We start from the raw sequence: 54,443 nt of genomic DNA on the forward strand, positions 1-54,443 counted from the left end.
GCCGAGAAGCCGCCGAAGCCCTTCTTCTCTGCCAGGTCACGCACGGCCGTGTACGACCCCGCGAAACCGATCGCGGCGATGACGACCGCACCGGCTACGACCACGCCGATGAGTATTCGGTGCGTGCGTGTCAGCTGCATCGCGGCCACCCGCGAACCCCTCCCTGTTCGGTTTGTTGCGAGCGACAGCCTGGCACACGCATGCGGAAGCCGTTGTGCCGGTACGGCAGGAGCCCGGCCACCAGGGGGCCGGGCTCCACAACTGCCGTGACTGCGCCGCGAGTTGCACGCGAGGCGCGTGCCGTGCTTTTCGCGCCCTGCGTCAGCTCTTGGGCTTGGAGCTGGACTTGGACTTGGCGCTGGACTTCGAGTCCGAGTCCTTCGAGCCGGAGTCCTTGGACCCGGAGTCCTCCGAGCCGGAGTCCTTCGAGCCCGAGTCCTTGGAGTCGCTGTCCGTTCCGCCCGCCTTGTTCGCTGCGACGACCGCCTCGGCGGCCTCCTTCGCGGCCTTCTCGGCGTCCTTGGACAGATCCTTCGAGCTCGGCGCCTTGTCGCCCGCCAGGCCCGCGCCGTTGTAGTCGATCGTGACGACCGCGTTCTCCACGCGCGTCACGACGGTCTGCTGCTTGAAGTTTTCCTTGTCCTTCTTCAGGTCGTAGTGCACGACCGTCGTCTGGTCGCCCATCCCGGGCACCGGCTCCGTCTTGACGCTCTTCGCGCCCTCCGTCGCCTGCGCGTCCGCGACCTGCTTGGCGAAGCTGTTCTGCGCGCGCTTGGCACCGCTGCCGAGCGACGCGTCCGAGTCGAAGCGCATCAGCGAGACGCGCAGCCAGCGGAACTGCGAGCCGTCGACGCCGTTGTTGTCCAGGCTGTCCCAGGAGCAGGTGCCGCGCGCCGAAGTGTCGTCGGACGTGCCCGCCTTGCCCGACTTGTCCTTCGCCTCCGGGACGAGGTCGTCGAGCGTCTTCTTCGACAGGACGTCGCAGGGCTCGGGCAGCTTGCCGAACGCCGCCTTCTCCACGGTCGCGGCCTTGTCCTTGCCCGAGGCCGAGGCGGAAGCCTTTGAACCCGAGTCCTTCTTGGCCCCGTCCGAGCCCGAGCCGGAGTCGGAGGAGCAGCCGGAGGCAATGAAGATCACCGGTACGGCGGCTGCGCAGGTGAGTATGCGGGTGAGTCGCTGTGCTGGTCGGTGCATGGTTCCTTCACTCAAGTCACTCAGGACGGCTGTCGTCGGTTCGATGGGCCACGGTACGCCGTGCCCGACGAGTACGACTCCGCTTCCGGACACCGGGTGACCCGTCCGAGCCGTCTCTAATCGTCGAAACCCTCGGCCAGCGTTCCGGCCAGTTCCTGCGCCTTGTCCTGCATTTCCTTGCTGTCGGGGATCTCCGTGCGACGCCCCGGCTGCTCGTCGTACTCGACGGTCACCACGACGTTCGACGTGCGGAACACCACAGTCACCGTGCGGTGCCGGGTCGCCGAACCGGACGTCGTGAGCGCGTCGTCGAGGAAGGCCTCGTCGCCCAGCTCGTCCAGGATGCGCGGCTCGAGGCCGGGAGGCGTCACGGCCTCTTCCGGGGAGCCGCCGGAAGCGCCGTCGCCCTTGCCGGACCCGCCCTTGTCCGACCCGGATGCCGCGTCGTCGGAGGGCTCGGCCCCCGCACCCTCCTCGCCGTCCGCGTCCGGCTCCTTGTCCGCGTCGGCCGACGGGGTGCCGGAGGGCTCGGCGAGGTCCGCCTTCTGCGCCTTGGACGCGTAGACCTCCGTGGCGCGGGTGTCGTCGCTCACGGCGTTGTCGTACGAGACGACGCGCTCGAAGTCGACGAGCAGATGGTGCGTGGCGTCCGACGATTCCACCTTCCAGCGGCAGCCCACCCGCCGGTCGGTGTCATACGTGACGGTGGGCGCACCCTCGTACGCCTTCTCCCGCTGCTCCTCGCCCGGGATCTCCTCGATGCCGGGCAGCATCGAGTCGAGCGTGCCGCGGTCGACCTGGCCGCAGGGCTCGGGGAGCGTGCGGTACTTGCCGGGTTCGGCGGCCGCGGTCGTCCCGCCCGTGTCGCCGGGCTTCGAGTCGTCCGGCTCTCCGCCGAGTGCGCCGCCGCCCGTGCAGCCGGCGAGCAGCGCCGTGAGGAGAGCTGCGACGCCTGGTAGGTAGGCCTTCCGCTGCACCGATGGGCTCCTTCTCGCCGGGGATATTGGGTTGCCGCTGATGGGCGACCGGTGGACACAATGTGTATCGCACGCAATGCCGTGGACGCCGGTCCGTGATCCCTTTCGTTGACCTTGGCTCCGGTATTTGCGCTTCAAGACTTTCGACACTTTTTGGTAGTTACGGGGGGATGAGGACGCTATGTCGTACGTAGAGGTCCCGGGGGCAAAGATACCGATCCGGATGTGGACGGACCCGGCCTCGGTGGAGGACGTCGCACTTCAGCAGCTGCGGAACGTGGCGACGCTGCCCTGGATCAAGGGCCTCGCCGTCATGCCGGACGTCCACTACGGCAAGGGTGCGACGGTCGGCTCGGTGATCGCCATGCAGGGGGCGGTGTGTCCTGCTGCGGTGGGTGTGGATATCGGCTGCGGGATGTCGGCGGTCAAGACGTCCCTGACGGCGAACGACCTTCCGGGCGACCTGTCCCGCCTGCGGTCGAAGATCGAGCAGGCGATTCCGGTGGGGCGGGGGATGCATGACGACGCCGTGGACCCGGGGCGGCTGCACGGGTTCGGGACGTCCGCGTGGGACGGTTTCTGGTCGCGCTTCGACGGGATCGCCGATGCGGTCAAATTCCGGCAGGAGCGGGCGACGAAGCAGATGGGAACGCTCGGAAGTGGAAACCACTTCATCGAGTTCTGTCTCGACGAGTCGGGATCGGTCTGGCTCATGCTGCACTCCGGCTCCCGGAACATCGGCAAGGAACTGGCCGACCACCACATAGGAGTGGCCCAGAAGCTGCCCCACAACCAGGGCATCGTCGACCGCGACCTCGCGGTCTTCATCGCGGAGACCCCGCAGATGGCGGCGTACCGGAACGATCTCTTCTGGGCGCAGGAGTACGCGAAGTACAACCGCGCGATCATGATGGGGCTCTTCCAGGACGTGGTCCGCAAGGAGTTCAAGAAGGCGAAGGTGACCTTCGAGCCGGTGATCTCCTGCCATCACAACTACGTCAGCGAGGAGCGGTACGACGGGATGGACCTGCTGGTCACCCGCAAGGGCGCGATCCGGGCCGGCAGCGGTGACTTCGGGATCATCCCCGGCTCGATGGGCACGGGCTCGTACATCGTCAAGGGACTCGGCAACGAGGCGTCCTTCAACTCGGCCTCGCACGGCGCGGGTCGGCGGATGAGCCGCAACGCGGCGAAGAAGCGCTTCTCCACCCAGGACCTGGAGGAGCAGACGCGGGGCGTCGAGTGCCGCAAGGACTCGGGTGTCGTGGACGAGATCCCGGGCGCCTACAAGCCGATCGAGCAGGTCATCGACCAGCAGCGCGATCTGGTGCAGGTCGTGGCCAAGCTCAAGCAGGTCATCTGCGTGAAGGGCTGAGCTGCCGCTCCTGCCCTACAGCTCCCGGTGGACCTTCGTGTTCGAGGCCTGGGCGCGGGGGCGGACCACCAGGAGGTCGATGTTGACGTGGGGCGGGCGGGTCACCGCCCAGGTGATCGTGTCCGCCACGTCGTCAGCGGTGAGGGGGGCCGCCACACCCGCGTAGACCTTCGCGGCCTTCTCCGTGTCGCCGCCGAAGCGGGTCGTGGCGAACTCCTCCGTCTTGACCATGCCGGGGGCGACCTCGATGACGCGGACCGGCGTGCCGACGATCTCCAGGCGCAGGGTCTCGGCGAGTACGTGCTCGGCGTGCTTCGCGGCCACGTAACCGCCGCCGCCCTCGTACGTGCCGTGGCCCGCGGTGGAGGAGAGGACCACGATCGTGCCGTCGCCGCTCGCGGTGAGGGCGGGGAGCAGGGCCTGGGTGACGTTCAGGGTGCCGATGACGTTCGTCTCGTACATCTGGCGCCAGTCGGCGGGGTCGCCGGTGGCGATGGTGTCGGCGCCGAGCGCGCCGCCCGCGTTGTTGACCAGGACCGCGACCTTGCGGAAGGCGGTGGCGAACTCGTCCACGGCCGCGCGGTCGGTGATGTCGAGCGCGTACGCCATCGCGTCGTGCCCCGCGGCCGTGATCTCCGCGGCGAGGGCCTCGATGCGGTCCTTGCGGCGGGCGGTGAGGACGACGCGGTAGCCGGCGGCCGCGAGTCCGCGCGCGGTGGCGGCGCCGATGCCACTGCTCGCGCCGGTGACGATCGCGATGCGGGTGGCGGCGGGCGCGGCGTTCGCTGCGGCGGTCATGGCTGCTCCTTGGGCGTACGTACGGTCCTGGCCTGTCCCACCAGGACCTGTCCCGCCAGGATAGGTCGCCGGGTTAGCGGCCTCGCGGCGCGTACATGATCACGGCCATGCCCGCGAGGCAGATCAACGCCCCGGTCACGTCCCAGCGGTCGGGGCGGTAGCCGTCGGCGACCATGCCCCAGGCGATCGATCCGGCGACGAAGACGCCGCCGTACGCGGCGAGGATGCGGCCGAACTCGGCGTCGGGCTGGAGCGTGGCCACGAAGCCGTACACGCCGAGCGCGATGACGCCCGCGCCGATCCACGCCCACCCTTTGTGTTCGCGCACTCCCTGCCAGACGAGCCAGGCGCCGCCGATCTCGAAGAGGGCGGCGAGGACGAAGAGGGCGGCGGAGCGGGCGATGAGCATGCGGGAATCGTGGCACGGGGGCCGCATGCCATCGGAGGTTGTTGTGTCGGCATCATTGTCAGACCCTCGCCGTAGCGTGGCCCGTATGGAGAGATCGTTGTTGGCGGGTCTGGCTCTGGTTCCTTGGTCGGAGAGCGACTTCGGGTTGTTGGTCGCCTGTAACTCCGCCGAGATGACCGCCCATCTGGGCGGTCCCGAGACGCATGAGCAGTTGGTGTCCCGGCACCGGCGCTACCTCGCGCTGGATGAGCGGGGGCGGATGTTCCGGATAACTCTGGACGGCGAGGCCGTCGGTTCGATCGGGTACTGGGAGACGTCCTGGCAGGGCGAGTCCGTCTGGGAGACGGGGTGGGGCGTGCTGCCCGGGTTCCAGGGGCGGGGCATCGCGGCGTCGGCCGCGCGGCTGGTCGCCGAGGAGGCGCGGGCCGCCGGGCGGCACCGGCGGCTGCACGCCTTTCCCGCCGCGGACCACGCGGCTTCCAACGGGGTGTGCCGGAAGGCCGGGTTCACGCCCGGGGGCGAGCACGACTTCGAGTATCCGAAGGGGCGCTGGATGCGGTGCAACGACTGGAGCGTCGACCTGGGTGGCTCCTGACCCGCGGCTCCTGGAGCGCGGGGTCTTGCGTCACTGCGGTGCGTAAGCCGTCGGTGGTACGCCCACCGTTGCCGTGAAGTCCCTGATGAGGTGGGCCTGGTCGGCGTAACCGAGCGCGTCGGCCACGACCGCCCAGTCCACCTCCGCGCCGGTTTCCGCGTGCTCGAGCGCCTCGTGGATGCGGTGGCGCAGGATCATCCACTTCGGGCCGACCCCCACGTACGAGGAGAACAGCCGCTGCAGCGTCCGTACGGACATGCCCTGCGTCCGGGCGAACTCGCTGACGCGGCGGATTCCGCGGTCCGTGCGGATGAGTTCGGCCAGGGCCATGGCGAGGTCCGCCTGCGGGTCGGGGGCGGGGCCGATGGCCAGCAGGAAGGCGTCGAGTGCCGCCACGCGCGCGTGCTCGTCGTCCGGGGTCAGGACCGCGTCGAGCGCGTTCTCGGGGATCTCCCCGAGTACCTCCTCCAGCGGCAGCATCCGCCGCCCCGTCCATTCGGACACCGGGGCCGACGGGGCGAACGGCCGGAAGCCGCCGGGGCGGAACTTCACGCCGCAGACCCGCCCCTGCCCCTCCAGCTTCTGCGTGAAGAGGTCGAGCCCGATCCCCGCCACCTCGGCGAAGGGCTCCTGCCCGGGGAGCCTCTGGAAGACGACGTTCACCGACGGGTGCGGCACGACGTGGGAGGCGTAGGGCTGGGAGAGGTCCCAGTCGATCAGCCAGTACTGCTCGACGTAGGGGCGCAGCACGGGCGTCGCCAGGTGCCGGCGGAACCGTGCGCGGGCGAGGAGTCCGGCGGCGTCGACGATGCCCTTGGTGTCGCTGCGCGGGGCGGAGGGGAAGGCAGCGGAGGGGGTGGCAGCGGAGGGGGTGGCAGCGGAGGGGGAGGGCTCGGCGTCGGCCATGGCTGGATCGTATGCCGGGGTCCGCGGCCCGTGTCGCGTTTCTTCAAGCCATGGGAGTGGTCACCGGCCTACGGTCACGGCATGAGTGACACCAGCATTGCCGACCTGTTGAAGGCGGCCACCGACCGAGCCGTCCCCGTGGTCCGCGCGATCCCGGACGACCGCCTTGCCGCGCCCACTCCCTGTGCCGAGTACGACGTGAAGGCCCTGGTCAATCACCTCTTCCAGGTGATCGTCCAGTTCCAGGCGCTCGCCGCCAAGCAGGACTCCGACTTCGGTACCGAGGCCCCCGATGTCGTCTCCGAAAGCCCGGACTGGCGCGAGCGTTTCGCCGACGAGGCGGGGAAGCTGGTCGCCGCGTGGGCCGCGCCCGGCGCCGACGAGGGCACCACGGGCGCGATGGACATGCCCGCGCCGACCGTCGGCTGCATGGCGCTGCTCGACCTGACGGTGCACGCCTGGGACCTGGCCCGTGCGACGGGGCAGGAGTACGAGCCCGCCCCGGAGAGCAGCGGCGTCGTCGCCGCGCTGCGGGAAGCGGTCGCGGGCCTGGGGCCGACGGCCCGGAAGATGGGCGTGTTCGGAGAGCCGCTCCCGGTGCCCGACGGCGCCTCCGAGCTCGAGCGGCTGCTGGCCGAGACGGGCCGCGACCCGCGCTGGACGCCGTAGCACCTCTCGCCGCGCCGCCGGGCCTGCCCGTCGGTGGCCCGGTGGTGGCCCGGCGGTGGCCCGGCGGTGGTCCCCGGTGGTGCCCGTCGGCGGCCCGGCGGAGGACCCGGGGAATACTCCCTGGCACCCCACCGTTCCGTAGGTATAGTTGAACAGTCAACAACCTGCGGAGAGTGAGTCAGCCATGCAGTCGCCCATGCAGTCGCGGTCCGGATCCGGCATGCAGTTCGGGATCTTCAGCGTCGGCGACGTGACGCCGGATCCCACGACGGGCCGCACCCCCACCGAGCACGAGCGCATCAAGGCGATGGTGGCCATCGCGCTGAAGGCCGAGGAGGTCGGGCTCGACGTCTTCGCGACCGGCGAGCACCACAACCCGCCGTTCGTCCCGTCCTCGCCCACCACGATGCTCGGCTACATCGCCGCCCGCACCGAGAACCTGATCCTCTCCACCTCCACCACCCTCATCACCACGAACGACCCGGTGAAGATCGCCGAGGACTTCGCGATGCTCCAGCACCTCGCGGAAGGCCGGGTCGACGTGATGATGGGCCGCGGCAACACCGGCCCGGTGTACCCGTGGTTCGGCAAGGACATCCGCCAGGGCATCAAGCTCGCCGTCGAGAACTACGCGCTCCTGCACCGCCTGTGGCGCGAGGACGTCGTGACGTGGGAGGGCAAGTTCCGTACGCCCCTGCAGTCGTTCACCTCGACGCCCCGCCCGCTCGACGGCGTCGCGCCCTTCGTCTGGCACGGCTCCATCCGCTCCCCGGAGATCGCCGAGCAGGCCGCGTACTACGGGGACGGCTTCTTCCACAACAACATCTTCTGGCCGCAGGAGCACACCAAGAAGATGGTCGACCTCTACCGCCGCCGGTACGCGCACTACGGCCACGGCACCGAGGAGCAGGCGATCGTCGGGCTCGGCGGTCAGGTGTTCATGCGGAAGAACTCGCAGGACGCGGTCAACGAGTTCCGCCCGTACTTCGACAACGCGCCCGTCTACGGACACGGTCCTTCCCTGGAGGAGTTCACGTCCCAGACGCCGCTGACCGTCGGCTCCCCGCAGCAGGTGATCGAGCGGACGCTGTCCTTCCGGGACACCGTCGGCGACTACCAGCGCCAGCTCTTCCTGATGGACCACGCGGGCCTGCCCCTCAAGACCGTCCTGGAGCAGCTGGACATCCTCGGCGAGGAGGTCGTCCCGGTCCTGCGCGCGGAGTTCGCCAAGAACCGCCCGGCGACCGTGCCGGACGCGCCGACGCACGCCTCGCGCGTGACCGCCGGGCAGAGCGAGAGCAACACCGTGAAGGAGGCCCACGCATGAAGCTCGTGATCGTGTCCGCGGGACTCGGCGTCCCCTCGTCCACCCGCCTCCTGGCCGACCGCCTCGCGGCGGCCACCGGGCGCCACGCCGACGTGGAGATCCAGGTCGTCGAACTCCGCGACCTGGCGGTGGAGATCGCGCACAACTACGTCACCGGTTTCCCCGGCCCGGAGCTGGGTGCGGCGGCCGATGCGGTGAAGGACGCGGACGGCCTGATCGCCGTCACACCGATCTTCTCCGCCTCCTACAGCGGACTGTTCAAGTCGTTCTTCGACGTCCTGACGGTCCTGGACAAGGACGCGCTCACCGGTACGCCGGTGCTGATCGCGGCGACCGGCGGCACCCCGCGCCATTCGCTGGCCCTGGAGCACGCGCTGCGCCCGCTGTTCGCCCACCTGCGGGCGGTGGTCGTACCGACGGCCGTGTACGCGGCGTCCGAGGACTGGGGCGCGGACGGCCTGGACGAGCGCATCGAGCGCGCCGCGGCCGAACTGGCCGGACTCATGCGGCCCGCGCCCGTACGGGAAGAGGAGCTGATCCCCTTCGAGCGGCAACTGGCGGCGCTCAGGCCGGAGTAGGGCAGGGTGCGGGGCCTCAGGGCCACACCAGGCAGTACGCCTGATGCCCCGCGTCGTGCAGCCGGTGGCTGAAATCCTGCCATTCGTGCAGCAGTTGGTAGACGTTGAACGCGTCGCGCGGGCCGCCTCGGTCGGGGACCGTGGACCAGATGAAGGCCGCGGCTCCGACCGACTCCTCGCCGACGCCGCGCAGCGGGTCGACGACCGTCATGGGGAGCTTCACCACGGCGTAGTCGGGGTGCAGGACGACCAGTTCGAGAGGGGGCACCTTGGACAGGGGTATGCCCTCGATGCCGGTCAGGACCATCGCGGCGACCGTCTCCGGCTTGATCTTCGTGAACATCCCGCCCATGCCGAGCTCATCGCCGCCCAGCTCCTCGGGACGCATCGAGATGGGCACGCGGGCGGCGGTCGCGCCGTCCGGAGCTCCGAAGTACTTGTAGGTCACCCCACCCACCCGGCCACTCCTGCTTCCCGCCCGGTCCTGGTCCGTCTCGCCGCCCCGTGCCAAGGCCTCAGCCTCGGCCGCTTCCGCCTCGCGCCGGTGCCTGCCGATCCGCCGGGCACGCCGCGGACCCAGGCCGTCGGTCCCCTCGCCCAGTCCGCCACCGCGATGCATATCTCCACCCGACTGCTTTTCCAGGGCGCCCGGCCCCTGCTTTTCTAGGCCTCGCGGCCCCCGCCGCGCAACCCGATCATCGTGTCAGTGACCTCCCCCACGGTCACCGGCTAAAACGTCGAGTGAAACACCTGTCCGCAGGATGTCCGAAGCCTCTGACACCATGGTTCATGTGAGCTTCCCGTATAGCGCCCCAGTTTCGCAGACTCTCTTCGACCGTGCGGCGGCCGTGACGCCCGGTGGTGTGAACTCTCCCGTGCGCGCTTTCCGCGCTGTGGGCGGTACGCCCCGGTTCATGGTGTCCGGTACCGGTCCGTACCTCACGGACGCCGACGGCCGTGAGTATGTCGACCTCGTCTGCTCGTGGGGGCCGATGATCCTCGGCCACTCCCACCCCGAAGTGATCGCCGCCGTCCAGGAGGCCGTCGCGCGCGGCACGTCCTTCGGCACGCCCGGCGAGGGCGAGGTCGCGCTCGCCGAGGAGATCGTCGCGCGCATCGAGCCCGTCGAGCAGGTGCGGCTCGTCTCCAGCGGCACCGAGGCGACGATGTCCGCGATCCGCCTCGCGCGCGGGTTCACCGGCCGCGCCAAGATCATCAAGTTCGCCGGGTGTTACCACGGTCACGTGGACGCGCTGCTCGCCGCGGCGGGCTCGGGCCTTGCCACCTTCGGCCTGCCGGACACCCCGGGCGTCACCGGCGCCCAGGCGGGCGACACGATCGTCGTCCCGTACAACGACCTGGACGCCGTGCGCGCCGCGTTCGCCGCGAACGCCGGTGAGATCGCCTGCGTCATCACCGAGGCGTCGCCGGGCAACATGGGCGTCGTACCGCCGCGTGAGGGCTTCAACCAGGGTCTGGCCGACCTGTGCCGGGAGAACGGCGCGCTGTTCATCTCGGACGAGGTGATGACCGGCTTCCGTACGTCGAAGGCGGGCTGGTTCGGCGTCGACGGGGTGCGGCCCGATCTGATGACCTTCGGCAAGGTCATGGGCGGCGGCTTCCCGGCCGCCGCTTTCGGTGGCCGCGCCGACGTCATGGAGCACCTCGCCCCGGTCGGCCCCGTCTACCAGGCGGGCACCCTGTCGGGGAACCCGATCGCGACGGCCGCGGGCCTCGCGCAGCTGCGGCTCCTGGACGACGAGGCGTACGACAAGGTCGATGTGGTCTCCGGGCAGCTGCGCGGCCTCGTCACCGACGCGCTCTCCAAGGAGGGCGTCGCGCACCGGCTGCAGAACGCGTCGAACATGTTCTCCGTCTTCTTCACCGAGCGCGAGGTGCGGAACTACGACGACGCGAAGACCCAGGAGTCCTTCCGCTTCACCGCGTTCTTCCACTCGATGCTGTCGCAGGGCGTGTATCTCCCGCCGTCGGCCTTCGAGTCCTGGTTTGTTTCCACCGCCCACGACGAGGGGGCCGTCGAACGGATCGCCGCGGCCCTGCCCGCGGCGGCGCGCGCGGCCGCCGAAGCCACTGAACCCACCACGGAGGCCACCGCATGAGTGCGGGCAGCGAGCTCACAGTCGTCCACGTGATGCGCCACGGGGAGGTGGAGAACCCGGACGGGATCCTCTACGGACGCCTGCCGGACTACCACCTCTCCGATCTTGGCCGGCAGATGGCCGACCGGGTCGCCGAGCATCTGGCCCCGCGTGACATCACGCACGTCGTGGCCTCGCCGCTCGACCGCGCGCAGGAGACGGCGACGCCGATCGCCAAGGCGCAGGGCCTTGACCTGGCGACGGACGGGCGGCTCATCGAGGCGGGCAACGTCTTCGAGGGCAAGACCTTCGGCGTCGGCGACGGCGCGCTGAAGAACCCGGAGAACTGGAAGCACCTGGTCAACCCCTTCAAGCCGTCCTGGGGCGAGCCCTATGTCGAGCAGGTCGTGCGGATGATGGGCGCCCTTGACGCGGCGCGGGACGCCGCCCGCGGGCACGAAGCGGTGTGCGTCAGCCATCAGTTGCCGATCTGGATCGTGCGGAGCTTCGTGGAGAAGCGGCGCCTGTGGCACGACCCGCGCAAGCGGCAGTGCACGCTCGCCTCGCTCACGACGTTCACGTACCGCGGCGACAAGATCGTGTCGGTTGGTTACACGGAGCCCGCGCGGGATCTCGTTCCCGCGCATCTCCTGGCCGGTGCGAAGCCCGTGAAGGGGAAGGCCAAGGCGTTCGGCGCATAACCCTTTCCGCGGGCCGTGCCTTCGATTCGTTGTCGACGGCGGGTAATTGACCGGCGACTGTATGTCCATTCCCGGTAAAAAGCGTCAAATATGTGCTTGTTGCAGGAACCCCATAGTTCGTCGTGCCCTCTAACGGGGCGTCCATCGTGCATGGACGCATGCAGGGCTGCAGGGCGCGACGAATGGGGATGGAATGCGCGACATCAGTCGCAGGGGAATGCTCGGCCTCGGAGTCGGGACCGCGGCCGCTGTGGGACTCGCCGGCTGCGGCACGGGCGGCGGCAGTCACTCGGCGGGTTCCGCGGACGGGGCGAAGGACGGCAACGGCGCCAAGGGCGGCGGCAAGCGCCCGGCGAAGCCCATCGGTGACGGTTCGACCTCGTACACCGGCAAGCAGCCGAACCAGCCGGGCAAGCCCGTTCCCCTGCAGCCGGGTGAGACGCCCCCGCAGTTCGTGATCTTCTCCTGGGACGGTGCGGGCGAGGTCGGCAACGGTCTCTTCCCGCGCTTTCTGAAGCTGGCCGAGGAACACGACGCGGGGATGACGTTCTTCCTCTCCGGTCTTTATCTCCTGCCCGAGTCGAAGAAGCGGATGTACAGGCCGCCGAACAACGGGGTCGGCGCCTCCGACATCGGATATCTCACCGACGGTCACATCAAGGAGACGCTGAAGTACGTCCGACAGGCATGGCTCGAGGGCCACGAGATCGGCACGCACTTCAACGGGCACTTCTGCGCGGGCAGCGGCACGGTCGCCAACTGGACGTCCGCGCAATGGCAGAGCGAAATCGACCAGGCCATGTCCTTCGTCAAGGAATGGCGCACGAATACCGGCTGGACCGATCTGCCGTCGCTGCCTTTCGACTACGACAAGGAACTCATCGGCGGCCGCACGCCCTGCCTCCTGGGCCAGGACAATCTGCTGCCGACGGCGAAGAAGCTCGGCTGGCGCTACGACGCCTCGTCGCCCGGCGGCCGGCAGCGCTGGCCGCAGAAGAAGATGGGCGTCTGGGATCTGCCGCTGCAGGCCATGCCGTTCCCCGGACACTCCTTCGAGGTTTTGTCCATGGACTACAACATCCTGGCCAACCAGTCGCAGAACTCCACGAAGGCCCCGCCGGCCAACTACCCGGGCTGGCGCAAGCAGGCCACCGAGTCCTACATCGCCGGGTTCAAGCGCGCCTACGAGACCAACCGCGCGCCGCTCTTCATCGGCAACCACTTCGAGGAGTGGAACGGCGGCATCTACATGGACGCCGTCGAAGCAGCCCTGAAGCACATGGCCGGGAAGAAGGACGTGCGCCTGGTCTCCTTCAGGCAGTTCGTCGACTGGCTCGACGTGCAGGACCCGAAGGTCCTCGCCGACCTGCAGGGCCTTGAAGTCGGCCAGGAGCCCACCGGTGGCTGGAAGGGACTCGGGAAGGCCGTCTGAAATGGGACTTTCCGCAACCCCGGGGGGTGCGGAAGATCCCCGAAACAGACATGCGAAACTTTTCACATGAGTGCCGCCTGCCGCGCCCCCCACAGCATGAACCGCAGCCGTAGCCGCGCCGCCCTGCTGGGCGCCGGGGCCGCGGTCGCCGCGCTGACGCTCTCGGCGTGCGGCTCCGGCGGCACGTCCGGTGGCTCGGGGAACACCAACTTCGTCACCGGCTCCGACGGCATCGCCACCGCCGACAAGGGCGAGCGCCAGGACGGGCCGAAGCTCGAGGGGGAGACCCTCACGGGCAAGCACCTCGACGTCGACGACTACAAGGGCAAGGTCGTCGTCCTGAACGTATGGGGCTCCTGGTGTTCGCCCTGCCGGGCCGAGGCGCCGAACTTCGCGAAGGTCTCGAAGGACACCCAGGGCAAGGACGTGCAGTTCGTCGGGATCAACACCCGCGATCCGCAGAAGGGTCCCGCCCTGACCTTCGAGAAGGAGTGGAAGATCTCCTACCCGAGCCTGCACGATCCGATGGGCAAGCTGATGCTGCGCTTCCCCAAGGGCACGATGAACCCGAAGTTCATCCCCTCCACGATCGTCCTCGACCGCGAGGGAAAGATCGCGGCACGCTCGCAGCAGGCGCTCAGCGAAGAGAAGCTGCGCAAGATGATCGACCCGCTGATCGCGGAGAAGTGATTTCCCCGTGATGTCCACTCTCGCCGCCGTGGGCGAAGCGAACCAGACCGTCATGAACGGCGCGCTGCTCCTCGCACTGCCCATCGCGGCCCTCGGCGGCCTCGTCTCCTTCTTCTCCCCGTGCGTACTGCCGCTCGTGCCGGGCTATCTGTCGTACGTCACCGGGGTCGGCGGCACCGACCTCGCGGAGGCCAAGCGTGGCCGGATGGCAGCCGGGGCCGCGCTGTTCGTGCTCGGGTTCACCGCCGTCTTCGTCTCCACCGGCGCGCTCTTCGGTTATGTCGGGCAGAACCTGCAGAACTACCAGGACGTCATCACCAAGGTGCTCGGCGTCCTGATGATCGCGCTCGGCATCTTCTTCATGGGGCTCATGCCCTGGCTGTCCCAGCGGGAGTTCCGCTTCCACAAGAAGCCGGCCGCCGGGCTCGCGGGGGCGCCACTGCTCGGCGCGCTGTTCGCCGTCGGGTGGGCGCCCTGCGTGGGGCCCACGCTCACGTCCGTCAACTCGCTGGCACTCGACCAGGGGAGCGCGGGGCGCGGGGCCATACTGAGCGTCGCGTACTGCGTGGGGCTCGGGCTGCCGTTCATCCTCGCGGCGATCGCCTTCCGCAAGGCGCTCGGCGCGTTCAGCTGGGTGAAGAAGCACTACGTCTGGGTGATGCGCATCGGCGGCATCATGATGATCGCGACCGGGCTGCTCCTCGTCACCGGAGTGTGGGACAGCATCGTGCAGGAGATGCAGGTCTGGTCCAACGGCTACACGGTGGGGATCTGATCCATGAGCAAGACCGAAGCCCCTGACACGAGCAGGACGAGCAGGACCGAAGCCCCCGAAGAGCAGACCGAGGGCGACCTGGGCGCCGCGGGCTCGCAGCTGTCCACCGCCCCCGTCGACCGTGCGATGCCCGGTTCCTTCGGCGGCAAGCGCGCCCCCGGGGTCACCGGCTGGCTGGCCTGGACGGGCCGTGAGGTCGTCGGCTGGGTCCGGTGGATGTGGCGGCAGCTGACCTCGATGCGGGTCGCGCTGCTCCTGCTGCTCCTCCTCTCGCTCGGCGCGATCCCCGGTTCGCTGATCCCGCAGACCGGCATCGACGAGCTGAAGGTCCAGGACTTCAAGAAGGCCCACACCACGCTCGGACCGCTCTACGAGAAGTTCCAGCTGTTCGACGTCTACAGCTCCGTGTGGTTCTCGGCGATCTACATCCTTCTCTTCATCTCCCTCATCGGCTGCATCGTGCCCCGCACCTGGCAGTTCGTCGGCCAGCTGCGCGGCCGACCGCCGGGCGCACCCAAACGGCTCGACCGGCTGCCCGCCTACACCACGTGGCGCACCGAGGCCGCACCCGACGAGGTCCACGAGGCCGCGCTCGGCCTGTTCAAGGGGCGGCGCTTTCGCGCGGACCTCACGGCGGGCAAGGGTGGCGCGGGGGCGTCCGTCGCCGCGGAGAAGGGCTACCTGCGTGAGGCGGGCAACCTCTTCTTCCACGTCTCGCTGATCGTGCTCCTGGTGGCCTTCGCCGTCGGGGCCCTGTTCAAGTCCGAGGGCGGCAAGCTCATCGTCCAGGGTGACGGCTTCTCCAACACCCTCACCCAGTACGACAACTTCAAGTCCGGCAACCTCTTCAACACCGACGACCTCGCGCCCTTCAGCTTCAAGCTGGACAGCTTCGAGTCGTCGTTCGAGAGGAAGGGCCCCGAGAAGGGCACGGCCCGCACCTACCGGGCGAACGTCACCTACAGCGAGGGCATCGACGGCCCCGAGAAGAAGAAGGCCATCGAGGTCAACAAGCCGCTCGAGGTCGACGGCTCGAAGGTCTACCTCATCGGCCAGGGCTACGCCCCGACGGTCACCGTGCGCGACGGGAAGGGCAAGGTCGTCAGCACCCAGTCCGTCCCGCTTCTCCCGATCGACTCCAACGGCACGGCCACCGGCGCGATCAAGGTCCTCGACGGCTACCGCGACAAGAACGGCAAGAAGGAACAGCTCGGCTTCAACGCCTTCTTCGTGCCGACGTTCGCGGGCGAGGGCCACGGCCAGATGTTCTCCCAGTTCCCCGCCCTGGACTACCCCGTGCTCGCGCTGTCCGCGTACCACGGAAGCCTCGGTGTGGACTCCGGTCTGCCGCAGAACGTGTACCAGCTGGACACCAGCAAGATGACCAAGTTCAAGGACTCCAAGGGCGAGCTCTTCAAGAAGCGGATGGTGCCCGGCGAGACCATGAAGCTGCCGAACGGTGCCGGCTCGATCACCTTCGAGAAGGACATCAAGCGCTGGGCGACCTTCCAGGTCTCCCAGCAGCCCGGCAGCATGTGGGCGCTCGTCGGGGCCATCTCCGCCATCGTCGGCCTCGCCGGGTCGCTGTTCATCCAGCGCCGCCGTGTGTGGGTGCGGGCCGTGCGGGGCGCCGACGGCGTGACCGTCGTGGAGATGGCCGGGCTCGGCCGCAGCGAGTCCGCGAAGCTGCCCGAAGAGCTGGGCGACCTCGCCGCGCACCTGCACGAGAAGGCGCCGAGCGCGCCCGACCAAGACCATGCCGATCATGCAGCTGATGCACATGCCGCGCATGCCGACTCCACCCCCGATGTTGTTCCTGCCGAAGGGGCTGAGAAGTGAATCTCGCCACCACCCTCGCTGCCGAACCGAACGAGAACCTCGCGAACATCAGCAATGTGCTGGTGTACTCCGCGATGGCCGTCTATCTCCTTGCCTTCTTCGCGCACATGGCAGAGTGGATCCTCGGCAGCCGCAGCAAGGTCGGCCGCACGGCCGCCGCGCTGACCTCCAAGGCCGAGGCCGCCGCCAAGGCGCCCGGCGTCACCGTCAAGGCCAAGGGCGGCACCGCCGTCCTCGACCGGCCGAAGGCGACCCCCAAGGTCATCACCCGCTCCATCACCGGCACCCGCGATGTGCCGGACGGTCCCGGCGCCGCGGCCGGTGACGAGAAGGGCGACCTCTACGGCCGTATCGCCGTGTCCCTCACCGTGCTCGCGTTCCTCGTCGAGTTCAGTGGTGTGCTCACCCGCGCGCTCTCGGTGCAGCGGGCGCCGTGGGGCAACATGTACGAGTTCAACCTGACGTTCTCCACCATGGCCGTCGGGGTGTACCTCGTGCTCATGGCGCTCAAGAAGAACGTCAGCTGGCTGGGCCTTCCGCTGGTCACCACGGTCCTCCTCGATCTCGGTCTCGCCGTCACTGTCTTGTACACCGCCAGCGACCAGTTGGTTCCCGCCCTTCACTCGTACTGGTTGTGGATCCACGTCTCCACCGCGATCTTCTGCGGCGCGACGTTCTACCTGGCCGGCGTCGCGACGATCCTCTACCTCTTCCGCGACTCCTACGAGAACAAGCTGGCCTCGGGCGGTCAGCCCGGCCGCTTCGCGACCTCGGTCCTCGAGCGGCTCCCGGCCGCGGCCTCGCTCGACAAGTTCTCGTACCGCGTGAACGCCGCCGTCTTCCCGCTGTGGACGTTCACGATCATCGCGGGCGCGATCTGGGCGGGCGACGCGTGGGGCCGCTACTGGGGCTGGGACCCCAAGGAGGTCTGGTCCTTCATCACCTGGGTCGCCTACGCCTGCTACCTGCACGCGCGCGCGACGGCCGGCTGGAAGGGCCGCAAGGCCGCCTACCTGGCTCTGATCGCCTTCGGCTGCTGGCTGTTCAACTACTACGGCGTGAACATCTTCGTCACCGGCAAGCACTCGTACGCCGGGGTCTGACCCCCGCCCGTACCGCCGTAGCCTCCCAAGGCCGGTTCCCGTGACCCAGGTCACGGGAACCGGCCTTTGCCGTACGGACAGACAGAGGGTGTGGAGACGAACCAGGGGGAACCTCAGGCACACCGCAGAGCGCTGCGCGTCCGCATCAGGGACGGCGACGCCGACGCCTTCGGTGAGCTCTTCGACGCGTACGCGCGTTCCGTCTACAACCACGCCTACCGCCTGACGGGGGACTGGTCGGCGGCGCAGGACATGGTGTCGCTGACCTTCCTGGAGGCCTGGCGGCTCCGGGCCAGGGTCGAGGAGGAGGGCGGTTCGCTGCGGCCGTGGCTGCTGGGCGTCGCCACGAACGTGACCCGCAACGCGCGGCGCGCGGCCCGGCGGCACTCGGCCGCGGTCGCACGGCTGCCGCGCGACCAGACCGTGGCCGATTTCTCCGACGAGGTCGCCGAGCGCATCGACGACAAGCGGCAACTCGATCTCGTACGCGCGGCCCTCGCGACGCTGCGCCGTGCCGAGCGCGAGGTCCTCGCGCTGTGCGTGTGGTCGGGGCTCAGTTACGCGGCGGCGGCCGAGGCGCTCGGGGTGCCGGTCGGGACCGTACGTTCCCGGCTGTCCCGGGCTCGTACAAAACTCGCGGACCGTGTGGAACCGGTCGGCGGGCGCGGACAGATGAGAGATGACCGCACCACCGCGGTCGGGCCCACGAGGGAGGGAAACCGATGAACGAACTTCCCGAGCGCGACCTTCCGCCGGGCCGTCATCACCTGCTCAGGGAGCACCTGTTGACCGAGATCCGGCAGAGCGAGAAGACTTCCCCGGAAGGCCGGCGGGCCCAGAGGGGGGCTCAAAGGGCTCACCAGAGCGCCCAGAAGCGCTGGTTCCGCCCCGCGCTCATCGCGGGAGCGGTGGCCGCGGCCGTCGCGGCGGGCGTCCTTGTCGCCTCGCCGTTCGGCGGGCAGTCCGCGCAGGCGGCGCCCTCGGCGGAGACCGTGCGGATGCTGAAGGAGATCGCCGCGGCGGCCGAGCGGCAGCCTGTGCGGAAGGGCATCCGGGACGACCAGTTCGTGTACATCAAGAGCAAGCTCGGCTACACCTCGCAGACCGAGGGGGAGCCCGCCGAGCTCGACCCCGTCCACCCGCGCGAGTTCTGGCTCTCGGTGGACGGCACGCACGGGAATGTGATCAATGAGCCCGACTCCGGCTCCGGCTTCGACATGGAGCGATTCGACCCGGATTTCAAGCCGGGCGAGCCCCTTCCGGACTGGGCGACCAACTACCGCAACCTGGAGAAGCTGCCGACCGACCCGGTCAACATGCTGGACTGGCTCCACAAGGTGAGTGACGGCGGCAAGAGCGAGGACCAGAACACCTTCGTGCTGGTCGGTGATCTCTCCTACGAGTCGCTCATGCCGCCGAAGCAGGCCGCCGCTCTCTACCTGGCCGCGTCGAAGATCCCGGGCGTCAAGCTGATCGAGGACGCGGTCGACGCGGAGGGGCGGCACGGGGTCGCGATCGCCCGTGAGGACGGTGGCGTCAGGGAAGAGCTGATCTTCGACAAGGAGACCAAGCAGTTCCTCGGGGAGCGGGAGGTGGCGACCGAGGACGCGTTCGGCTTCAAGAAGGGCGATGTCACCGGCCGCAGCGCCATCCTGGAGCGGGAGGTCGTCGACAGGGCGGGGCAGCGCCCGTAAGCACCCCTCGGGCGTGCGCGCGGGGGCGGGCCGGGCCAGGCTTGGGGCATGACCGCGACGATCGGGCAGGGCACGAGCCGGACCGACGGCTCCACGCAGCACCTCGGCTACGAGCTCCACCTTCCCCACCCTGTGGACGACGTATGGGCGGCGGTGGCCACCCCGGAGGGGCTCCCGGGATGGCTGGCCGCCGCCGATGTGTTCGAGCCGCGGCTCGGTGGAGCCGTCTCGTTGCGCTGGCTCAACGGCGACGAGTCGGCCACCCACTCCGGGACCGTCACCGCATGGGACCCGGAGCGGATCGCCGAGTACACGATCGACCTGCACGGCCGGTGCCGCTTCCACCTGGAGGCGGCCGAGGGGAGGGCCGGGACCACCCTGCGCTTCACCAACGAGTTCGAGGGCGACGACGAGCTGCGCCTCGACTGTCTCGCCGGCTGGCACAACCACTTCGAGTTCCTCGTCGACGCGCTCGACGGCCGCCCCAAGGACTGGTCGACGTGGAGCCTGGACCCGTGGCGGGAGCTGCGCGCGACGTACCGCTAGCGGCAGTCAGCCCCCGGTGACCCGCAGCAGCAGCTTCCCCGTGCTCGTGCGCGCCCCATCGGGCGATGCGCGTCGGCGGCCTCCGCCAGCGGGAACTCCGCCGTCACCGGCAGTTCCACCGCGCCTGGCGCTGGTGAGGTAACTGGCGGCATCCGCCGACTGGACCCGCAGCGAGAGGTGCGCGCATGGATCGGACACAGGCAGACACGTGGCTGGCGACCGCCGTCGAGGAAGCCCGCCTCGACGATCAGGGCTGCGCGGCGATGATGCGGGACTTCGTCGAGACTCGGCCTGAGCAGTCAGGGGTCATCGTCCCCGCCGATGACCCCATCGGCAGGACGCCCCACTGGCTCGTGGACCAGGGCATACGTCCGCTCGTAGCTTCTTGGGCATGACCTCAGAGAACAAGGGCACGGCCCAGCTCACCGCCGCGATGGTGCTCTCCGGCACCCTCGGGATCTTCGTCGTCGAGTCGGGCGCGTCGGCCTTCAACGTCGTGTTCTTCCGCGTGCTGTTCGGCGCCCTTGCCCTGGGGGCCTACGCCTTCGCCCGCGGCTACTTCCGCGGCCACGGCCTCACCCCGAGGAAGCTCGGGCTCGCCGCGCTCGGCGGCGCGTTCATCGTCTTCAACTGGGTGTTCCTCTTCAAGGCGTACGAGGAGACCTCGATCTCCCTGGCCACCGTCGTCTACCACACGCAGCCGTTCCTGCTGGTGCTGCTCAGCGCGGTCATCTTCCGCGAGCGCCTGAGCAGCCGCCAACTCATGTGGCTCGGGACCGCGTTCGTCGGGCTCGTGCTCGTGTCCGGGGTGCGGCCCGGTGACCTCGGCTCGCTCACCGGCATCGGCTTCGCCCTCCTGGCCGCGCTGCTCTACGGCCTCTCCACCCTCGTCACCAAGCGCATCACCGGGGTGCGGCCCCACCTGATCGCCCTCGTCCAGGTCCTCGTCGGCATCCCGCTGTTGCTCCCCTTCGCCGACTTCGGCGCGATGAGCGGCACGGGCGGCGCCGGATGGGGCTGGCTCGTCGGGCTCGGCGTCATCCACACCGGCCTGATGTACGTCCTGATGTACGCGGCGTACGCGAAGCTGCCCACCGCCAAGATCGCCGTACTCGCCTTCACCTACCCGGCGGTCGCGATGGTCGCCGACTGGGCCGTCTACGGGCACCACATCGGCCTCGTCCAGGCGCTCGGCGTACCGCTGATCGTCCTCGCGAGCCTGAAGGTCAACCTCGCCAAGTCACCGAGGACCGTCGCTACTTCGCCGACTCCGCTGCCTGCTCCCGCACCAGCCGTACCGACTGGTCGATGAACAGCCGCACATGGGCGGGAAGCCGCTTGCCCGACCGCCACGCCAGCTGGGTGTGCAGGACGAAGGGCGGCTCCCACGGCAGTGCGACGAGCACCCCCGAGGTCAGCTCGTCGCGCACCGCCATCCGCGGCAGGAGCGCCACCCCGAGGCCACCGGCGACCCCCCGCTTGGTGGCCTCGATCGTGCCGAACTCCATGAAGGGCGGCGGGGAGCCGTTGCGCACCCGCAGTTCGTCCTCGAACAGATCCCGGTAGGGGCAGCCCGGCTCCGTGCCGACCAGCTGCACCGCCGCGAGATCCCCCGTGGCGAGCGAGTCCGCCTCGTGCGCGGCCAGCGGATGCGTCGGCGCGCAGACCAGGACCAGCGGTTCCGCGGCGAGGACCTCGGTCTCCAGGCCCGCGTGCTCGGTCTCCCGCTCCATCAGGAACCCGACGTCGTACGTCCCCTGCCGCAGCGCGTGGCGGGTCTCGTCGCCCAGCGTGGGGCGCAGGGAGAGCTGCACCTTGGGGTAGCGGTGGTGGAAGAGTTCGAGCAGCGGAGGCAGCCGGTAGGACGTCAGTGACTCCATCGTGCCGACGGCGATGGCACCGCTGGGCTCCCCGGCGTCCACGACCGCGGAGCGTGCCTCGTCCGCCAGCTCGATGATCTGCCGGGCGTAGGGGAGCAGGCGCTCACCGGACTCCGTCAGGCGGATGCGGCTGCCGAGCCGGTCGAAGAGTTCGGCGCCGAGCGAGGACTCCAGGGAGCGGATCTGGCTGGTGACGCTGGACTGCGCGTACTTCAGCTCGGCCGCGGCCTGCGTGAAGCTGAGTACGGACGCGACTTTTTCGAAGGTGACGAGCAGTCGCAGTTCCATCATCAGCTCTCCGTGCCCCTGTCCCGCTTCTTCTCGTCCGGGTCCTCGTCCCTGAGGGACTTCAGGAACTCGGGGTTGTCGTCCGGTGCCACCCACTGTCCGCCGCGCCCGGCGCGTGGGCCACCCCCGGCGGCGGGCGTCCTGCGCACCTTGCCCGTGACGAACCAGGCGATCGGGCCGAGCAGGACTTCGCCGAAGAGCAGCACGATGATGACCCAGACCACCTTCGGCAGATGCCTGATCTCCTTCTCCGGAGTGTTCAGGACATCGATGAAGGCGTAGATCCACACCGCGAGGACCAGCAGGAACGGCAGATACCTGAGCATGGTTGCGCGATTCCCCAAGTGATGGAGGAGGGGTGGCGTGCGAACCCCGGTGACCCGGCCAGGGTAGCCGGTGGCCGATACTGGGACGCATGGCTTATGACGATCTTCGCTCCCTGCTCCGTGCACTGGAGCGCGAGGGCGATCTCAAGCGCATCAAGGCCGAGGTCGATCCGTATCTGGAGGTCGGCGAGATCACCGACCGCGTCCAGAAGGCCGGCGGCCCCGCGCTCCTCTTCGAGAACGTGCGCGGCTCGGCGATGCCCCTCGCGATGAACGTGTACGGGACGGACCGCCGCCTCCTGAAGGCGCTCGGCCTGAAGTCGTACGCCGAGATCAGCGACAAGATCGGTGGCCTCCTCAAGCCGGAGCTGCCGCACGGCTTCGTCGGCGTCCGCGAGGCCTTCGGGAAGCTCGGCGCGATGACGCACGTACCGCCGAAGAAGGTGAAGTCCGACAACGCGCCCGTCCAGGAGGTCGTGCTCACCGGCGACGACGTCGACCTGGAGAAGCTGCCCGCGCTCTTCACCTGGCCCGAGGACGGCGGCTCCTTCTTCAACCTCGGTCTGACCCACACCAAGGACCCGGACACCGGGGTCCGCAACCTCGGCCTGTACCGCCTCCAGCGCCACGACAAGCGCACCATCGGCATGCACTGGCAGATCCACAAGGACAGCCGCAACCACTACCAGGTGGCCGCCCGCAGGGGCGAGAAGCTGCCGGTCGCCATCGCGTTCGGCTGCCCGCCCGCCGTCACGTACGCCTCGACCGCGCCGCTGCCCGGCGACATGGACGAGTACATGCTGGCCGGGTTCATCCAGGGCAAGCGCGTGGAGATGGTCGACTGCAAGACGGTCCCGCTCCAGGTGCCCGCGCACGCCGAGGTAGTCATCGAGGGCTGGCTGGAGCCGGGCGAGATGCTGCCCGAGGGCCCCTTCGGTGACCACACCGGTTTCTACACGCCGCAGGAGGACTTCCCTGCGCTGAAGATCGACTGCGTGACGATGCGGAAGCGTCCGCTGCTCCAGTCGATCGTGGTGGGCCGCCCGCCGACGGAGGACGGCCCCCTCGGCCGCGCCACCGAGCGCTTCTTCCTGCCGCTCCTCAAGGTGATCGTCCCGGACATCGTGGACTACCACCTGCCCGAGTCCGGCGGCTTCCACAACTGCGCGATCGTCTCGATCGACAAGAAGTACCCGAAGCACGCGCAGAAGGTCATGCACGCCATCTGGGGTGCCCACATGATGTCGCTGACCAAACTGATCGTGGTCGTGGACAAGGATTGCGACGTCCATGATCTGCACGAAGTGTCCTGGCGCGCGCTCGGCAACACCGACTACGCGCGCGACCTGACGGTGGCCGAAGGTCCCGTCGACCACCTCGACCACGCCTCCTACCAGCAGTTCTGGGGCGGCAAGGCGGGCATCGACGCGACGAAGAAGCTGCCCGAAGAGGGCTACACCCGGGACGGGGGCTGGCCGAACATGGTCGAGTCCGACCCGGAGACGGCGTCGAAGGTCGACCGCCGCTGGAAGGAGTACGGGCTCTAAAGATGAGTGCTGATTCAGCGACCCCGGAACTCTTCGGGCCCGAGCCCGCACCGCCCGGCAAGGTCAAGGCCTTCCTGCGCCTCGTCATGATCGAGCACTCGGTCTTCGCCCTGCCCTTCGCCTACATCGCCGCGCTGACCGCGATGTTCCAGGTGGACGAGAACATCCACTGGGGGCGGCTGCTCCTGGTGACGATCTGCATGGTCGGTCTGCGGACGTTCGCCATGGCCGCGAACCGCATCATCGACCGGGAGATCGACGCCCGTAACCCGAGGACCGCCCACCGCGAACTCGTCACGGGCGCCGTCTCGGTGAAGTCCGCCTGGACCGGCGCGCTGATCGCGCTCGTCGTGTTCCTCGGCGCCGCCGCCCTGCTCAACCCGCTGTGTCTGGCGCTCGCGCCCGTCGCGGTGATCCCGATGGTGGTCTACCCGTACGGCAAGCGGTTCACGAACTTCCCGCAGGCCATCCTGGGCCTGGCCCAGGCCATGGGACCGATCGGCGCCTGGATCGCGATCACCGGCGAGTGGTCCTGGCAGGCGGTCATCCTCGGCCTTGCGGTCGGCATCTGGATCGGCGGCTTCGACCTGATCTACGCCTGCCAGGACGTGGAGACGGACCGCGAGGTCGGCGTGAAGTCGGTGCCCGCGCGGTTCGGCATCCCGGCCGCCATCTGGGGCTCGCGCGGCTGTCACCTGGTGACCACGGCGCTGTTCGCCTGGTACGCCGCGGACACCGGCGCGGGCGTGTTCCTCTGGCTCGGGCTCGCGGTGGTCGCCGGTGCCTTCGTGTACGAGCACTCGATCGTGAAGCCGCACGACCTCTCGCGGCTCAACCGCGCCTTCTTCCAGGTCAACGGCTTCATCGGCATCGCGCTCTTCGTCTGCGCGCTGCTCGATCTGCTGGTGCGCGGCCTGACCGTCTAGGCTCACGGTGTGAAGCCAGGAGATACGCAGCGTAAGCCTTGGATCGTGGGGGTGTCGGGGGCCTCGGGGACCCCGTACGCCGCCGCAGTGCTGCGGGCGCTGCTCGCGGCCGGGGAGAGCGTCGACCTGGTGGTCTCGCGGGCCTCGCGGCTGACGATCCTCGACGAGACGGGCATCGCCTTCCGGGACGCGCACTGGCAGGAGGACCTGCGGGAGTGGCTCGGGCGGGGCGCCGACGGCAAGCCGGCGACGTTCGACGTGCCGGTGGACGACGTGCGCTATTGGGCGGCCGGGGACCTGGCCGCCGGGCCTTCGTCGGGGTCGTACGCGACCAAGGGGATGCTGATCGTGCCCGCGTCCACGGCGTGTGTGGCCGGGGTGGCGCTGGGGCTCTCGAAGGATCTGCTGCAGCGGTCGGCGAGCGTGACGCTCAAGGACGGCAGGCGACTTGTCGTCTGTGTGCGCGAGACGCCGCTGAACGGACAGACGCTGAAGCACTTGGTGACGCTGGACGAGGCGGGCGCGATCGTGCTGCCCGCCTCTCCGGCGTTCTACGCGGGGGCGACGCACATCCAGGATCTGGTGGACTTCGTCGCCGGGCGGACGCTCGACGCGGCGGGGGTGCCGCACCAGCTGTACCGCCGCTGGAAGGGAGAGCTCGGTGGAGGCTCGGCCCCTTCGGGGGACTAGCGCTTCTCGGCGGCGCGCTTCGTGCGGCGCCCGGCCTTGGGCGCGGTGGGCTTGTGGGCACGCGAGCGGTTGGCCAGGTCCTGCAGCTCGCGCATCCGGGCGTGGGCCATCTCGATCGAGTACACGGTGTGTCTCACTCCTGCTGTGTGGTGGTCACGACGCGTCGTGTGCGCAGTGTTGTTTGAAGAATCCTCGCCGATCGGCGGAGATTCCAAAAGATTCACAGGGGTTCAACCCTGTTGCGCCTTAGATTCTACACATAGACTCGCGGTATCGCTGAATAATGAAAGGCATCGCACCTATGGACGCCGTGGACAGGCAGCTCATCCAGGCTTTGCGCGAGAACGGCAGGGCGTCGTACGCCGAACTCGGCCGGCTCGTCGGACTCTCCGGCCCGAGCGTCACGGACCGGATCAACCGCCTCGAGGCGGCGGGTGTCATCACCGGGTACCGCGCGACCGTCGACTCCGCCTCGCTCGGCCTCGGCGTCATCGCCCTCATCGGCATCTCCCTCTCGGACGCCGCCGACCACGAGGACGTGGCGCGGCGCCTGAAGGACCTGCACGAGATCGAGGACTGCTGGTTCATCGCGGGCGACGACTCGTACATGCTCAAGATCCGGGCCACGGACGTGGACGGCCTGGAGAAGACGATCCGCAGGCTGAGCGGCACGAAGGGCGTCTCCAGGACGCGTACGACGATCGTGCTCTCCACGAAGTGGGAGAACCGGGTCGGGGAGCTGCCGGAGGAGGAGTCCTAGGCGCGGAGCGCCACATATGGGGGCACCTCCCGCCCGAGGGGCGGGGGAGTACGGTTGGCGGAGTTTGTGGTGGGTCGTAGGGAGAGGTAAGGGCGAGGGCATGGACGCAGGTCTCAAGCGCGATCTGGAGCAGAAGGTCCGGGACGGCGAGCGGCTGTCCCGCGAGGACGGCATCGCGCTCTACGAGTCGGACGACCTGGCCTGGCTCGGCGGTCTCGCCCACGAGGTGCGCACGCGCAAGAACGGCGACGTCGTGCACTTCAACGTCAACCGTCACCTCAACATGACGAACGTGTGCACCGCCTCGTGCGCGTACTGCTCGTTCCAGCGCAAGCCGGGCGAGAAGGACGCGTACACGATGCGCATCGAGGAGGCCGTCCGCCTCGCCAAGGCGATGGAGGGCGAGAACCTCACCGAGCTGCACATCGTCAACGGCCTGCACCCCAACCTGCCGTGGCGCTACTACCCGCGTTCGCTGAGCGAGCTCAAGAAGGCGCTCCCGGACGTGTCCCTGAAGGCGTTCACGGCCACGGAGATCCACCACTTCGAGACGATCTCGGGGATGTCGGCCTCCGACATCCTGGACGAGCTGATCGAGGCGGGCCTGGAGTCGCTGACCGGCGGCGGCGCGGAGATCTTCGACTGGGAGGTCCGCCAGCACATCGTGGACCACCGCACCCACTGGGAGGACTGGTCGCGCATCCACCGCCTCGCGCACGAGAAGGGTCTCAAGACCCCGTGCACGATGCTGTACGGCCACATCGAGGAGCCCCGGCACCGGGTCGACCACGTGCTGCGCCTGCGTGAACTCCAGGACGAGACGGGCGGGTTCCAGGTCTTCATCCCGCTGCGCTACCAGCACGACTTCGTCGACATGAAGGACGGCAAGGTCAGGAACCGCCTCCAGGCGCGCACGACCATGGCGTCGGGCGCCGAGGCACTGAAGACCTTCGCGGTCTCGCGTCTCCTCTTCGACAACGTCCCGCACGTCAAGGTCTTCTGGGTCATGCACGGCCTGCAGACCACGCAGCTCGCGCTGCAGCACGGCGCGGACGACATGGACGGCTCGGTCGTCGAGTACAAGATCACGCACGACGCGGACAACTTCGGCACGCCGAACAAGCTGACGCGCGACGACCTGCTCGACCTCATCCGCGAGGCGGGCTTCCGCCCGGTCGAGCGGAACACGCGCTACGAGTCGATCCGTGAGTACGACGGCCCCGACCTGTCGCTCCGTGAGACCCCGCAGGCGATGCGGGTCTGACGCGCTTCGGCACGGACGACGAGCCCCGGCCGATTCGGCCGGGGCTCGTCGCGTTGTCCGCGATGCGGAACGCGATTGAGGAGCGGGGCACGTAATAGTTAACCTGCTCTAATGACGCTTACCTTCCGCCTCGACCCGGAGATCGATCCCGCTCTCCGTGACGGCGTCCTCGCCCTCTGGGCCGACGTGTCCAACGCCGACGGAGCCGTCGGATTCGTGCCGCCCGTGACGGTCGACGACATCCGGCCCGAGTGGCTCAAGCGCCTGGCCCAGCTGAGCCAGGGAGACACCCGGCTCCTCGTCGGGTACGACGAGGACGGCGCCGTCGCCGCCACCGCCTTCCTCGCGTACAACACACACCGCCTGATGAGGCACTGGATCTGGCTGTACGTGGTGATGGTGCACCCCAAGCACCAGGGCAAGGGATACGGGCGCGACCTCATGGCGGCCGCCGCCGACGCGGCCCGCGGAATCGACGGCATCGAGGCGATCCGGCTGACCTGCCGGGGCGGCACGGGAGTCGACCGGTTCTACGAGTCCTGCGGATACAAGGAGGTCGGACGGGTGCCCGGCGCGATCCGCGTCGCCCCCGGTGACGACCGCGACGACATCACGATGCTCCTCCCGCTCGGCTGAGAGTCGGCTGAGAGCCGGCCGGGAGCGCGGGCAGGGCTCACCCCCTTGCCGGGCGTGACCCCTCCCATGCTTCACTGGAGTGGCTCGTCCTACTCGGGCTATTTCGGAACGGAAGAGTGGATTGACATGCTCCGCTACACGCTGATGCGCCTCGGGGTCTTCGTGGGCTGCTTTTTCGCGGTCTGGGGACTTGTCTATGCCGGCGTCCTGCCCAAGGGGCTCGGCGACTCCAACCTCCTCTGGGTGCTGCTGCTCGCCCTCGTCATCTCCGCGCCCATCAGCTTCGTCGTGCTGCGGGGGGAGCGTGACAGGGCCTCGATCCAGGTCGTCGAGCGCGTCGAGCGCACCAAGGCCAACCTGGAGGCGAACCGCACCCAGGAGGACCTCGCCGACGACGCCGCCCGCGCGAAGTCGTAAGTTTCGTCACAAAGACCTCGACCCCGGTACTGGAGCCAACGCTCCGGGCCGGGGTTTCCTGCGTCACGGGGGCGATTTTCCTGCGTCCCGGAGACCCCCGGCCTGTGATTGGCCTCGTCTACCTCAAACAAGACCTTTGATGTTCTCAAAGTTCAAGTGTTAACGTGTTCGACATGAAGACAGCAGCCGCGCACCGCATCGCCATGAGCGTTCCGCTCGTGGCGCGCCTGCATGTCGATCTCTGCCGCTGCATGTCCGCGGCCTGTCGTCGCCGTCTCTGAGTTCTCGCTGAGCCTCATCGCACAGCGCGACGACAAGCACCAAGTGACATCTGCACTGCAGCGGCGCCCTCAAGGCCGTTCCGTCTGACCCCTCGCGGTCGCCGCTCCCTCACGTCCCCCGCCATTACCCGGAGTGTGTCCGTGTCCGCGAACTCCCCCGTATCCCCGGCCGCCGAGGCCGAGCAGCCGAAGTCAGGCTCCCGGATACCCAGATTCCTCAAGCTGCCGTTCTGGGCCCAGATCCTCGGCGGCCTGGTCCTCGGTGTCCTGCTCGGCTGGCTGGCCCGCAGCCAGGACGTGTCCTGGCTCGTCACCACCCTGGACAAGGTCGGAAGCACCTTCATCGGCCTCCTGAAGCTGGCGGTCGCCCCGCTCGTCTTCTTCGCGATCCTGGTGTCGATCACCAACCTGCGCAAGGTCAACAACGCGGCGCGGCTCGCCTCGCAGACGCTGGTCTGGTTCATGATCACGTCGCTGATCGCGGTCGTCATCGGCCTCGCGATCGGGCTCATCACGAACCCGGGCGCCGGCACCGGCCTGACCCCGAAGGACGGCGCCAAGCCGGAGACCTCGGGCTCCTGGATCGACTTCCTCACCGGAATCATCCCGACCGACGTCATCACGCCGTTCACCGAGCTCAACGTCCTGCAGATCGTCTTCATGGCGGCCGTCGCCGGTATCGCCGTACTGAAGATCGGTGACAAGGCCCAGCCGATCCTGGACCTGAGCGAGTCCGTCCTCGCCCTCCTGCAGAAGGCCCTGTGGTGGGTCATCAAGCTCTCGCCGATCGGCACCATCGGCCTCATCGGCTTCGCCATCGCCGACTACGGCTGGGACCTGATCAGCAAGTACGCGACGTTCACCGCCGACATCTACATCGGCTGCGCCCTGGTGATGTTCGGCGTCTACCCGCTGCTGCTCTCCACGGTCGCCAAGGTCAACCCGCTGCAGTTCTTCAAGGGCGCCTGGCCCGCGATCCAGCTGGCCTTCGTCTCGCGCTCCTCGGTCGGCACGATGCCGGTCACCCAGAAGGTCACCGAGCGGCTCGGTGTGCCGAAGGAGTACACGTCCTTCGCGGTGCCGTTCGGCGCCACCACCAAGATGGACGGCTGCGCCGCGATCTACCCGGCGATCGCCGCGATCTTCGTCGCGCAGATCTTCGACGTGCAGATGGGCATCAAGGAGTACCTGCTCATCGCCTTCGTCTCGGTCGTCGGCTCCGCCGCCACCGCCGGTCTGACGGGCGCCACGGTCATGCTGACCCTGACCCTGTCGACGCTGGGCCTGCCGATGGAGGGCGTGGGTCTGCTGCTCGCCATCGACCCGGTCCTGGACATGATGCGCACGGCCACGAACGTCGCGGGCCAAGCGGCCGTCCCGGTGATCGTCGCCGCCCGCGAGAAGATCCTCGACCGTGAGGCCTACGAGAACGCGTCGGCCTCGCCGCTCGACGAGTTCGACGGGACCACCGCCGACGAGCCGCGAGCGGTGCCTGTCGCCGCCTGACGTCCCCCTCGGCTCGCGCGAACGTGCCCCCGTACCCAGTGGCTGGGTGCGGGGGCACGTTCGGTTCGGGGAGGCTCGCCTACTTCGGGTCGCGGTTGAAGACCGCCTTGGACCAGTAGTAGCCGAGGGCGGACAGTCCCAGGCTCCAGGCGAGGGTGAGCCAGCCGTTGTGGCCGATCTCGCTGCCGAGCAGGAGGCCGCGCAGGGTCTCGATGGCCGGGGTGAAGGGCTGGTACTCGGCGATCGGCTGGAACCAGCCCGGCATGGAGTCCACGGGCACGAACGCACTGGAGAAGAGCGGCAGCAGGATCATCGGGAGTGCGTTGTTGCTGGCGGCCTCCGCGTTGGGGCTGACCAGTCCCATGCCGACGGCGACCCAGGTCAGGGCCAGGGCAAAGAGGACCAGGAGCCCGAAGGCGGCCAGCCATTCCAGGGCGTTGGCGTCCGTGGAACGGAAGCCGATGGCCACACCGACGGCACCGACCAGGACGACGGCGGCCACCGCTTGCAGGACGCTGCCGATGACGTGTCCGATGAGGACGGAGCTGCGCTGGATCGCCATGGTGCGGAAGCGGGCGATGATGCCTTCGCTCATGTCGGTGGAGACGGAGACGGCGGTGCCGACGACGGTGCCGCCGATGGTCATGAGCAGGATGCCGGGGACGATGTAGGCGATGTACTGGGAGCGGTCGGCGCCGCCGCCTCCGATGCCCGCGCTCATCACGTCGCCGAAGAGGTAGACGAAGAGCAGGAGCAGCATGATCGGCGTGAGCAGCAGGTTCAGGGTGAGGGAGGGGTAGCGCCGGGCGTGCAGGAGGTTGCGGCGCAGCATGGTGGAGGAGTCTCGGACGGCGAGGGAGAGGGAGCTCATCGGACGTTCTCCTTGGGCTCGTTGGCCTGGCTGGGGACATGGGTGGGGCCGGTGAGGGCGAAGAAGACGTCGTCGAGGTCGGGGGTGTGGACGGTCAGTTCGTCGGCCTCGATGCCCGCGGAGTCCAGCCAGTCGAGGATGGAGCGCAGTTCGCGCTGAGTGCCGTCGCTGGGGAGCTGGAGGGTGAGTGCCTCGTCGTCGCGGGTCGCTTCGGTGAGCGTGGCGCTCGCGTGCCGGTAGGCGTCGGGGTCGGTGAAGCGCAGGCGTACGTGGCCGCCGGGGATGAGCCGTTTGAGTTGTTCGGCGGTGCCTTCGGCGGCGATCTTGCCGTCGTTCAGGACGGCGATGCGGTCGGCGAGTTCGTCGGCTTCTTCGAGGTATTGGGTGGTGAGGAAGACGGTCACGCCGCCGGTGACGAGTTGGCGGATGATGGCCCACATGTTGTGGCGGGAGCGCGGGTCGAGGCCGGTGGTGGGTTCGTCGAGGAAGATGATCCGCGGGTTGCCGACCAGGGTCATGGCGATGTCCAGGCGGCGTTTCATGCCGCCGGAGTAGGTGGAGGCGGGCTTCTGGGCGGCCTCGGTGAGGTCGAAGCGTGCCAGGAGTTCGGCGGCGACCTTGCGTCCCTCGCTTTTGGAGAGGTGGTGCAGGTCGGCCATGAGGAGCATGTTCTCCTCGCCGGTGATCAGCCCGTCGACCGCGGAGAACTGCCCGGTGACACCGATCGCGGCGCGGACCCCGTCCGGTGACGTGGCGATGTCGTGGCCCGCGACCTGGGCCTGTCCGCCGTCAGCCCTGATGAGGGTGGAGAGGATCTTCACGGCGGTGGTCTTGCCGGCGCCGTTCGGGCCGAGCAGCGCGAACACCGATCCGGCGGGGATGCGGAGGTCGATGCCGTCGAGCACGGTCTTGTCGCCGTAGGACTTGCGCAGACCGGCGGCGGAGATGGCGGCCGGGGGCGGATTGCCGTTGCTCTGGCTGGACGTGGACATGACAGATGAAGGCATGGGGCCCTCCCGATCGAAGGCTGGGGTGGTGGTGTGGTGGTGTGGTGGTCGGGGTGTGTCCGCGAGGGTGCGCGCGCTGCAGGGGGTGCGCTGCGGTCAGGCGCGGGCGCGGCGGATGTCGATGTTGCCGTGCTTGGTGCGGGCGCGGATCTTGACGGTGTCCTCGGACTCCTCCGGGCTCTGCGACGCGGTGAGCGTGTTGCGCACCCGCCCGTTGTCGGAGCTGACGTCGAGCCAGGCGGCCGTGCCCTCGCGGATGCCGACCTCGATGGCGCCGTAGTTGGTCTGCAGCTGGACCTCGCCACGGACGGCTTCGCCGACGCGGAGGATGCCGTGCGCGTTGGTGGCGGTGACCGAGCTCTCGGCGCGCACGATGTCGATGTCGCCGTTGGCGCCGCTCACCCGCAGGTCGCCCGTCGCGGCGCCGATGGTCGTGCTGCCGTGCGAGTTCTTGAGGACGGCGGGGCCGTCGACGATCCCGACGCGCATGCTGCCGGAGCTGGTGGCGATCTCGGCGGAGCCCTCGACCCGTTCGACGGTGATCGAGCCGTGGGAGACGGTCAGCTTGAGCGGCCCGGTCGTGTCGAGACGGACGTCACCGACCGAGGCCTTCACGCGGACCTCGCCGAGCCGGCCCTCGCCGTACACCTGGGTCACGGAGCCGCCCACCTCGACGTGCGAGCCCGTGGGCAGGCCGACCGTCACGTCGACGGAGCCGGAAGGGCCGATGACGCGGCGCTCCTTCGTCTTGATGGTCAGAAGGCCGCTCGCGTATGTCACCTCGGTCTGCTCGGCGGCCCGTACGTCCTTGTCCCGCTTCGGGTCCTGCGGCCTGACCTCGACGACGGTGTCGGAGCGGTCGCCCGCGGTGAACTGGATGGAGCCTGCGCCCACGTGAGCGTTGGCCGAGATCGGTTCGGGAGTGTCGAAAGAAGGCATGGCTGTCCCGTCCTCTTGGGTCTTCAGGTCGTCCCCGCTGGTGGGACGTGGTGTGAGTGCCGTGTGGGTGACGTGCTGAGAGGGGCGGGGCGGGCGCGTGGCTAGCGCACCCAGCCCGTGATGCTCTGTCCGGTCGAACGGGACTTCTGTGCCGTACGCGGCCGGGCGTCGCCGTCGACCGCGGCCGAGACGGCGCGGATCAGCCAGGCGTTGACCGAGAGGCCCTCGCGGCCGGCTGCCTCCTCGGCGCGGACCTTGAGGTGGGCGGGCAGGCGCAGGTTCACGCGGGCGGTGCCGCCGTCGTCGCCGTCGGCGGGGGCGTGGGCCTGCGACTTGGCCGGTTCGGCGGAGGCGTACGCGGGTGCGTAGGTGGCCGGGGTGGGTTCGGCGGCGTCGCTGTCGGTGGGCGGCAGCGTCACCACGAAGTCGGGGTCGAGTCCGCGCAGCCGTACGTCGACGGAGCCCGGGGCGAGCTCGCGGGTGATCTCGTCCATCGCGGCCGAGAGCACGTTCAGCATGGTCAGCCGGGTCGCCGACTCCAGGGGAGCGGTGAGGCGGTCGGCCAGCTCGCGGGCTTCTTCCCCGCCGGCTTCGGCGGCCACCGCGAGTTCACGGCGGAGGGTGTCGACATACGGGGTGAGGTCCATGACGTCATCTTGGCACCATCATGGCGCCACGCGCAACTGCAATGGCGCCGCGAGTGACGCGAATGTGTGAGCTGCTTGACGTGCGCGCCCCTGACCTGCGGAAACGTGAGAAAGAGGAATGGGTCATTGTGGCGCCAATTTGGAGGCAGTGGTGGGGGTGTGGGGTCTGGTGGCGCCTGATGGCGCCATGTGGTGCCACGTGGTGCCGCCAAGTGCTGACCGTAGGCTGGCCCTTCTGTGCACAGGTTGTGTGGAAGGTGGGCGCCGGGGTGGGCGACATGAAGGCCGGGGCGGCCGGTGGGGGTGCGGGCAGCGCGGTGGGGAAGCGGCAGAAGCGGATGCCGAGGGCCGTGCGGGAGCAGCAGATGCTGGACGCGGCCGTGCGGATCTTCGGGCAGCGGGGGTACCGGGCGGCTTCCATGGACGAGATCGCGGAGGTGGCGGGGGTCTCGAAGCCGCTGGTGTACCTGTATCTGAACTCCAAGGAAGAGCTGTTCACCGCGTGCATTCGCCGGGAGGCCGCGGCGTTGGTCGCGGCGGTGCGGGGCGGGGTGAGCGGGGGCGGACCTGCCGACCGGCAGCTGTGGTCCGGGCTGCGGGCCTTCTTCACGCACACCGCGGAGCGGCCCGACGCGTGGGTGGTCCTGCATCACCAGGCGCGCACGCAGGGCGAGCCGTTCGCTGCCGAGGTCACCGTGATGCGCGAGGAGATCGTGGCGTTCGTGACGTCACTGATCGCGGAGGCGGCACGGGAGGCGCACCGCAAGCCGGAGCTGGCGGAGCGTGAGGTCGCGGGCCTCGCCCAGGCGCTGGTGGGGGCGGCGGAGTCGCTCGCCGGCTGGGCGAACGGGGACGCGTCGGTGTCCGCGAAGGAAGCCGCGGCGACGTTGATGAACTTCGCGTGGGCGGGGCTCGGGGAGCTGATGGAGGGGCGGCGGTGGGTTCCCTAGCCGAGTGCACCCGGCCGGGTGCCCCAGCCGGGTGTCTCAGCCGGGTTCCCTAGTGGACGGTTCCACTGAGGTGGATCTTTCCGGTGTGGCCGCGGAGCTCGAAGTGGGGGCCGTCGGCGGCGTAGGTGACGGTGCCGGGAAGCAGTACGGGAGCCTTGAAGTCGACGCGTACGTGTGCCGTTTGCCGCGACTCGTGCTCCGCGAGGCAGCGGGCCGCGGTCCACATGCCGTGGGCGATGGCCCGGGGGAAGCCGAGCAGGCGTGCGGTGAAGGGGTACAGGTGGATGGGGTTGCGGTCGCCTGAGACGGCGCCGTAGCGGCGGCCGAGGTCGCGGGCGAGGGGCCACTCGGCGCGGGCGGGGAGCGGGGCGCTTTCGAGGGGGGCCTTGGCGGGGGCGCCGGTGTCGGTGCGGTGGCGGGCCAGGTAGGTGCTCCTCGACGTCCATACGGTGGTGCCGTCGACGCGGGCCTCGGTGACGAGGGTGGCTTCGGTGCCGCGGTGATGCGGCGTCAACCGGGCTGCGTGCACGGAGAGTTCGAGGGTGTCCGCGGTGGTCAGGGCGCGCTGCTGGTCGATCTCGATGGACGTGTGGACGAGCCCGAGCAGCGGGAGGGGGAAGGCGCGGGTGGTCATGAGTCGCATGGCCAGGGGGAAGCTGAGGACGTGGGGATAGGTGAGGGGGAGAGCGCGCTGTGGGGCGCGGTAGCCGCAGACCCGGGCGTAGGCGTCGAGGTGATCCTGGCGGGGGCGGACGCCGCCGAGGGTGGGCCGGTCGCCGGGGAGGGAAGCGTCGGGGCGGGGCCGCTTGAGGAGGGAGAGGGCCGCGCCGCGGAGGAGCAAGGGGGTGAGCCTGGAGGTGAGCACTGAGGTTCCTTTCGGGGGGCGGGGCTGGTTCGTCACATGTCCCCTCGGGCGTGCTGCCGACTGCGACCGGCGACGGCTGATCGATGGCGCTGCGGGGTGATCGGAGGCGTGGGCGGGAAGGATTGTTCGTCCGGGGGCGGACGCGGGGTGATCGGGCGGGCGGGTCGTGAAGGCCCGTCCCGGCAGGGAGCGCCGGGGGCCGCGAGGCCCCCGGCCCATACGAGGGCTACGCCCCGAGCAGACTCTGGCCGCAGACCCGCAGCACCTGCCCGTTGACGCCGGCGGACGCCGGGGAGGCGAGCCAGGCCGTGGTCTCGGCGACATCCACCGGCAGGCCCCCCTGCCCGAGGGAATTCATCCTGCGGCCCGCCTCGCGGATGAGGAGGGGGACCGCCGCCGTCATCTTCGTCTCGATGAAACCGGGCGCCACCGCGTTCACCGTCACCCCGTACTCCGCGAGAGCCTTCGGCGCCAGAGCCCGCACCAGGCCGATGACCCCCGCCTTGCTCGCGGCGTAGTTCGTCTGGCCGACGTTCCCCGCGATCCCCGCGATCGACGCCGTGGCGACGACGCTCCCGCCCCGGTTCAGCGTCCCGGACTTGAGCAACGCGTCCGTCGTGCGCAGCACGCTCGTCAGATTCACGTCCAGGACCGGATTCCACCGGTCCGCCGGCATGTTGGCCAGCTTGCGGTCCCTCGTGATCCCCGCGTTGTGCACGAGGATGTCCAGGCCGCCGGGGGCCAGCGCCGAGGCCATACGCTCCCCGGTGTCGTCCGCCGTGATGTCCAGCGGCAGCGCCGTGCCGCCGAGCCGGTCCGCGACCCGTACCAAGTCCGCCTGCGCGGAGGGAACATCGAGTACGACCACTCGCGCGCCGTCCCGCGCGAGCACCTCCGCCACCGCCTCGCCGATCCCCCGCGCCGCCCCGGTGACGAGCGCCGTGCGGCCGGACAGCGGGCGGGTCCAGTCGCACGGGGTCTGCTCCGCCTCCCCCACCTCGATCACCTGGCCGCTCACGTACGACGACCTCGGTGAGAGCAGGAAACGCAGCGTCGACTCCGCGGCGGCCGCCGAGCGCATGCGGACCAGCGTCGCCGTGCGGCCCTTGCCCAGCTCCTTGCCGAGGGAGCGTACGAAGCCCTCCAACGCCTGTTGTGCCGCCGCCTGGTGGTGGTCCGACGCCGAGACGGGGGCGCCGAGCACCACCACGCGGCCGTTCTCCGCCACCGAACGCACCACGGGATGCAGCGCCGCGTGCACGAGGGCGAGACCGGAGGTGTCGTGAATGCCCGTCGCGTCCACCACGATCGCCGTCAGGCGGGAGGAATCGGGGGAGATGTGTAGTTTCGTGCGCTCAAGGATCGGTGGCAACTCCGCCGTGTGGGTGGACTCGCCCGCCGTCAGGAGCAGCAAATCGCCCTCCAGATGCGGGCGTTCCGGCGTCCAGCGGCGCAACGCCGACGGCTGGGGCAGGCCGAGCCTTCGGGTGAGGAAGCGGCCGGGTGCGGTGCCAGTGAAGTTCAGATAGCGGTCGGCCATTGTCCAACTCCCAGCTCGGTCGTAAATTTACTTCAGAGTAAGGTTACTCAAGGGTCAGGAGCTGGTCGAGACATGAAACTGCCCACCACCCGCCGCGTGGCGGTCATCGGCGGCAGCCGCATCCCCTTCGCGCGCTCCGACGGCCCGTACGCGACCGCGTCCAATCAGGAGATGCTGACCGCCGCCGTCGACGGGCTCGTCGAGCGCCACGGGCTCGAGGGGGACGGCGCCGTGGGGGAGTTCGTCGCCGGCGCCGTGCTCAAGCACAGCCGCGACTTCAACCTCGCCCGCGAGACCGTTCTCGGCTCGCGGCTCGCGCCGACCACACCCGCGTACGACATCCAGCAGGCCTGCGGCACCGGCCTGCAAGCCGTCATCGCCGCCGCCAACAAGATCATGCTGGGGCAGACGGAGTCCGCCGTGGCGGGCGGCGCGGACACCGCAAGCGACGCCCCGCTCGGCGTCAACGACTCCCTGCGGAAGATCCTCCTGTCCGCGCGCCGGGCCAGGACGACAGGGGAGCGGGTCAAGGCCCTCGCCCGCGTGCGGCCCTCGCATCTCGTGCCCGACATCCCGCGCAACGCGGAGCCCCGCACCGGGCTTTCGATGGGTGAGCACGCGGCCGTCACCGCTCAGGCGTGGGGCGTCACGCGTGAGGCGCAGGACGAACTGGCCGCCACCAGCCATCAGCGGCTTGCCGCCGCGTACGACACGGGGCTCCTCGACGGGCTCGTCGTGCCGTTCAGGGGTCTTGAGCGGGACCAGAATCTGCGGCCAGGGTCGAGCGTCGAGAAGCTGGCGAAACTGAAGCCCGTGTTCGGGCTCTCGGGCGCCGACCCGACGATGACCGCGGGGAACTCGACGCCCTTGACCGATGGCGCCGCCGTCACGCTGCTCGCGAGCGAGGAGTGGGCCGGGGCGCGCGGACTCGAACCGCAGGCCTACCTCACCGCGTACGAGACCGCTGCGGTCGACTTCGTCGGGGGTGATGTCGCCGGGGGTGAGGACGGGCTCCTGATGGCGCCCGCGTATGCCGTGCCCCGGATGCTGGAGCGGGCGGGGCTCGGGCTCGCGGACTTCGACTTCGTCGAGATCCACGAGGCGTTCGCCTCGCAGGTGCTCGCCACACTGGCCGCGTGGGAGAAGCGGGGCCTCGGCGTCGTGGACCGGGACCGGCTCAACGTCGCCGGCTCCTCCCTTGCCACGGGGCATCCCTTCGCCGCCACGGGTGCGCGGATCGTCGCCACCCTGGCGAAGCTGCTCGCCGAGCGGGGCACTCCTGGGCGCGGGCTGATCTCGATCTGCGCGGCGGGCGGGCAGGGGGTGACGGCGATCCTGGAGCGCGACTGAAGCGAGCCCGCCATCGGCACCCCGCAACCCCCCTCCGGGGCATGCCCCCGCCCCTCCGGAACAAGCCGCCCCCCGGCCCCGGAACACGCCCCGCCCCGACAAGGAGTCGCCCCCATGCCCCCCGTCGCTCCCCAGCCCGCCCTCGTCGTACCCCACCTGCGACACCTCGACGGCGTCGTGCGTGAAGTCTCCGTGCCGCCGTTTGCCGCGGTCGCCCGCAGTGGGTCCCTTGCCGACATCCCCTTCGACAACGCCCGTGAGGCGCCCGCCGAAGCCGTGCTCTCCCGCAAAGGTGACGACGGACGGTGGCGGGACGTGTCCGCCGCGGAGTTCGCCGCGGAAGTCCTCGCCGTGGCCAAGGGGCTGATCGCGGAAGGGCTTGCGCCGGGGGACCGGCTCGCCATCATGGCGCGGACGACGTACGAGTGGACGCTGCTCGACTTCGCGGGCTGGGCGGCAGGGCTGGTCACCGTCCCCGTCTATCCGACCTCGTCCGCCTATCAGACGCGGTGGATACTCCAGGACTCCGGCGCCGTCGCCCTCGCCGTGGAGACCTCCGCGCTCGCCGCCTCGCTCGGGCCCGAGCGTGACCGGATGCCCGATCTGGAACACCTGTGGTCCTTCGAGAAAGGGGACGTACGGCGGCTCGCCGAGCTGGGCCGGCAGGCGGGGATCTCCGACGAGGAAGTGGGCGCCAGGCGGGAGGAGTTGAGGCCCGACTCCGTCGCCACGCTCATCTACACCTCCGGAACCACCGGGCGGCCCAAGGGCTGTGTCCTGACCCACGGCAACTTCTTCGCCGAGGTCGACAACGCCATCGAACTGCTCCACCCCGTCTTCAAGTCCGTCAGCAAGGAGCCCGCGTCCACGCTGCTCTTCCTGCCGCTCTCCCACGTCTTCGGACGCATGGTCGCCATCGGCTGTCTGCGCGCCCGGGTCCGGCTCGGGCACGCGCCCAGCATCCGGACCGAGGATCTGCTGGAGGATCTCAGCGGGTTCCGGCCCACCTTCCTGCTCGCCATTCCGTACGTCCTGGAGAAGGTCTTCAACACCGGGCGCGCCACCGCGGAGAAGATGGGCCGCGCCTCATCCTTCGACCGCGCGGCCCGCATCGCCGTCCGCCACGGCGAGGCGGTCGAGGCGCAGCGGCACGGCACGGGCCCCGAGCCGTCCTTCGGACTGCGGCTGGCCCGCGCGCTGTACGACCCGCTGGTCTACCGGCGTATCCGCGCGGCGCTCGGCGGCAAGGTGCGGTACGCGATCTGCGGCGGCTCACCGCTGGGGCGCCGCCTCGCCGCGTTCTACGCGGGCGCCGGCATCGAGATCTTCGAGGGCTACGGGCTGACCGAGACCACCGCCGCGGCCACCGTGACGCCCCCGCTGAAGCCGAGGCTCGGCACGGTGGGATGGCCGCTGCCGGGTACGCGTGTGCGGATCGCGGACGACGGTGAGGTGCTGCTCGCCGGGAGGCAGGTCTTCGGCGGGTACTGGGACGGGCAGGCGGGGCGTGCGGTGCCCGAGCGGGGCGAGTGGTTCGCGACGGGGGACATCGGTGCCCTGGACGCCGACGGATACCTCTCCATCACGGGGCGCAAGAAGGACATCCTCATCACCACCGGCGGCAAGAACGTCACCCCGGCCCCGCTCGAGGACTGGCTGCGCGCCCACCCCCTGATCGGCCAGTGCATGGTCGTCGGCGACGACAGGCCCTACATCACCGCCCTGCTCACGCTGGAGGCGGACGGCATCGCGCACTGGTGCCGCATGAAGAAGAAGGCGCACACGGGCCCCGGCCTCGTGGACGACCCCGATCTGCGCGAGACCCTGCAGCGGGCCGTCGACGAGGCCAACAAACTCGTGTCGCGCGCCGAGTCGATCCGGCGGTTCGCCGTGCTGCCGGTGGACTTCACCGAGGAGAGCGGCCATCTGACCCCGTCCCTGAAGCTGAAGCGGGACGCCATCGAGCGGGACTTCGCGCGGGAGATCGAGGGGCTCTACGGACCCGGTCGGTGACGCACGGTAGTGGTCGTCACTCGCTGTCACCTGGACGGGCGGGGCCGCTGCCCCGCGCTTAGGGTGATCGAGGGGCAGACCCAGGGAGGTTGCCGTGCGTGGAGCCGTGGCACTCGCCGGCGTGACAGCGCTGGCCGTCGTGGGGACAGGGGCCTGGCTGCCGGGCGCGGGCGCGGGCGCGGGCTCAGGCCCGGGTTCGAGTACGGGTACCGGCACGGGCACAGGCGCGGGATCGAGTGCCGGGCGTCCACTGTCCGAGGCCTCGTCCGAGCCCTCGCCCAACCTCTCCCGCTTCTACACGCAGAAGATCAAATGGGGCGCCTGCGAGGACGGCGGGGCGGGCCTCATGGCCGACCCCGACGCCACCCCGGTGGCCAAGGACAAGAACGTCCGGTGCGGCAAGATCACTGTCCCCCTCGACTACGCGAAGCCGGGGCGCGGCACGGTCAAGGTCGCCATGATCCGCGTCAAGTCCAGCGGCGAGCCCCGCGGCTCCCTCCTCCTGAACTTCGGGGGACCCGGCGGTGCCGGGGTCTCCGGGCTCCTCAACTCGCAGAAGGAGTTCGAGTATCTCGGCAAGGGATACGACGTGGTCTCCTTCGACCCCCGCGGTGTGGGCGAGAGTTCACCCGTCAGCTGCGGGGACGCCGAAGCGGCGGAGCCGGAGATGCAACAGGACTCCGACGACCCCGGTGCCGTACTCGACGAGATGCGCAAGATGGCCGAGGAGTGCAAGAAGAACTCCGGGCCCGTCCTCCCGTACGTCGGGACCGTCAACGTCTCCCGTGACATGGACGTCATGCGGCAGGTGCTCGGCGACAAGAAGCTCAACTACCTGGGCTTCTCGTACGGGACGCGGCTCGGCGCCGTATATACCGCCCAGTTCCCGAAGAACGTCGGGCGGATGGTCCTCGACGGCGTGGACACGCTGACCGAGGACGTCGCCGAGCAGGCCCTGGTGAGCGCGGAGGGGCGCCAGACGGCCCTCGACAACTTCGTCAACTGGTGCACCGACAACCCGGGTTGTGTCCTTGGGACCGACTCGCGTGCGGCACGCGGCAACATGGTCGAGCTGATCAAGGGGCTCGACACGTATCCGCTCCAGTCCTCGGACGGCGCGGAGTTCACCGGCCAGGACGTCGTGGACGTACTCGGCCAGGCGCTCTACAGCAGGCAGTCGTGGCCAGCGCTCTCGCAGGCGCTCGGCGCGTTGCTCGCGGACGGAGACCCCAGGGCGCTGCTGCGGATGAGCGGGTCCCTGGAGCAGCAGGTCAAGGCCCCGCACGACATACCCGCCGACAACATGGCCGCCGCGCTCATGGCGGTGAACTGCGCGGACGACCCGGACCGCCCGAACGCGGACAGCCTCGAAAAGGAGGTGGGCAAGCTCCAGGCGGAGTTCGAGTCGACCTCCGCGATCTTCGGTCAGTCGATGCTGATGCCGGTCCTGTTCTGCTTCGGCCGCCCCGCGGGAACGGACTACATCCGCGACGACGTACGCGACGTCAAGAGCCCCGACTTCCTCCTCGTCGGCACCCGGGGCGACCCGGCCACGCCGTACCGCTGGACCGAGGAGACCGCGAAGCGCCTCGGCTCCTCGGCGGTGGTCCTGGACAACAAGGGCGACGGACACACGGGGTACGCCGGTTCGAAGTGCGTGCGCGAGAAGGTGGACGGATTCCTGCTGTACGGCGAGATGCCGAGGACCGGCAGCTCGTGCGGGGTGGAGGAGGGGGACTAGGCCCAGGAAGGCAGTGGGCGAACCGCCGGCCCGCGGTTACCGTTCCCGCATGCGCCGACAAGCCGAACAAGATCCCCCCACCCCCGGTCCCATAACCCCGGACGACCTCGACCAGGCGGTCCAGCTCGCCCTCACCACCCTCCGCGACGCGCCCCCCACCGCCTGGGACGGCAAGGCGGGAACCCTGGAATGGGACTGCTGGGAGACGGTGGAGCACCTCGCCGACGATCTCTTCGCGTACGCGGCGCAGCTCGGCCCGAGGCAGCCGCCCATGGAGGGCGAGGTCCCCTTCGTCTGGGAGCCCCGCAGGCCCGGCGGCCCCTCCAACGCCATCCACGCGGACCGGGCCGCGGGCCCGGCAGGGCTGCTCCAGGTCCTGGAGTCGAGCGGCGCCCTGCTGATCGCCATGGCGCGTACGGCTCCGCCGACGACCCGCTCGTACCACGGCTTCGGGATCTCCGACCCGGAGGGCTTCGCGGCGATGGGGGTGGTGGAGACCCTGGTCCACACGTACGACCTGGCCGAGGGCCTGGGCCTGAAGTGGGCCCCGCCGGCCGACGTGTGCGCCCGAGTGCTCCACCGCCTGTTCCCGGACGCTCCGACGGACGAGGAGCCGTGGCCGACGCTGCTCTGGGCGACGGGGCGCGGCGAACTGCCGGGCCGCCCCCGGCTCACGTCCTGGCGTTGGTACGGAGCGCCTCGCGGCGAGGCACCGGATTCGGCTTGAGGGTGCCGTGCCCGACCGGACCGGACCCGACCCGACCGGACCCGACCCGACCCGACCGGACCGGACCGGACCGGGCACAGGATGTCGGGTCCGGCGGGGTGGTTCTTCCTAGCGTGAGGGTGTGAAAGGGAAGGAGTCCGGGGTGCTGGAGCGGTTGAACCAGGCCATGGAGCACATCGAGGCCCACCTCGACGGGCGGATCGACGTGGCCGACCTGGCGCGGACGGCCGTGACGTCGGAGTACCACTTCCGGCGCCTGTTCTCCGCGCTGGCGGGGATGCCGCTGTCGGAGTACATCCGGCGCCGACGGCTGACCGTCGCGGGGGCCGAGGTGCTCGACGGGGAGCGGACGCTCCTGGAGGTGGCCGTGCGCTACGGCTACTCGTCGGGCGAGGCGTTCGCGCGGGCGTTCCGCGGGATGCACGGGGTCGGGCCCGGTGAGGCCAGACGGGGCGGCGCGACGCTGCGGTCCCAGCCACGGATGTCCTTCCGCCTCATCGTCGAAGGGAGCAGCAGCATGCGGTACAAGGTCATCGAGAAGGACGCGTTCCGAGTCGTCGGCAGGAAGGCGCGCGTCCCGCTCGTGCACGAGGGCGTGAACCCGGACATCGCCGCGTTCATCCGGGGCCTCGGCCGGGAGACGCTGCAACGCATCGAGAGCCTGGCGGAGAAGCCGGAGAATCCGGATCAGGGGCCGGAGGGCGTCGTCTCGGTCAGCGACAAGCTGGACGAGAGCCGCGCCGAGGGGACCGAACTCGACTACTGGCACGGCGTGGTGCGGAGCACGGACAGCGCGGTGCCCGACGACATGGACGCCCTCACCGTCCCCGCCGGGTCCTGGGCCGTCTTCGAGAGCGCGGGGCCGTTCCCGCAGACGCTCCAGTACATGTGGCGGGACGTGTTCACCCAGTGGTTCCCGTCCAACTCGTACCAGAGCAGGCCGGGCCCCGAGATCCTGCGGACCCGCCTCTCGGACGACGGCACGCACGCGGACGCGGAGCTGTGGATTCCGGTGGAGCGGACGGCCAGGTGAGCGCAGTGGCGCGCGGTGGCTTCCCGAAGCCACCGCGCGCCGTCATCCCCTTGGGGCGGTCAGCAGTTCCCCCGCGCCGGCTTCCCCGCGAAGCGGTCCGCCAGCCAGTTGGCCGCCAGCGGCGACTGCGTGATCACCCCGGAGACGTGCTCGCCCAGCAGGACGGTGTGCCACTCCACGTTCGCGCCCCTGGCACACCAGTCCTTGCGCACCTGCTTGCCGACGCCGTACGGGATCAACTCGTCGGTGATCACGTGGTACTGGTACACCGGCGCGGCCGGAGCCCGCGTGCCGACCGTCGACTCGCGAAGGCGCTGCTGCCAGTCCGGCTGGTCGAGCGGGTTCTTCACCGTCATGTCGTCGATCTTCTTGAAGGCGCCGAGCACCGCACCGTCCGCCACGCAGCTGTTCCGCAGCGTGCCGATCAGCTTCTTGCCCGCCGGGTTGAGGTACGACGCCAGGTTCAGCTCGGGGAAGGCCGCGTCCTGGCCGATCGCTGCCATGAAGACCAGGCCCGAGCCGTACGAACCGTCGTTGAAGTCCGCCACCTTCATCAGGTCGCCCGGGATGCCACCGGCCGCCGTGCCCTTGACCTTCAGGTCGGGGGCGTACGACCCGTGCAGTTCGGCCGCCCAGCTCGCCGCCTGCCCGCCCTGTGAGTAGCCCATGACGCCCACCGGGGTGTCCTCGCCGAGCCCCGCCTCCGGCAGCCGGATCGCGGCGCGGGCGGCGTCGAGCATGGCGTGCCCCTCGGCCCTGCCGACCGTGTAGGTGTGGTCGCCGGGGGTGCCGAGACCCTCGTAGTCCGTGACGGCGACCGCCCAGCCGCGCAGCGTGAGTTGCTGGATGAGGTTGGCCTCAAGGGTCGTCCCGCGGGGGAATCCCGCGCTCGGCGCGCAGTGGTCGCCCATGCCGATCGTCCCGACGGCGTACGTGATGAGGGGGCGGGGCCCCTTCCTGCCGTCCTGCGGCACGATGACCGTGCCGGAGACGGTGTTCGGCTGGCCCTTCGCCGTCGTCGAGCGGTAGTTGATCTTCCAGGCCTTGGTGTGGGTCGGCTGCCCCGGCAGCGGGTGGAAGCTGCTCGGCGCGGAGCTGACGACGTCTCCCGGGGCGGTGGTGTCGGTCGGTGCGGTCGGCGCGGTCGGGACGGCCTGCGCGGTCGCCGGGGTGACGACCGAGAGACCGAGCGCGGCCACCACGGCCAGGGCTCTTGCGCTGCTTCTGGCGCTGGTACGAACGTGCATGCGGCTCTCCCAACAGTCCTCAATGGCTGGGGTGTGCAGGCGACGACCGTAGTGACTGGTGGGTAAGTCCGGCGCTGGCGGGAGCGCTCAGCTTTGTTGACCCCGGTTCTCATAGCGGTAGGCCCCCGGCGTCGTCCCCGTCCACCGCCGGAACGCGCGATGGAAGGCCGTGTCCTCGGAGAAGCCGAGCCGCGCGGCCAGCTCGGCGATGGGCTCCGTGCCCTCGGCAAGCCCGGCGATCGCCGCGTCACGCCGGACGGCGTCCTTCAACTGCTGGTACGAGGTGGACTCCTCGGCCAGGCGGCGGCGCAGCGTCGCGGGGCTCACCGCGAGGCGGGCGGCGATCTCGCCCAGGGACGGCAGCCGGGGCGAGGTGCGCAGTGCCCGGGCCAGGGCGCGCCGTACCTGTTCGGCGACCGTCGTCCCGTACTCGCGCCGCGAGAGGAGGTCGAACGGCGCGCGGTCCAGCATCCCCTGCAGCGCCGCCTCGTCCCGGATCAGCGGCGCGGCCAGCCAGCGCTCGTCGAACCCGGCACCCGTGCGCGCCGCGCCGAAGCGGACCGGGCAGCCGAAGAGGAGCCCGTACTCGTCCTTGTGCGGGGGAGGGGGGTGCCCGAACTCGGCCCAGTGGAGCGGGATGCGGCGTCCGATCAGCCAGCTGCACAGGCGGTGCCAGATGATGACGAGGCACTCGGCGAGGAAGTAGTCCCGTTCGAGGTCGTTGCGCACGGCGAAGACGGCGCTGCCCGTCTCGCGGCGCTCCAGCGTGAGATCGGGGCCGCCGGGGAACAGCCCGTAGAAGGTGACGCCCCGCTCCATCGCGGCGCCCAGGTCGCGGCAGCCGAGCGAGGCGTGGCACATCATCGCGAAGGTGCCGGGTCTGCTGGCCGCTGCGCCGAGGCCGAGGAACTCGTCGCCCGTGGCGCGGTACAGCTCCCGGAAGAGGCGGGCGAACTGGACCTCGGTGATGCGGGCCCGGTCGTCGCCGAGGAGCAGCGGGGGGATCTGGGCGGTGCGGAGCAGCGGGACGGTGTCGATTCCGTGGCGCTCGGCGCCGTGCAGCATGGCGCGGACGTGGGGGACGGTGATGGTCCGGCTGGGCATGGGGGTTCCTTCCCCCGTACCGGGCCTCCTCGAACTCCGGGGGTCAGACGCCGGCCAGACCCCCGAGCACCCCGAAGCCGACGGGCAGCAGGAAGGCGATGCGTCCGTACTCGGGCCGCCTCTTGTCCGCTCGGCGCAGGTAGGTCGCGAATCCGGCGGTGACGATGCCGAACGTCACCGCGTACAGCAGGGTGTCGGTGGTCGACATCCCGCTCCAGCCGTCGGAGAGCAGCGCGGTGAGCGTCATCGCGCCCCCGAACAGCGCGGCACCGGCCAGCGCGTCATCGCCGGTCAACACCAGCGGTGCCGTGCTGCCGTGCCGCTCCTTGCGCCAGACCTGGAAGACCAGGACGGTGATCAGGACGATCTCCACGGCGACGGCCAGCATGAACGAGGCCTTGAAAGTGGTCTCCATGGGCCATGTTCCCCCTTCTTGTTCATCGCGGCGCGATGGCCGACGCCGGTCGACACTGCCCTGGTCAGGGGCGGTTTGGCGTCAGGCTTGGTAAGGATGATGATGCCGGAGCCGCTGGGGCAACAAGCGTTTTGAGGATCTTCAGAGGGTATCCGCGCGTGGCGGTCTGAGCTCCGCGGCCAACTCCGCTGACGCTTCCCGTCATCCCCCGACGGCCCGCACTGTCCCTAGCGTCGTACGCATGCAGCCGACGGAGCGTCCCGAGACCCTGGCCGTCCTCACCGAGTGGGCGGCCGACCGCCATGGCAAGCTCCCGGCCCTCCGCTTCAAGTCCGGTGGCGGGACGTGGGAGGAGATCTCGTACGACCAACTACGCGCCCACGTAAGGAACGTCGGCACGCGACTCATGGCCATCGGGGTGCGTCCGGACGACCGCGTGGCGATCCTCGCCGAGACCCGCCCCGAGTGGACGTACGCCCACTTCGCCGTTCTCGCGGCGGGCGCGGTGGTCGTTCCCGTCTACCCGACGGCGGGTGACGACGAGGTCGAATGGGTCGTCAAGGACTCCGACGCCTCGGTGGTGATCTGTGAGAACGCCGCGCAGGCGACGAAGATCGAGCGCCTGCGGCCGGGGCTGCCGGGTGTGCGGCATGTGCTGCTGATGACGGAGGGAGAGCAGGGAGAGGAGGGAGAGGAGGGAAGCGGGAGGACGGAGAGAAGCCGCGCCCCGGAAGAGGCGCACGAGGCACTACTGGAACGCGCCAGAGAACGAGCCCCCGCCGACCTCGCCACCATCATCTACACCTCCGGTACCACCGGCCTGCCCAAGGGCTGCCTCCTCACCCACGGCAATCTCGGCGCCGTACAGTCCGCCACCCTCCCCCTGATCGAGGCGGGTCCCGGCGACTCGACGTACCTCTACCTCCCGCTCGCCCATCTCCTCGCCCAGCTCATCGAGTTCACGACCCTCATCCAGGGCGGCGAACTCTGCTTCTTCGGCGGGAGGATCGAGAACGTCGTCGCCGAGCTCGCGGAGGCCAAGCCCACGCATCTGCCGTCCGTGCCACGCCTGTTCGAGAAGCTGTACTCGGTGGTGCTGTCCCTCGCGGAGTCCCAGGACGGGGGCCGCGAGCGGTTCGAGGAGGCGATACGGATCGGGGTCCTCGCGGCGGACGGCGTCCTGCCGCCCGATCTCCGGGACGCGTACGAGGAAGCCGACAAGGCCCTCTACGGGCTGGTCCGGCAGGCGCTCGGAGGGCGCGTGCGGTGGGCGCTGACCGGCGGCGCGCCCATCGCACCGCACGTCGTCGACTTCCTGCGGGCCTGCGGGATCGCGGTCTACGAGGGGTACGGCATGACGGAGTCGGCCGGTGTCATCAGCCTGAACCATCCCGGCGCGGTCCGGTACGGCACGGTGGGACGCCCCGTCGAGGGCTGCGAGGTCCGTATCGCCGACGACGGAGAGGTCCTTGCCCGGGGCGAGATGGTCTTCCCCGGCTACCACGGGAACCCGGCGGCCACGCGCGACGCCGTGGACGACGAAGGCTGGCTGCGCACCGGCGACCTGGGCGCCCTGGACGCCGACGGCTACCTCAGCATCACCGGCCGCAAGAAGGACCTGATCATCACCTCCGGCGGCAAGAACCTCACCCCGTCCCTCAGCGAACTGGCCGTACAGCAATCGCGTTTCGTCTCGCGCGCGGTGATGGTGGGGGACAAGCGCCCCTACCCGGTGGCCCTGATCACGCTGGACGCGGAGGAGATCGGCGGCTGGGCGGCCCGCGAAGGTGTGGAGCTGACCGGTCCTCCTTCCCGGGACCCGAACGTCCGCGCCCTCGTCCAGAAGGTGGTGGACGCGGCCAACGCGACGGTCTCCCGCCCGGCCCGCATCCGCGATTTCGCCCTGCTGGACGAGGACTTCACGGTGGAAGCGGGCCTGCTCACGCCAAGCCTGAAGGTACGCAGGCACGCGGTGACGGAGCGGTACGCGGGGGTGGTGGAGGAGCTCTACGGGAGGGGCGGGGCAAGGCCGTCCGAGGCGCCGCCCGAGCCTGCGGCGGCTATGAAACCCCCGTCGGAGCCTGCGGCTATGAACCCCCCGCCAGCCGCAGCAGCGCCGTAGTCGCCGCCGCGCCGATCACGACCACGGCGAAGGGAGCCTTGCGCCAGGCGAGCACGCCGCCCGCCAGTACGCCGATGGGCCGCGCCCACCCGGCGAAGCCGTGCCCCTCGGTGAGCGCACCGGTGGCGAGCAGCGCGACGAGCAGGACCGTCGCACCGACGGCCAGCAACTCCTGTACGCGAGCCGGCAGTTCGACCCGCCCGTGCAGCAGGGGGCCCGCGAGGCGGAAGGCGTACGTGCCGGCGGCGAGGACGAGGACGCAGGCGAGGTAGGCGTTCATGAGGCGCTCCGCTCGGAGGGGCGGGAAGGACGTGCGGGGCGCCCCGGTCCGCGCCGCGCCGCGAGGAGGCCAAGGAGGGCGAGGAGCACCGGCACCCCGGCGGGCAGCCATGGAGCGGCGGCCACCGCGATCACCGCACCGGCGGCCGCCGCCCGCCGCGTCATGCTGTCGCCGCGCAGCGCGGGCAGCACCAGGGCGAGCAGCACCGCGGGGAACGCGGCGTCGAGTCCAAAGCGGGTGGTGTCACCCAGTGCGGCTCCGGCGAGTGCGCCCCCGAGGACACTGACGTTCCACACGGCGAACAGGCCGAGCCCGGATATCCAGAAGGCCGCCTTGCGTCGCTTCTGGTCGGGCTGTGCCAGGACGAAGGCCGCCGTCTCGTCGGTGATCAGGTGTGCGCCGAGGAACCGCGCGGCCCAGGACCGCCCCAGGCTGTCGGCGACGGCCAGGCTGAACGCCGCCGTGCGGGAGTTGAGCAGCAGGCCGGTCGCGGCGGCGGCCACCGGGCCGCCGCCCGCCGCGAGGATGCCGACCGCGCTGAACTGCGCGGAGCCCGCGTACACGAGCAGTGACATCAGGACCGGCACCCAGACCGGCAGGCCGCCCGCGACGGCGATCGCGCCGAACGAGACGCCGACGACGGCGTCGGCCAGCCAGACGAGGGCGATGTCGCGCACGACGCCGCGGGGGAGGTGGGAGAGGCGTACGAAACCGTCGTTCGTTCGGTCAAGTGGATCGTCTGTTCGGTGTGGCGAACGCATACGTCGTAGGATGGGCACGGTGGGCCGCGTTCGTCAAGGCGAACAATCGGTCCGCTACAGCGAACGAGGTGCAGATTCTGAGGCCCAGAGGGGCTCGATGGGCTCAGAGGGGCTCAAAGGCGAGGGAGCGGTACGGCATGACTGACGGCAAGGGCGGCGGCACCGCCCGGTCCCGGCTGCCCCGTGAGTGGGTCGCGGCCGCGCTGCGCCGGGAGCGGGTCAAGGCGGGTCTCTCCCTCTCCGAGCTGGCCAAGCGCGCGGGCGTCGCGAAGTCGACGCTGTCCCAGCTGGAGGCGGCCACGGGAAACCCCGGCATCGAGACGCTGTGGGCCCTGGCGGTGGCGCTCGGCGTGCCGTTCAGCGTGCTGGTGGAGTCGCCCGCGCCGGAGGTGACGGTGATCAGGGCCGGGCAGGGCCCGACGATGCACGCCGAGCGCGCGTCATACGCGGGGACGTTGCTGTCGGCGGGACCCGCCGGTGTGCGGCGCGACATCTACCACGGGGCGATGGAGCCGGGTTCCGCACGGGAGTCCGACCCGCACATTCCCGGCTCGGTGGAGCACCTGGTGGTCAGCACGGGACGCCTGCTCGCCGGCCCACGAGACGAGACGGTGGAACTGTCCGCCGGCGACTACATGTCATACCGGGGAGACGTCCCCCACCTGTACGAGGCACTGGCCCCGGGGACGACATTCGTCCTGATCATGCAACACACGTAGAGCGAGCGCCCCAAAGGGCCGCGAGGAACGGCGCGACCAGCCACGACGACGCGGCAGCCGAGAAGCCGGGCTGAGCTAGGCACACGCCGAAGGGGGGCCGGGCGAAGCTAGGCACGAGCCGAGAAGCGGGGGCCGAGCTACGTACCCTTCCGAGGCCTAGAGGCCAGCAACTGCTCGCGCAGCGCCGTAAGTTGATGCGAGGTCTCCACCGCCAGGCCCTCGTCAAGCGTCGTCAGCGCCAGCAGCAACGCATCCGCCACCACCAGCGCGGTCAGCGCCTCCGTAGTGATCCCGGTAGGCGTATGCGGCGCCGTCAGGACCGCGTCCACCCGCGCCCCGTACAGCTCCGCCAGTTCGTCCGTGACCAGCACGACCCGCGCCCCCACCGCCCGCGCCCGCTCGATCAGCACCGTCAGCTCGGTCAGCGCACGCCCCGGCTGGAAGATCACCACGGCGTCGCCCTGCCGCACGGCGAGCAGGCGGTCGGCGAGGGCGAAGCCCGTGTCCCCGAAGTAGCGGGCCCGGCGGCCGATCCTGCCGAGCGCCAACGCCAGGTGCCGCGCGGCGAGTTCGGACGCCGCGATGCCGTAGCAGTGGATCTCCGGGGCTTCGGCGAGGAAGCCCACGGCGTCCCGCAGCGCCTCGCCCGGCGTCAGGCGCCGCGCGTGCTCGATGCGCTCCTGGGCCTCGTCGAAGACATCGCCCCAGATGTCGTCCAGGTCCCGCCCCACATGCGCGATGCGCTGCTGCAGGCGCACCTCGGGCGGCACCGCCGACGTGAAGTCCGACGCCAGTTCCCGCTTGAGCGCGGGCAGGCCCGCGTACCCGAGGCGCTGCATGGCGCGGACCACCGTCGCGTTGCTGGTCCCGCTCGCCGCGCCCAGCTCCTGCGCGCTCGCGAAGAGCAGCGACTCGGCGGGAGCGCTGACCACGTACTGCGCGACGGCCCGCTCGGACGTGGAGAGGGTCTCCCACTGGTCGCGCACGGCCGCCCGCAGCCGCGCGAGCCCCGCGCCGGAGCCCGGCTGATCCTCTGAAATTTCCATTACAGCTATTGACTCTCGTGTGATGGCCGTTACTCTCCTGGGCAACGCATTCCAAAGGGAGAGCATCTCGTAACCAACGTTACAGCAGCTCTCCGTCGCGAGGAGAACAATGGCACTGCCCCTCATCGAGATATCCGGCACCCCGGTCGGCCGCGGCCGCCAGTACGGCGAGGCCGTCCGCCCGCAGCTGCACGCCGCCCTCGCCTATTACGAGGAGGCGTTCGGCCAGTCGTCCGGCCTGACCTGGGACCAGGTCACCGCCCGCGCGGCCCGCTGGCTGGAGCCGGTCCGCGACTACGCGCCCCACCTCCTGGAGGAGATGCGCGGGATCGCCGAGGGCGCCGGAGTGGACCTCCCCGACATCCTCGCCCTCAACGCCCGCGGTGAGGTCATCTACGACCGCTCGTTCGCCGACATGGCCAAGGAGAGTACGGCCAAGGAGAGTACGGCCAAGGAGAGCGAGGAACCCGCCGAGGGCTGCACCAGCTTCGCCGCCTACGGAGAGGCCAGCGGCGACGGCCACGTGTGGGCCGGGCAGAACTGGGACTGGCGGGCCGGAGTCGCCGACACCGTCGTCATGCTGCGCATCGTCCAGCCACCGCACCCGACCCTGATCATGCAGGTCGAGGCGGGCCAGATCGGGCGCCAGGGCGCCAACTCGGCGGGCATCGCCCTCAACGCGAACGGCCTCGGCGGCCGCTTCAGCGACGCGATCGGCCTCCCCCAGACCGTCGTACGCCGCAGTGTCCTGGACCAGCACACCATCACCGACGCCCTCGACGTGCTCTGCCGCACCCGCGCGCACATCGCGTCCAACGCCCTGCTGACCTGCCGAGAGGGCTTCGCCGTCGACCTGGAGACCACCCCGGCGGGGCACGGCTGGATGTATCCCACCGACGGACTCCTCGTGCACGGCAACCACTACCAGGCAGGCGTCCCCGCCGCGATCGCCGCGCACTACCGCCCCATGTCATCCGATTCGCTGGTCCGCGTCCCCCGCGCCGAACAGGGCCTCGGCGCCCTGCGCTCCTCCACCGGCGCAGACGAGTCCCGCAAGATCATCAAGCAGGCCATGTCCGACCACCTCGGCCACCCCGAGTCGCTCTGCACCCACCCCGACCCGCGCAAGCCCGAGGTCAAGCACTGGTCCACGCTCGTCTCCTCCTGCGTCGACCTGACGAGCGGCGACTACCACGTCACCGCCGGCACCCCCTGCGACCGCGATTACCAGCACATGCCCTGGAACCTCTACGACGGCCCGTACGGAGACAACAGATGACGACGACCAGGACCATCCCGAGGCGTCCGCTGGTCGCGGGCCTCGCCACCGCCACGCTCCTCGCCGTCGCCGGCTGCAGCGGCGCCGACACGTCCGCCACCGGAGGAAAGCCCGCCGACGCGGCCGAGCTGAAGCTGAGCGCGACGACCGCCGACGCCGAAGGACCGCTGGACAAGGCGGACTGGCTCCTCGAGGACGAGCCGGACTCGCTCGACCTCGACACCCAGGGCACGAGCGCGGGCCGCGTCGTCCTCACGAACGTCTGCGAGCGGCTCTATCAACTGCAGCCCGACATGACGACGAAGCCCTTCCTCGCCGAGAAGGCCCGTACGCCCGACGACAAGACGCTCGTCCTGAGCCTGCGGGACGGCGTCACCTTCCACGACGGCTCGAAGCTGACCGCCGAGGACGTGCTCTGGTCGCTGAAGCGGCACGCCGACCCGGACATGGAGCAGGCCGACGAGTTCGGCAACGTCAAGTCCATGAAGAAGACCGGCGACCGCGAGATCACCATCCGCTTCAAGTCCCCCGACGCGCTCTTCACGAAGGCACTCGCGGGCGACGCGGGCGTCGTCTGGAACAAGGAGCAAGTGAGCGACGCGGGCGAGGACTTCGGTACGCCGGGGCAGGGCGACGCGTGCAGCGGCCCGTACGAGCTCAAGAGCTGGAAGTCCGGCGACTCGATCACCATCGGGGCGTACGACGGCTACTGGGGCACGAAGCCGCTCACCCGCCAGGTCACCTTCCGCTGGGCCTCCGACAGCGCGCTGGTCAACGCCCTGAAGACCGGCGCCGCCGACGGGACGTACGCCGAATCCCCGAACACCGCCTCCGCCCTGCGCACCAGCAAGGGCCTCGACCAGCACTACGGCCCCTCCACGGCGTCCCTCGTGCTCATCCCCACGGCCCGCGGCGGCCTGAAGGACCCGCAGATCCGGCGGGCCCTGTCCCTCGCGATCGACCGAGCGGGCATCGCGAGGTCCGGGTACGGCGGCCTCGTCCAGCCATGGGCCACCCCGGTCGGCTCCGGCGCCTGGGGATACGAGAAGCCCGCGTTCGAGGCCGCGCAGAAGAAGCTGGCAGCCGCGGCCCCCGCCACCCCGACCGCCGACGACCTCGCCGAGGCCAAGGAGCTGGTGAAGGAGGCGGGCGCACCGACCGATCCCATCGTGATCGGCACGGACAGCAGCCAGGGACGGACGGTCGTCGCGAACGCCGTGCGTTCCGCGCTCCAGCGCATCGGGCTCAAGGGTCAGATCAAGACCGTGCCGACGGCCCAGTTCGAGGAGTTCTACAGCGATCCGTCCGCACGGGCCGACATCGACGTCCTTGTCGGCGACTGGTACATCTCCAAGGCCGACCCCATGGGCTTCTACGACAACGGCCTCTCCGACTCGTCCAACAACTGGGTCGGCTTCAAGGACGCGACGTACGACAAGAAGGTCCGGCAGGCGCTGAGCACCCTGGACGACGCCAAGCGGGCCGAGCTCGCGATCGACGTACAGAAGCGGTTCGTGGACGCGGGGGTCTGGATCTCCGTCGCGCAGGTCCCGACGGCC

57 protein-coding genes and 1 pseudogene (1 of these 58 running past the window's edge) are annotated in these 54,443 nt (G+C 70.0%); 35 read left to right on the forward strand and 23 right to left on the reverse strand.

What is annotated here, in order from left to right:
* The 3 genes from ACWD02_RS37475 to ACWD02_RS37485 form a co-directional block, all read right to left on the reverse strand.
* Window positions 1-149: DUF2637 domain-containing protein (locus ACWD02_RS37475; protein ID WP_451220001.1), on the reverse strand; the 149-nt coding region annotated here is incomplete at its 3' end.
* A gap of 172 nt (window positions 150-321) precedes the next feature.
* Window positions 322-1,194, reverse strand: coding sequence for a DUF3558 domain-containing protein (locus tag ACWD02_RS37480; protein ID WP_451219666.1), 873 nt, complete (start codon window positions 1,192-1,194; stop codon window positions 322-324).
* Window positions 1,195-1,310: 116 nt separating this feature from the next.
* Window positions 1,311-2,171: a DUF3558 domain-containing protein gene (locus ACWD02_RS37485; RefSeq protein WP_451219669.1), complete on the reverse strand. Its 861-nt coding sequence runs from the start codon at window positions 2,169-2,171 to the stop codon at window positions 1,311-1,313.
* Window positions 2,172-2,352: 181 nt separating this feature from the next.
* Here ACWD02_RS37485 and ACWD02_RS37490 point away from each other — a divergent pair, with 181 nt between their 5' ends.
* The gene (locus ACWD02_RS37490; RefSeq protein ID WP_451219672.1) at window positions 2,353-3,546 is read left to right on the forward strand and encodes an RtcB family protein; all 1,194 of its coding nucleotides are present in this window, start codon (window positions 2,353-2,355) and stop codon (window positions 3,544-3,546) included.
* Window positions 3,547-3,561: 15 nt separating this feature from the next.
* Here ACWD02_RS37490 and ACWD02_RS37495 read toward each other — a convergent pair whose 3' ends face one another.
* A complete protein-coding gene (locus ACWD02_RS37495) occupies window positions 3,562-4,344 on the reverse strand; it encodes an SDR family NAD(P)-dependent oxidoreductase (protein ID WP_451219675.1) in 783 nt (260 codons plus the stop codon).
* Window positions 4,345-4,417: 73 nt separating this feature from the next.
* Window positions 4,418-4,753, reverse strand: coding sequence for a YnfA family protein (locus ACWD02_RS37500; protein ID WP_135335738.1), 336 nt, complete (start codon window positions 4,751-4,753; stop codon window positions 4,418-4,420).
* Between the two features lie 85 nt (window positions 4,754-4,838).
* Here ACWD02_RS37500 and ACWD02_RS37505 point away from each other — a divergent pair, with 85 nt between their 5' ends.
* Window positions 4,839-5,348, forward strand: coding sequence for a GNAT family N-acetyltransferase (locus ACWD02_RS37505; protein WP_451219678.1), 510 nt, complete (start codon window positions 4,839-4,841; stop codon window positions 5,346-5,348).
* A 30-nt stretch (window positions 5,349-5,378) separates the two neighbouring features.
* On the opposite strand, the gene ACWD02_RS37510 is transcribed toward ACWD02_RS37505, so the two are convergent.
* Complete coding sequence (locus ACWD02_RS37510; protein ID WP_451219681.1) at window positions 5,379-6,254, reverse strand: AraC family transcriptional regulator; 876 nt, start codon at window positions 6,252-6,254, stop codon at window positions 5,379-5,381.
* 81 nt (window positions 6,255-6,335) lie between these two features.
* On the opposite strand from ACWD02_RS37510, the gene ACWD02_RS37515 reads away from it, so the two are divergent.
* The 3 genes from ACWD02_RS37515 to ACWD02_RS37525 all read left to right on the forward strand — a co-directional run bounded on the left by ACWD02_RS37515 (window position 6,336) and on the right by ACWD02_RS37525 (window position 8,828).
* Window positions 6,336-6,923, forward strand: coding sequence for a TIGR03086 family metal-binding protein (locus tag ACWD02_RS37515; RefSeq protein ID WP_451219684.1), 588 nt, complete (start codon window positions 6,336-6,338; stop codon window positions 6,921-6,923).
* 220 nt (window positions 6,924-7,143) lie between these two features.
* Window positions 7,144-8,250, forward strand: a complete 1,107-nt coding sequence (locus ACWD02_RS37520) for an LLM class flavin-dependent oxidoreductase (RefSeq protein ID WP_451220004.1) — start codon at window positions 7,144-7,146, stop codon at window positions 8,248-8,250.
* Window positions 8,247-8,828 (forward strand): FMN reductase, encoded by a 582-nt coding sequence (locus ACWD02_RS37525; RefSeq protein ID WP_451219687.1) that lies wholly within the window; start codon window positions 8,247-8,249, stop codon window positions 8,826-8,828. The genes ACWD02_RS37520 and ACWD02_RS37525 overlap by 4 nt, the downstream gene beginning before the upstream one ends.
* A gap of 16 nt (window positions 8,829-8,844) precedes the next feature.
* Here the strand turns inward: ACWD02_RS37525 and ACWD02_RS37530 are convergent, their stop codons facing one another.
* Window positions 8,845-9,285 (reverse strand): hypothetical protein, encoded by a 441-nt coding sequence (locus ACWD02_RS37530; RefSeq protein ID WP_363212845.1) that lies wholly within the window; start codon window positions 9,283-9,285, stop codon window positions 8,845-8,847.
* A 325-nt stretch (window positions 9,286-9,610) separates the two neighbouring features.
* On the opposite strand from ACWD02_RS37530, the gene hemL reads away from it, so the two are divergent.
* From hemL to ACWD02_RS37580, 10 genes are all read left to right on the forward strand, one after another.
* Window positions 9,611-10,948, forward strand: a complete 1,338-nt coding sequence (gene hemL / locus ACWD02_RS37535; protein WP_451220007.1) for a glutamate-1-semialdehyde 2,1-aminomutase — start codon at window positions 9,611-9,613, stop codon at window positions 10,946-10,948.
* Window positions 10,945-11,628, forward strand: coding sequence for a histidine phosphatase family protein (locus ACWD02_RS37540; RefSeq protein ID WP_363212843.1), 684 nt, complete (start codon window positions 10,945-10,947; stop codon window positions 11,626-11,628). The genes hemL and ACWD02_RS37540 overlap by 4 nt, the downstream gene beginning before the upstream one ends.
* Before the next feature lie 193 nt (window positions 11,629-11,821).
* Complete coding sequence (locus ACWD02_RS37545) at window positions 11,822-13,060, forward strand: hypothetical protein (protein ID WP_451219691.1); 1,239 nt, start codon at window positions 11,822-11,824, stop codon at window positions 13,058-13,060.
* Between the two features lie 66 nt (window positions 13,061-13,126).
* Window positions 13,127-13,750, forward strand: a complete 624-nt coding sequence (locus ACWD02_RS37550; protein ID WP_451219693.1) for a TlpA family protein disulfide reductase — start codon at window positions 13,127-13,129, stop codon at window positions 13,748-13,750.
* Window positions 13,751-13,760: 10 nt separating this feature from the next.
* A complete protein-coding gene (locus ACWD02_RS37555; protein WP_451220010.1) occupies window positions 13,761-14,525 on the forward strand; it encodes a cytochrome c biogenesis CcdA family protein in 765 nt (254 codons plus the stop codon).
* A 3-nt stretch (window positions 14,526-14,528) separates the two neighbouring features.
* Complete coding sequence (gene resB / locus ACWD02_RS37560) at window positions 14,529-16,364, forward strand: cytochrome c biogenesis protein ResB (protein ID WP_451219695.1); 1,836 nt, start codon at window positions 14,529-14,531, stop codon at window positions 16,362-16,364.
* Complete coding sequence (gene ccsB, locus ACWD02_RS37565) at window positions 16,361-17,467, forward strand: c-type cytochrome biogenesis protein CcsB (RefSeq protein WP_451219698.1); 1,107 nt, start codon at window positions 16,361-16,363, stop codon at window positions 17,465-17,467. The genes resB and ccsB overlap by 4 nt, the downstream gene beginning before the upstream one ends.
* Before the next feature lie 90 nt (window positions 17,468-17,557).
* The gene (locus ACWD02_RS37570; RefSeq protein WP_451219701.1) at window positions 17,558-18,193 is read left to right on the forward strand and encodes an RNA polymerase sigma factor; all 636 of its coding nucleotides are present in this window, start codon (window positions 17,558-17,560) and stop codon (window positions 18,191-18,193) included.
* Window positions 18,190-19,161, forward strand: a complete 972-nt coding sequence (locus ACWD02_RS37575) for a CU044_5270 family protein (RefSeq protein WP_451219704.1) — start codon at window positions 18,190-18,192, stop codon at window positions 19,159-19,161. Before ACWD02_RS37570 ends, ACWD02_RS37575 begins: the two co-directional genes overlap by 4 nt.
* A gap of 48 nt (window positions 19,162-19,209) precedes the next feature.
* Window positions 19,210-19,707: an SRPBCC domain-containing protein gene (locus tag ACWD02_RS37580; protein WP_451219707.1), complete on the forward strand. Its 498-nt coding sequence runs from the start codon at window positions 19,210-19,212 to the stop codon at window positions 19,705-19,707.
* 6 nt (window positions 19,708-19,713) lie between these two features.
* On the opposite strand, the pseudogene ACWD02_RS37585 reads toward ACWD02_RS37580, so the two are convergent.
* Window positions 19,714-19,832, reverse strand: a pseudogene (locus ACWD02_RS37585) (quinone oxidoreductase family protein); the annotation flags it as partial.
* A 60-nt stretch (window positions 19,833-19,892) separates the two neighbouring features.
* Here ACWD02_RS37585 and ACWD02_RS37590 point away from each other — a divergent pair.
* Both ACWD02_RS37590 and ACWD02_RS37595 read left to right on the forward strand, forming a co-directional pair.
* Window positions 19,893-20,102 carry a hypothetical protein gene (locus tag ACWD02_RS37590; protein WP_451219710.1) on the forward strand — a complete coding sequence of 70 codons (210 nt, stop codon included), beginning with the start codon at window positions 19,893-19,895 and terminating at the stop codon, window positions 20,100-20,102.
* On the forward strand, window positions 20,099-21,019 hold the full coding sequence (locus tag ACWD02_RS37595; protein ID WP_451219713.1) for a DMT family transporter: 921 nt from the start codon (window positions 20,099-20,101) through the stop codon (window positions 21,017-21,019). Before ACWD02_RS37590 ends, ACWD02_RS37595 begins: the two co-directional genes overlap by 4 nt.
* Here the strand turns inward: ACWD02_RS37595 and ACWD02_RS37600 are convergent.
* Window positions 20,964-21,875, reverse strand: coding sequence for a LysR family transcriptional regulator (locus ACWD02_RS37600; protein WP_451220013.1), 912 nt, complete (start codon window positions 21,873-21,875; stop codon window positions 20,964-20,966). The genes ACWD02_RS37595 and ACWD02_RS37600 overlap by 56 nt on opposite strands.
* Before the next feature lie 2 nt (window positions 21,876-21,877).
* A complete protein-coding gene (locus ACWD02_RS37605) occupies window positions 21,878-22,201 on the reverse strand; it encodes a PLD nuclease N-terminal domain-containing protein (RefSeq protein ID WP_451219716.1) in 324 nt (107 codons plus the stop codon).
* Between the two features lie 89 nt (window positions 22,202-22,290).
* Between ACWD02_RS37605 and ACWD02_RS37610 the strand changes: the two genes are divergently transcribed.
* The 3 genes from ACWD02_RS37610 to ACWD02_RS37620 are packed head-to-tail and all read left to right on the forward strand — an operon-like array spanning window position 22,291 to window position 25,364.
* Window positions 22,291-23,748 carry a menaquinone biosynthesis decarboxylase gene (locus tag ACWD02_RS37610; protein WP_451219719.1) on the forward strand — a complete coding sequence of 486 codons (1,458 nt, stop codon included), beginning with the start codon at window positions 22,291-22,293 and terminating at the stop codon, window positions 23,746-23,748.
* A 2-nt stretch (window positions 23,749-23,750) separates the two neighbouring features.
* On the forward strand, window positions 23,751-24,674 hold the full coding sequence (gene mqnP, locus ACWD02_RS37615) for a menaquinone biosynthesis prenyltransferase MqnP (protein ID WP_451219722.1): 924 nt from the start codon (window positions 23,751-23,753) through the stop codon (window positions 24,672-24,674).
* Between the two features lie 9 nt (window positions 24,675-24,683).
* Window positions 24,684-25,364 (forward strand): UbiX family flavin prenyltransferase, encoded by a 681-nt coding sequence (locus ACWD02_RS37620; RefSeq protein ID WP_451219725.1) that lies wholly within the window; start codon window positions 24,684-24,686, stop codon window positions 25,362-25,364.
* Here ACWD02_RS37620 and ACWD02_RS37625 read toward each other — a convergent pair.
* Complete coding sequence (locus tag ACWD02_RS37625) at window positions 25,361-25,501, reverse strand: hypothetical protein (RefSeq protein ID WP_451219728.1); 141 nt, start codon at window positions 25,499-25,501, stop codon at window positions 25,361-25,363. The genes ACWD02_RS37620 and ACWD02_RS37625 overlap by 4 nt on opposite strands.
* A gap of 164 nt (window positions 25,502-25,665) precedes the next feature.
* On the opposite strand from ACWD02_RS37625, the gene ACWD02_RS37630 reads away from it, so the two are divergent.
* From ACWD02_RS37630 to ACWD02_RS37650, 5 genes are all read left to right on the forward strand, one after another.
* A complete protein-coding gene (locus tag ACWD02_RS37630) occupies window positions 25,666-26,124 on the forward strand; it encodes an Lrp/AsnC family transcriptional regulator (RefSeq protein WP_399397877.1) in 459 nt (152 codons plus the stop codon).
* A gap of 100 nt (window positions 26,125-26,224) precedes the next feature.
* Window positions 26,225-27,388: an aminofutalosine synthase MqnE gene (mqnE, locus tag ACWD02_RS37635; protein WP_451219731.1), complete on the forward strand. Its 1,164-nt coding sequence runs from the start codon at window positions 26,225-26,227 to the stop codon at window positions 27,386-27,388.
* Between the two features lie 111 nt (window positions 27,389-27,499).
* Window positions 27,500-28,024, forward strand: a complete 525-nt coding sequence (locus tag ACWD02_RS37640) for an N-acetyltransferase family protein (RefSeq protein ID WP_451219734.1) — start codon at window positions 27,500-27,502, stop codon at window positions 28,022-28,024.
* Window positions 28,025-28,150: 126 nt separating this feature from the next.
* Window positions 28,151-28,441 carry a DUF4229 domain-containing protein gene (locus ACWD02_RS37645; protein ID WP_451219736.1) on the forward strand — a complete coding sequence of 97 codons (291 nt, stop codon included), beginning with the start codon at window positions 28,151-28,153 and terminating at the stop codon, window positions 28,439-28,441.
* A gap of 422 nt (window positions 28,442-28,863) precedes the next feature.
* Window positions 28,864-30,228 carry a dicarboxylate/amino acid:cation symporter gene (locus ACWD02_RS37650; protein ID WP_451219739.1) on the forward strand — a complete coding sequence of 455 codons (1,365 nt, stop codon included), beginning with the start codon at window positions 28,864-28,866 and terminating at the stop codon, window positions 30,226-30,228.
* A 79-nt stretch (window positions 30,229-30,307) separates the two neighbouring features.
* Here the strand turns inward: ACWD02_RS37650 and ACWD02_RS37655 are convergent, their stop codons facing one another.
* The 4 genes from ACWD02_RS37655 to ACWD02_RS37670 form a co-directional block, all read right to left on the reverse strand.
* Window positions 30,308-31,099: an ABC transporter permease gene (locus ACWD02_RS37655; RefSeq protein ID WP_451219742.1), complete on the reverse strand. Its 792-nt coding sequence runs from the start codon at window positions 31,097-31,099 to the stop codon at window positions 30,308-30,310.
* Complete coding sequence (locus ACWD02_RS37660; protein ID WP_451219744.1) at window positions 31,096-32,106, reverse strand: ATP-binding cassette domain-containing protein; 1,011 nt, start codon at window positions 32,104-32,106, stop codon at window positions 31,096-31,098. The genes ACWD02_RS37655 and ACWD02_RS37660 overlap by 4 nt, the downstream gene beginning before the upstream one ends.
* A 96-nt stretch (window positions 32,107-32,202) precedes the next feature.
* Complete coding sequence (locus ACWD02_RS37665) at window positions 32,203-33,045, reverse strand: DUF4097 family beta strand repeat-containing protein (protein WP_451219747.1); 843 nt, start codon at window positions 33,043-33,045, stop codon at window positions 32,203-32,205.
* Between the two features lie 101 nt (window positions 33,046-33,146).
* Entirely contained in the window at window positions 33,147-33,692 is a 546-nt protein-coding gene (locus ACWD02_RS37670) for a hypothetical protein (RefSeq protein WP_451219750.1), read from the reverse strand.
* Window positions 33,693-33,970: 278 nt separating this feature from the next.
* On the opposite strand from ACWD02_RS37670, the gene ACWD02_RS37675 reads away from it, so the two are divergent.
* A complete protein-coding gene (locus ACWD02_RS37675; RefSeq protein WP_451220016.1) occupies window positions 33,971-34,642 on the forward strand; it encodes a TetR/AcrR family transcriptional regulator in 672 nt (223 codons plus the stop codon).
* Window positions 34,643-34,691: 49 nt separating this feature from the next.
* Here ACWD02_RS37675 and ACWD02_RS37680 read toward each other — a convergent pair whose 3' ends face one another.
* Window positions 34,692-35,507, reverse strand: a complete 816-nt coding sequence (locus ACWD02_RS37680) for a MaoC/PaaZ C-terminal domain-containing protein (RefSeq protein WP_451219753.1) — start codon at window positions 35,505-35,507, stop codon at window positions 34,692-34,694.
* Window positions 35,508-35,733: 226 nt separating this feature from the next.
* Window positions 35,734-37,047 (reverse strand): 3-oxoacyl-ACP reductase, encoded by a 1,314-nt coding sequence (locus tag ACWD02_RS37685; RefSeq protein ID WP_451219756.1) that lies wholly within the window; start codon window positions 37,045-37,047, stop codon window positions 35,734-35,736.
* 72 nt (window positions 37,048-37,119) lie between these two features.
* Between ACWD02_RS37685 and ACWD02_RS37690 the strand changes: the two genes are divergently transcribed.
* The 5 genes from ACWD02_RS37690 (at window position 37,120) to ACWD02_RS37710 (ending at window position 43,911) form a co-directional block, all read left to right on the forward strand.
* Window positions 37,120-38,397: an acetyl-CoA C-acetyltransferase gene (locus ACWD02_RS37690; RefSeq protein ID WP_451219758.1), complete on the forward strand. Its 1,278-nt coding sequence runs from the start codon at window positions 37,120-37,122 to the stop codon at window positions 38,395-38,397.
* Window positions 38,398-38,511: 114 nt separating this feature from the next.
* Entirely contained in the window at window positions 38,512-40,410 is a 1,899-nt protein-coding gene (locus ACWD02_RS37695) for an AMP-dependent synthetase/ligase (RefSeq protein WP_451219761.1), read from the forward strand.
* A gap of 94 nt (window positions 40,411-40,504) precedes the next feature.
* Entirely contained in the window at window positions 40,505-42,151 is a 1,647-nt protein-coding gene (locus tag ACWD02_RS37700; RefSeq protein WP_451219764.1) for an alpha/beta hydrolase, read from the forward strand.
* A gap of 49 nt (window positions 42,152-42,200) precedes the next feature.
* Window positions 42,201-42,878 (forward strand): maleylpyruvate isomerase N-terminal domain-containing protein, encoded by a 678-nt coding sequence (locus ACWD02_RS37705; protein WP_451219767.1) that lies wholly within the window; start codon window positions 42,201-42,203, stop codon window positions 42,876-42,878.
* Window positions 42,879-43,020: 142 nt separating this feature from the next.
* Window positions 43,021-43,911: an AraC family transcriptional regulator gene (locus tag ACWD02_RS37710; protein ID WP_451220019.1), complete on the forward strand. Its 891-nt coding sequence runs from the start codon at window positions 43,021-43,023 to the stop codon at window positions 43,909-43,911.
* 59 nt (window positions 43,912-43,970) lie between these two features.
* Here ACWD02_RS37710 and ACWD02_RS37715 read toward each other — a convergent pair whose 3' ends face one another.
* The 3 genes from ACWD02_RS37715 to ACWD02_RS37725 all read right to left on the reverse strand — a co-directional run bounded on the left by ACWD02_RS37715 (window position 43,971) and on the right by ACWD02_RS37725 (window position 46,677).
* On the reverse strand, window positions 43,971-45,158 hold the full coding sequence (locus ACWD02_RS37715) for a lipase family protein (protein ID WP_451219770.1): 1,188 nt from the start codon (window positions 45,156-45,158) through the stop codon (window positions 43,971-43,973).
* Between the two features lie 87 nt (window positions 45,159-45,245).
* Window positions 45,246-46,262 carry an AraC family transcriptional regulator gene (locus ACWD02_RS37720; RefSeq protein WP_451219773.1) on the reverse strand — a complete coding sequence of 339 codons (1,017 nt, stop codon included), beginning with the start codon at window positions 46,260-46,262 and terminating at the stop codon, window positions 45,246-45,248.
* Window positions 46,263-46,305: 43 nt separating this feature from the next.
* A complete protein-coding gene (locus ACWD02_RS37725) occupies window positions 46,306-46,677 on the reverse strand; it encodes a hypothetical protein (protein WP_451219776.1) in 372 nt (123 codons plus the stop codon).
* Window positions 46,678-46,918: 241 nt separating this feature from the next.
* On the opposite strand from ACWD02_RS37725, the gene ACWD02_RS37730 reads away from it, so the two are divergent.
* Window positions 46,919-48,799, forward strand: coding sequence for an AMP-dependent synthetase/ligase (locus ACWD02_RS37730; RefSeq protein ID WP_451219779.1), 1,881 nt, complete (start codon window positions 46,919-46,921; stop codon window positions 48,797-48,799).
* Here ACWD02_RS37730 and ACWD02_RS37735 read toward each other — a convergent pair.
* Both ACWD02_RS37735 and ACWD02_RS37740 read right to left on the reverse strand, forming a co-directional pair.
* Window positions 48,765-49,079 carry an AzlD domain-containing protein gene (locus ACWD02_RS37735; RefSeq protein ID WP_451219782.1) on the reverse strand — a complete coding sequence of 105 codons (315 nt, stop codon included), beginning with the start codon at window positions 49,077-49,079 and terminating at the stop codon, window positions 48,765-48,767. The two genes, ACWD02_RS37730 and ACWD02_RS37735, sit on opposite strands and share 35 nt — an antisense overlap.
* Window positions 49,076-49,840: an AzlC family ABC transporter permease gene (locus ACWD02_RS37740; protein WP_451219784.1), complete on the reverse strand. Its 765-nt coding sequence runs from the start codon at window positions 49,838-49,840 to the stop codon at window positions 49,076-49,078. Before ACWD02_RS37740 ends, ACWD02_RS37735 begins: the two co-directional genes overlap by 4 nt.
* A gap of 137 nt (window positions 49,841-49,977) precedes the next feature.
* On the opposite strand from ACWD02_RS37740, the gene ACWD02_RS37745 reads away from it, so the two are divergent.
* A complete protein-coding gene (locus tag ACWD02_RS37745; RefSeq protein WP_451219787.1) occupies window positions 49,978-50,559 on the forward strand; it encodes a helix-turn-helix domain-containing protein in 582 nt (193 codons plus the stop codon).
* Between the two features lie 137 nt (window positions 50,560-50,696).
* Here the strand turns inward: ACWD02_RS37745 and ACWD02_RS37750 are convergent, their stop codons facing one another.
* Window positions 50,697-51,605 (reverse strand): MurR/RpiR family transcriptional regulator, encoded by a 909-nt coding sequence (locus ACWD02_RS37750; RefSeq protein ID WP_451219790.1) that lies wholly within the window; start codon window positions 51,603-51,605, stop codon window positions 50,697-50,699.
* Between the two features lie 109 nt (window positions 51,606-51,714).
* On the opposite strand from ACWD02_RS37750, the gene ACWD02_RS37755 reads away from it, so the two are divergent.
* Window positions 51,715-52,884, forward strand: a complete 1,170-nt coding sequence (locus tag ACWD02_RS37755; protein WP_451219793.1) for a C45 family autoproteolytic acyltransferase/hydolase — start codon at window positions 51,715-51,717, stop codon at window positions 52,882-52,884.
* Window positions 52,881-54,443, forward strand: partial view of an ABC transporter substrate-binding protein gene (locus tag ACWD02_RS37760; RefSeq protein WP_451219796.1) — the 5' portion only. The gene runs 93 nt beyond the window's last position; the window shows 1,563 of its 1,656 coding nt (coding positions 1-1,563); the start codon lies at window positions 52,881-52,883; the stop codon falls past the right edge of the window. Before ACWD02_RS37755 ends, ACWD02_RS37760 begins: the two co-directional genes overlap by 4 nt.

Source organism: Streptomyces sp. NPDC002853 (assembly GCF_053591915.1).

Excerpts from the sequence above, each read along its gene's own strand:
- ACWD02_RS37525 (WP_451219687.1), top strand. The coding sequence starts at position 8,247 with ATGAAGCTCGTGATCGTGTCCGCGGGACTCGGCGTCCCCTCGTCCACC.
- ACWD02_RS37715 (WP_451219770.1), bottom strand. The coding sequence starts at position 45,158 with ATGCACGTTCGTACCAGCGCCAGAAGCAGCGCAAGAGCCCTGGCCGTG.
- ACWD02_RS37745 (WP_451219787.1), top strand. The coding sequence starts at position 49,978 with ATGACTGACGGCAAGGGCGGCGGCACCGCCCGGTCCCGGCTGCCCCGT.
- ACWD02_RS37480 (WP_451219666.1), bottom strand. The coding sequence starts at position 1,194 with ATGCACCGACCAGCACAGCGACTCACCCGCATACTCACCTGCGCAGCC.
- ACWD02_RS37685 (WP_451219756.1), bottom strand. The coding sequence starts at position 37,047 with ATGGCCGACCGCTATCTGAACTTCACTGGCACCGCACCCGGCCGCTTC.
- ACWD02_RS37630 (WP_399397877.1), top strand. The coding sequence starts at position 25,666 with ATGGACGCCGTGGACAGGCAGCTCATCCAGGCTTTGCGCGAGAACGGC.
- ACWD02_RS37640 (WP_451219734.1), top strand. The coding sequence starts at position 27,500 with ATGACGCTTACCTTCCGCCTCGACCCGGAGATCGATCCCGCTCTCCGT.
- ACWD02_RS37670 (WP_451219750.1), bottom strand. The coding sequence starts at position 33,692 with ATGGACCTCACCCCGTATGTCGACACCCTCCGCCGTGAACTCGCGGTG.
- ACWD02_RS37645 (WP_451219736.1), top strand. The coding sequence starts at position 28,151 with ATGCTCCGCTACACGCTGATGCGCCTCGGGGTCTTCGTGGGCTGCTTT.
- ACWD02_RS37580 (WP_451219707.1), top strand. The coding sequence starts at position 19,210 with ATGACCGCGACGATCGGGCAGGGCACGAGCCGGACCGACGGCTCCACG.
- ACWD02_RS37495 (WP_451219675.1), bottom strand. The coding sequence starts at position 4,344 with ATGACCGCCGCAGCGAACGCCGCGCCCGCCGCCACCCGCATCGCGATC.
- ACWD02_RS37655 (WP_451219742.1), bottom strand. The coding sequence starts at position 31,099 with ATGAGCTCCCTCTCCCTCGCCGTCCGAGACTCCTCCACCATGCTGCGC.
- ACWD02_RS37505 (WP_451219678.1), top strand. The coding sequence starts at position 4,839 with ATGGAGAGATCGTTGTTGGCGGGTCTGGCTCTGGTTCCTTGGTCGGAG.
- ACWD02_RS37740 (WP_451219784.1), bottom strand. The coding sequence starts at position 49,840 with ATGCGTTCGCCACACCGAACAGACGATCCACTTGACCGAACGAACGAC.
- ACWD02_RS37705 (WP_451219767.1), top strand. The coding sequence starts at position 42,201 with ATGCGCCGACAAGCCGAACAAGATCCCCCCACCCCCGGTCCCATAACC.
- ACWD02_RS37555 (WP_451220010.1), top strand. The coding sequence starts at position 13,761 with ATGTCCACTCTCGCCGCCGTGGGCGAAGCGAACCAGACCGTCATGAAC.
- ACWD02_RS37510 (WP_451219681.1), bottom strand. The coding sequence starts at position 6,254 with ATGGCCGACGCCGAGCCCTCCCCCTCCGCTGCCACCCCCTCCGCTGCC.
- ACWD02_RS37735 (WP_451219782.1), bottom strand. The coding sequence starts at position 49,079 with ATGAACGCCTACCTCGCCTGCGTCCTCGTCCTCGCCGCCGGCACGTAC.
- ACWD02_RS37595 (WP_451219713.1), top strand. The coding sequence starts at position 20,099 with ATGACCTCAGAGAACAAGGGCACGGCCCAGCTCACCGCCGCGATGGTG.
- ACWD02_RS37750 (WP_451219790.1), bottom strand. The coding sequence starts at position 51,605 with ATGGAAATTTCAGAGGATCAGCCGGGCTCCGGCGCGGGGCTCGCGCGG.
- ACWD02_RS37665 (WP_451219747.1), bottom strand. The coding sequence starts at position 33,045 with ATGCCTTCTTTCGACACTCCCGAACCGATCTCGGCCAACGCTCACGTG.
- ACWD02_RS37575 (WP_451219704.1), top strand. The coding sequence starts at position 18,190 with ATGAACGAACTTCCCGAGCGCGACCTTCCGCCGGGCCGTCATCACCTG.
- ACWD02_RS37605 (WP_451219716.1), bottom strand. The coding sequence starts at position 22,201 with ATGCTCAGGTATCTGCCGTTCCTGCTGGTCCTCGCGGTGTGGATCTAC.
- ACWD02_RS37550 (WP_451219693.1), top strand. The coding sequence starts at position 13,127 with ATGAGTGCCGCCTGCCGCGCCCCCCACAGCATGAACCGCAGCCGTAGC.
- ACWD02_RS37675 (WP_451220016.1), top strand. The coding sequence starts at position 33,971 with ATGAAGGCCGGGGCGGCCGGTGGGGGTGCGGGCAGCGCGGTGGGGAAG.
- ACWD02_RS37500 (WP_135335738.1), bottom strand. The coding sequence starts at position 4,753 with ATGCTCATCGCCCGCTCCGCCGCCCTCTTCGTCCTCGCCGCCCTCTTC.
- ACWD02_RS37720 (WP_451219773.1), bottom strand. The coding sequence starts at position 46,262 with ATGCCCAGCCGGACCATCACCGTCCCCCACGTCCGCGCCATGCTGCAC.
- ACWD02_RS37520 (WP_451220004.1), top strand. The coding sequence starts at position 7,144 with ATGCAGTTCGGGATCTTCAGCGTCGGCGACGTGACGCCGGATCCCACG.
- ACWD02_RS37660 (WP_451219744.1), bottom strand. The coding sequence starts at position 32,106 with ATGCCTTCATCTGTCATGTCCACGTCCAGCCAGAGCAACGGCAATCCG.
- ACWD02_RS37695 (WP_451219761.1), top strand. The coding sequence starts at position 38,512 with ATGCCCCCCGTCGCTCCCCAGCCCGCCCTCGTCGTACCCCACCTGCGA.
- mqnP (WP_451219722.1), top strand. The coding sequence starts at position 23,751 with ATGAGTGCTGATTCAGCGACCCCGGAACTCTTCGGGCCCGAGCCCGCA.
- ACWD02_RS37515 (WP_451219684.1), top strand. The coding sequence starts at position 6,336 with ATGAGTGACACCAGCATTGCCGACCTGTTGAAGGCGGCCACCGACCGA.
- ACWD02_RS37730 (WP_451219779.1), top strand. The coding sequence starts at position 46,919 with ATGCAGCCGACGGAGCGTCCCGAGACCCTGGCCGTCCTCACCGAGTGG.
- ACWD02_RS37590 (WP_451219710.1), top strand. The coding sequence starts at position 19,893 with ATGGATCGGACACAGGCAGACACGTGGCTGGCGACCGCCGTCGAGGAA.
- ACWD02_RS37755 (WP_451219793.1), top strand. The coding sequence starts at position 51,715 with ATGGCACTGCCCCTCATCGAGATATCCGGCACCCCGGTCGGCCGCGGC.
- ACWD02_RS37490 (WP_451219672.1), top strand. The coding sequence starts at position 2,353 with ATGTCGTACGTAGAGGTCCCGGGGGCAAAGATACCGATCCGGATGTGG.
- ACWD02_RS37610 (WP_451219719.1), top strand. The coding sequence starts at position 22,291 with ATGGCTTATGACGATCTTCGCTCCCTGCTCCGTGCACTGGAGCGCGAG.
- ACWD02_RS37725 (WP_451219776.1), bottom strand. The coding sequence starts at position 46,677 with ATGGAGACCACTTTCAAGGCCTCGTTCATGCTGGCCGTCGCCGTGGAG.
- mqnE (WP_451219731.1), top strand. The coding sequence starts at position 26,225 with ATGGACGCAGGTCTCAAGCGCGATCTGGAGCAGAAGGTCCGGGACGGC.
- ACWD02_RS37545 (WP_451219691.1), top strand. The coding sequence starts at position 11,822 with ATGCGCGACATCAGTCGCAGGGGAATGCTCGGCCTCGGAGTCGGGACC.
- hemL (WP_451220007.1), top strand. The coding sequence starts at position 9,611 with ATGGTTCATGTGAGCTTCCCGTATAGCGCCCCAGTTTCGCAGACTCTC.
- ACWD02_RS37540 (WP_363212843.1), top strand. The coding sequence starts at position 10,945 with ATGAGTGCGGGCAGCGAGCTCACAGTCGTCCACGTGATGCGCCACGGG.
- ACWD02_RS37690 (WP_451219758.1), top strand. The coding sequence starts at position 37,120 with ATGAAACTGCCCACCACCCGCCGCGTGGCGGTCATCGGCGGCAGCCGC.
- resB (WP_451219695.1), top strand. The coding sequence starts at position 14,529 with ATGAGCAAGACCGAAGCCCCTGACACGAGCAGGACGAGCAGGACCGAA.
- ACWD02_RS37600 (WP_451220013.1), bottom strand. The coding sequence starts at position 21,875 with ATGGAACTGCGACTGCTCGTCACCTTCGAAAAAGTCGCGTCCGTACTC.